This window comes from Mycobacterium venezuelense, assembly GCF_054919535.1.
Genome location: NZ_JBONDW010000028.1, coordinates 1 through 56,007, shown reverse-complemented (window position 1 = coordinate 56,007; position 56,007 = coordinate 1). Strand labels below are relative to the sequence as shown.

General features: G+C 65.7%; 56 protein-coding genes (1 of these 56 only partly in view). 30 read left to right on the top strand and 26 right to left on the bottom strand.

Annotated elements, in window-relative coordinates:
* Nucleotides 1–351 carry the 5' portion of an MBL fold metallo-hydrolase gene (locus ACRCUN_RS31305; protein WP_462145494.1) on the bottom strand. Its footprint begins 558 nt before the window's first position, so only the first 351 of its 909 coding nucleotides appear in the window; the start codon lies at nt 349–351; its stop codon lies off the left edge, out of view.
* A 102-nt stretch (nt 352–453) separates the two neighbouring features.
* Here ACRCUN_RS31305 and ACRCUN_RS31300 point away from each other — a divergent pair, with 102 nt between their 5' ends.
* Together ACRCUN_RS31300 and ACRCUN_RS31295 are read left to right on the top strand one after the other, a co-directional pair.
* Nucleotides 454–1,335, top strand: a complete 882-nt coding sequence (locus tag ACRCUN_RS31300) for a helix-turn-helix transcriptional regulator (RefSeq protein WP_462145493.1) — start codon at nt 454–456, stop codon at nt 1,333–1,335.
* Nucleotides 1,286–2,182, top strand: a complete 897-nt coding sequence (locus tag ACRCUN_RS31295; RefSeq protein ID WP_462145506.1) for an SAM-dependent methyltransferase — start codon at nt 1,286–1,288, stop codon at nt 2,180–2,182. The genes ACRCUN_RS31300 and ACRCUN_RS31295 overlap by 50 nt, the downstream gene beginning before the upstream one ends.
* On the opposite strand, the gene ACRCUN_RS31290 is transcribed toward ACRCUN_RS31295, so the two are convergent.
* On the bottom strand, nt 2,152–2,751 hold the full coding sequence (locus ACRCUN_RS31290; RefSeq protein WP_462145492.1) for a VOC family protein: 600 nt from the start codon (nt 2,749–2,751) through the stop codon (nt 2,152–2,154). The genes ACRCUN_RS31295 and ACRCUN_RS31290 overlap by 31 nt on opposite strands.
* Before the next feature lie 98 nt (nt 2,752–2,849).
* Here ACRCUN_RS31290 and ACRCUN_RS31285 point away from each other — a divergent pair, with 98 nt between their 5' ends.
* The 6 genes from ACRCUN_RS31285 to ACRCUN_RS31260 all read left to right on the top strand — a co-directional run bounded on the left by ACRCUN_RS31285 (nt 2,850) and on the right by ACRCUN_RS31260 (nt 8,574).
* A complete protein-coding gene (locus tag ACRCUN_RS31285; protein WP_462145491.1) occupies nt 2,850–3,479 on the top strand; it encodes a TetR/AcrR family transcriptional regulator in 630 nt (209 codons plus the stop codon).
* Nucleotides 3,476–4,618: an alpha/beta hydrolase family protein gene (locus ACRCUN_RS31280; RefSeq protein ID WP_462145490.1), complete on the top strand. Its 1,143-nt coding sequence runs from the start codon at nt 3,476–3,478 to the stop codon at nt 4,616–4,618. The genes ACRCUN_RS31285 and ACRCUN_RS31280 overlap by 4 nt, the downstream gene beginning before the upstream one ends.
* The gene (locus ACRCUN_RS31275; protein WP_462145489.1) at nt 4,594–5,574 is read left to right on the top strand and encodes a 2-hydroxyacid dehydrogenase; all 981 of its coding nucleotides are present in this window, start codon (nt 4,594–4,596) and stop codon (nt 5,572–5,574) included. Before ACRCUN_RS31280 ends, ACRCUN_RS31275 begins: the two co-directional genes overlap by 25 nt.
* An 86-nt stretch (nt 5,575–5,660) precedes the next feature.
* Nucleotides 5,661–7,856, top strand: a complete 2,196-nt coding sequence (locus ACRCUN_RS31270) for an acyl-CoA dehydrogenase family protein (protein WP_462145488.1) — start codon at nt 5,661–5,663, stop codon at nt 7,854–7,856.
* Nucleotides 7,857–8,013: 157 nt separating this feature from the next.
* The gene (locus ACRCUN_RS31265) at nt 8,014–8,268 is read left to right on the top strand and encodes a hypothetical protein (RefSeq protein WP_462145487.1); all 255 of its coding nucleotides are present in this window, start codon (nt 8,014–8,016) and stop codon (nt 8,266–8,268) included.
* A 3-nt stretch (nt 8,269–8,271) separates the two neighbouring features.
* Entirely contained in the window at nt 8,272–8,574 is a 303-nt protein-coding gene (locus ACRCUN_RS31260) for a hypothetical protein (RefSeq protein WP_165766043.1), read from the top strand.
* Nucleotides 8,575–8,580: 6 nt separating this feature from the next.
* Here ACRCUN_RS31260 and ACRCUN_RS31255 read toward each other — a convergent pair whose 3' ends face one another.
* Both ACRCUN_RS31255 and fadD2 read right to left on the bottom strand, forming a co-directional pair.
* Nucleotides 8,581–9,363 (bottom strand): SDR family NAD(P)-dependent oxidoreductase, encoded by a 783-nt coding sequence (locus tag ACRCUN_RS31255; protein ID WP_462145486.1) that lies wholly within the window; start codon nt 9,361–9,363, stop codon nt 8,581–8,583.
* A 29-nt stretch (nt 9,364–9,392) separates the two neighbouring features.
* Nucleotides 9,393–11,075, bottom strand: coding sequence for a long-chain-fatty-acid--CoA ligase FadD2 (fadD2, locus tag ACRCUN_RS31250; RefSeq protein ID WP_462145485.1), 1,683 nt, complete (start codon nt 11,073–11,075; stop codon nt 9,393–9,395).
* A gap of 55 nt (nt 11,076–11,130) precedes the next feature.
* Between fadD2 and ACRCUN_RS31245 the strand changes: the two genes are divergently transcribed.
* Nucleotides 11,131–12,369, top strand: a complete 1,239-nt coding sequence (locus tag ACRCUN_RS31245; RefSeq protein ID WP_462145484.1) for a DNA polymerase domain-containing protein — start codon at nt 11,131–11,133, stop codon at nt 12,367–12,369.
* A gap of 3 nt (nt 12,370–12,372) precedes the next feature.
* Here the strand turns inward: ACRCUN_RS31245 and ACRCUN_RS31240 are convergent, their stop codons facing one another.
* Both ACRCUN_RS31240 and ACRCUN_RS31235 read right to left on the bottom strand, forming a co-directional pair.
* Entirely contained in the window at nt 12,373–12,825 is a 453-nt protein-coding gene (locus ACRCUN_RS31240; RefSeq protein ID WP_462145483.1) for a hypothetical protein, read from the bottom strand.
* Complete coding sequence (locus ACRCUN_RS31235; protein ID WP_462145482.1) at nt 12,822–13,508, bottom strand: FadR/GntR family transcriptional regulator; 687 nt, start codon at nt 13,506–13,508, stop codon at nt 12,822–12,824. The genes ACRCUN_RS31240 and ACRCUN_RS31235 overlap by 4 nt, the downstream gene beginning before the upstream one ends.
* Before the next feature lie 79 nt (nt 13,509–13,587).
* Between ACRCUN_RS31235 and ACRCUN_RS31230 the strand changes: the two genes are divergently transcribed.
* The 3 genes from ACRCUN_RS31230 to ACRCUN_RS31220 are packed head-to-tail and all read left to right on the top strand — an operon-like array spanning nt 13,588 to nt 16,393.
* Nucleotides 13,588–14,322, top strand: coding sequence for a (Fe-S)-binding protein (locus tag ACRCUN_RS31230; RefSeq protein ID WP_462145481.1), 735 nt, complete (start codon nt 13,588–13,590; stop codon nt 14,320–14,322).
* The gene (locus tag ACRCUN_RS31225) at nt 14,319–15,788 is read left to right on the top strand and encodes a LutB/LldF family L-lactate oxidation iron-sulfur protein (protein ID WP_462145480.1); all 1,470 of its coding nucleotides are present in this window, start codon (nt 14,319–14,321) and stop codon (nt 15,786–15,788) included. Before ACRCUN_RS31230 ends, ACRCUN_RS31225 begins: the two co-directional genes overlap by 4 nt.
* Nucleotides 15,785–16,393: a LutC/YkgG family protein gene (locus ACRCUN_RS31220; RefSeq protein ID WP_462145479.1), complete on the top strand. Its 609-nt coding sequence runs from the start codon at nt 15,785–15,787 to the stop codon at nt 16,391–16,393. The genes ACRCUN_RS31225 and ACRCUN_RS31220 overlap by 4 nt, the downstream gene beginning before the upstream one ends.
* A gap of 422 nt (nt 16,394–16,815) precedes the next feature.
* Here ACRCUN_RS31220 and ACRCUN_RS31215 read toward each other — a convergent pair whose 3' ends face one another.
* The 6 genes from ACRCUN_RS31215 to ACRCUN_RS31190 are packed head-to-tail and all read right to left on the bottom strand — an operon-like array spanning nt 16,816 to nt 24,163.
* Nucleotides 16,816–17,808: a LacI family DNA-binding transcriptional regulator gene (locus ACRCUN_RS31215; protein WP_462145505.1), complete on the bottom strand. Its 993-nt coding sequence runs from the start codon at nt 17,806–17,808 to the stop codon at nt 16,816–16,818.
* Nucleotides 17,809–17,825: 17 nt separating this feature from the next.
* Nucleotides 17,826–19,268 carry a rhamnulokinase gene (locus ACRCUN_RS31210; protein ID WP_462145478.1) on the bottom strand — a complete coding sequence of 481 codons (1,443 nt, stop codon included), beginning with the start codon at nt 19,266–19,268 and terminating at the stop codon, nt 17,826–17,828.
* Nucleotides 19,265–21,301 (bottom strand): bifunctional aldolase/short-chain dehydrogenase, encoded by a 2,037-nt coding sequence (locus tag ACRCUN_RS31205; RefSeq protein ID WP_462145477.1) that lies wholly within the window; start codon nt 21,299–21,301, stop codon nt 19,265–19,267. Before ACRCUN_RS31205 ends, ACRCUN_RS31210 begins: the two co-directional genes overlap by 4 nt.
* 2 nt (nt 21,302–21,303) lie before the next feature.
* Nucleotides 21,304–22,467, bottom strand: a complete 1,164-nt coding sequence (rhaI, locus tag ACRCUN_RS31200) for an L-rhamnose isomerase (protein WP_462145476.1) — start codon at nt 22,465–22,467, stop codon at nt 21,304–21,306.
* A complete protein-coding gene (locus tag ACRCUN_RS31195; protein ID WP_462145475.1) occupies nt 22,464–23,774 on the bottom strand; it encodes an MFS transporter in 1,311 nt (436 codons plus the stop codon). Before ACRCUN_RS31195 ends, rhaI begins: the two co-directional genes overlap by 4 nt.
* 47 nt (nt 23,775–23,821) lie before the next feature.
* Entirely contained in the window at nt 23,822–24,163 is a 342-nt protein-coding gene (locus tag ACRCUN_RS31190; protein WP_462145474.1) for an L-rhamnose mutarotase, read from the bottom strand.
* Between the two features lie 249 nt (nt 24,164–24,412).
* Between ACRCUN_RS31190 and ACRCUN_RS31185 the strand changes: the two genes are divergently transcribed.
* The 3 genes from ACRCUN_RS31185 to ACRCUN_RS31175 all read left to right on the top strand — a co-directional run bounded on the left by ACRCUN_RS31185 (nt 24,413) and on the right by ACRCUN_RS31175 (nt 26,287).
* Nucleotides 24,413–24,862: an STAS domain-containing protein gene (locus ACRCUN_RS31185; RefSeq protein ID WP_462145473.1), complete on the top strand. Its 450-nt coding sequence runs from the start codon at nt 24,413–24,415 to the stop codon at nt 24,860–24,862.
* Between the two features lie 144 nt (nt 24,863–25,006).
* On the top strand, nt 25,007–25,387 hold the full coding sequence (locus ACRCUN_RS31180; RefSeq protein ID WP_462145472.1) for a carboxymuconolactone decarboxylase family protein: 381 nt from the start codon (nt 25,007–25,009) through the stop codon (nt 25,385–25,387).
* Between the two features lie 9 nt (nt 25,388–25,396).
* Nucleotides 25,397–26,287 (top strand): NAD(P)-dependent oxidoreductase, encoded by an 891-nt coding sequence (locus tag ACRCUN_RS31175; RefSeq protein WP_462145471.1) that lies wholly within the window; start codon nt 25,397–25,399, stop codon nt 26,285–26,287.
* Between the two features lie 107 nt (nt 26,288–26,394).
* Here the strand turns inward: ACRCUN_RS31175 and ACRCUN_RS31170 are convergent, their stop codons facing one another.
* Entirely contained in the window at nt 26,395–27,609 is a 1,215-nt protein-coding gene (locus ACRCUN_RS31170; protein WP_462145504.1) for a CaiB/BaiF CoA transferase family protein, read from the bottom strand.
* Between the two features lie 96 nt (nt 27,610–27,705).
* Here ACRCUN_RS31170 and ACRCUN_RS31165 point away from each other — a divergent pair, with 96 nt between their 5' ends.
* The 3 genes from ACRCUN_RS31165 (at nt 27,706) to ACRCUN_RS31155 (ending at nt 30,784) form a co-directional block, all read left to right on the top strand.
* On the top strand, nt 27,706–28,182 hold the full coding sequence (locus tag ACRCUN_RS31165; protein WP_462145470.1) for a nitroreductase family deazaflavin-dependent oxidoreductase: 477 nt from the start codon (nt 27,706–27,708) through the stop codon (nt 28,180–28,182).
* 188 nt (nt 28,183–28,370) lie between these two features.
* Nucleotides 28,371–30,263: an acyl-CoA dehydrogenase family protein gene (locus tag ACRCUN_RS31160; RefSeq protein WP_462145469.1), complete on the top strand. Its 1,893-nt coding sequence runs from the start codon at nt 28,371–28,373 to the stop codon at nt 30,261–30,263.
* A gap of 140 nt (nt 30,264–30,403) precedes the next feature.
* Nucleotides 30,404–30,784 carry a hypothetical protein gene (locus ACRCUN_RS31155; RefSeq protein WP_462145468.1) on the top strand — a complete coding sequence of 127 codons (381 nt, stop codon included), beginning with the start codon at nt 30,404–30,406 and terminating at the stop codon, nt 30,782–30,784.
* Nucleotides 30,785–30,801: 17 nt separating this feature from the next.
* On the opposite strand, the gene ACRCUN_RS31150 is transcribed toward ACRCUN_RS31155, so the two are convergent.
* The 3 genes from ACRCUN_RS31150 to gabT are packed head-to-tail and all read right to left on the bottom strand — an operon-like array spanning nt 30,802 to nt 34,872.
* Complete coding sequence (locus ACRCUN_RS31150; RefSeq protein WP_462145467.1) at nt 30,802–32,253, bottom strand: NAD-dependent succinate-semialdehyde dehydrogenase; 1,452 nt, start codon at nt 32,251–32,253, stop codon at nt 30,802–30,804.
* Nucleotides 32,254–32,260: 7 nt separating this feature from the next.
* Entirely contained in the window at nt 32,261–33,529 is a 1,269-nt protein-coding gene (locus ACRCUN_RS31145) for a Glu/Leu/Phe/Val family dehydrogenase (protein ID WP_462145466.1), read from the bottom strand.
* Nucleotides 33,526–34,872, bottom strand: coding sequence for a 4-aminobutyrate--2-oxoglutarate transaminase (gene gabT, locus ACRCUN_RS31140; RefSeq protein ID WP_462145465.1), 1,347 nt, complete (start codon nt 34,870–34,872; stop codon nt 33,526–33,528). The genes ACRCUN_RS31145 and gabT overlap by 4 nt, the downstream gene beginning before the upstream one ends.
* Nucleotides 34,873–34,962: 90 nt before the next feature.
* Here gabT and ACRCUN_RS31135 point away from each other — a divergent pair, with 90 nt between their 5' ends.
* Entirely contained in the window at nt 34,963–36,453 is a 1,491-nt protein-coding gene (locus ACRCUN_RS31135; RefSeq protein WP_462145464.1) for a PucR family transcriptional regulator, read from the top strand.
* A 2-nt stretch (nt 36,454–36,455) separates the two neighbouring features.
* Here the strand turns inward: ACRCUN_RS31135 and ACRCUN_RS31130 are convergent, their stop codons facing one another.
* Entirely contained in the window at nt 36,456–37,253 is a 798-nt protein-coding gene (locus tag ACRCUN_RS31130) for an acyl-CoA thioesterase (protein WP_462145463.1), read from the bottom strand.
* Nucleotides 37,254–37,277: 24 nt separating this feature from the next.
* Entirely contained in the window at nt 37,278–38,414 is a 1,137-nt protein-coding gene (locus ACRCUN_RS31125) for an acyl-CoA dehydrogenase family protein (protein WP_462145462.1), read from the bottom strand.
* Nucleotides 38,415–38,525: 111 nt separating this feature from the next.
* Here ACRCUN_RS31125 and ACRCUN_RS31120 point away from each other — a divergent pair, with 111 nt between their 5' ends.
* From ACRCUN_RS31120 to ACRCUN_RS31105, 4 genes are read left to right on the top strand one after another with little or no spacing between them, the layout of a single operon-like run.
* A complete protein-coding gene (locus tag ACRCUN_RS31120) occupies nt 38,526–38,834 on the top strand; it encodes a hypothetical protein (RefSeq protein WP_462145461.1) in 309 nt (102 codons plus the stop codon).
* On the top strand, nt 38,818–39,813 hold the full coding sequence (locus ACRCUN_RS31115) for a CobW family GTP-binding protein (RefSeq protein ID WP_462145460.1): 996 nt from the start codon (nt 38,818–38,820) through the stop codon (nt 39,811–39,813). The genes ACRCUN_RS31120 and ACRCUN_RS31115 overlap by 17 nt, the downstream gene beginning before the upstream one ends.
* Complete coding sequence (locus tag ACRCUN_RS31110) at nt 39,810–40,817, top strand: WD40 repeat domain-containing protein (protein ID WP_462145459.1); 1,008 nt, start codon at nt 39,810–39,812, stop codon at nt 40,815–40,817. The genes ACRCUN_RS31115 and ACRCUN_RS31110 overlap by 4 nt, the downstream gene beginning before the upstream one ends.
* A 1-nt stretch (nt 40,818) precedes the next feature.
* Nucleotides 40,819–41,160, top strand: coding sequence for a hypothetical protein (locus tag ACRCUN_RS31105; protein WP_462145458.1), 342 nt, complete (start codon nt 40,819–40,821; stop codon nt 41,158–41,160).
* A 76-nt stretch (nt 41,161–41,236) separates the two neighbouring features.
* Here the strand turns inward: ACRCUN_RS31105 and ACRCUN_RS31100 are convergent, their stop codons facing one another.
* Together ACRCUN_RS31100 and ACRCUN_RS31095 are read right to left on the bottom strand one after the other, a co-directional pair.
* A complete protein-coding gene (locus tag ACRCUN_RS31100; RefSeq protein WP_462145457.1) occupies nt 41,237–44,119 on the bottom strand; it encodes an MMPL/RND family transporter in 2,883 nt (960 codons plus the stop codon).
* Entirely contained in the window at nt 44,116–44,556 is a 441-nt protein-coding gene (locus tag ACRCUN_RS31095) for an MmpS family transport accessory protein (protein ID WP_462145456.1), read from the bottom strand. The genes ACRCUN_RS31100 and ACRCUN_RS31095 overlap by 4 nt, the downstream gene beginning before the upstream one ends.
* 304 nt (nt 44,557–44,860) lie before the next feature.
* Here ACRCUN_RS31095 and ACRCUN_RS31090 point away from each other — a divergent pair, with 304 nt between their 5' ends.
* Nucleotides 44,861–45,463 (top strand): sigma-70 family RNA polymerase sigma factor, encoded by a 603-nt coding sequence (locus tag ACRCUN_RS31090; RefSeq protein WP_462145455.1) that lies wholly within the window; start codon nt 44,861–44,863, stop codon nt 45,461–45,463.
* Nucleotides 45,464–45,488: 25 nt separating this feature from the next.
* Here the strand turns inward: ACRCUN_RS31090 and ACRCUN_RS31085 are convergent, their stop codons facing one another.
* A complete protein-coding gene (locus tag ACRCUN_RS31085; RefSeq protein ID WP_462145454.1) occupies nt 45,489–46,106 on the bottom strand; it encodes a sigma-70 family RNA polymerase sigma factor in 618 nt (205 codons plus the stop codon).
* Between the two features lie 234 nt (nt 46,107–46,340).
* Here ACRCUN_RS31085 and ACRCUN_RS31080 point away from each other — a divergent pair, with 234 nt between their 5' ends.
* Nucleotides 46,341–47,753 (top strand): NCS2 family permease, encoded by a 1,413-nt coding sequence (locus ACRCUN_RS31080; RefSeq protein ID WP_462145453.1) that lies wholly within the window; start codon nt 46,341–46,343, stop codon nt 47,751–47,753.
* Between the two features lie 59 nt (nt 47,754–47,812).
* On the top strand, nt 47,813–48,766 hold the full coding sequence (locus tag ACRCUN_RS31075; protein WP_462145452.1) for a DUF808 domain-containing protein: 954 nt from the start codon (nt 47,813–47,815) through the stop codon (nt 48,764–48,766).
* On the opposite strand, the gene ACRCUN_RS31070 is transcribed toward ACRCUN_RS31075, so the two are convergent.
* On the bottom strand, nt 48,763–49,494 hold the full coding sequence (locus ACRCUN_RS31070; RefSeq protein ID WP_462145451.1) for a hypothetical protein: 732 nt from the start codon (nt 49,492–49,494) through the stop codon (nt 48,763–48,765). The two genes, ACRCUN_RS31075 and ACRCUN_RS31070, sit on opposite strands and share 4 nt — an antisense overlap.
* A gap of 48 nt (nt 49,495–49,542) precedes the next feature.
* Nucleotides 49,543–50,241 (bottom strand): TetR/AcrR family transcriptional regulator C-terminal domain-containing protein, encoded by a 699-nt coding sequence (locus ACRCUN_RS31065; RefSeq protein ID WP_462145450.1) that lies wholly within the window; start codon nt 50,239–50,241, stop codon nt 49,543–49,545.
* Nucleotides 50,242–50,368: 127 nt separating this feature from the next.
* Between ACRCUN_RS31065 and ACRCUN_RS31060 the strand changes: the two genes are divergently transcribed.
* Both ACRCUN_RS31060 and ACRCUN_RS31055 read left to right on the top strand, forming a co-directional pair.
* On the top strand, nt 50,369–51,433 hold the full coding sequence (locus ACRCUN_RS31060) for an NAD(P)H-dependent amine dehydrogenase family protein (RefSeq protein ID WP_462145449.1): 1,065 nt from the start codon (nt 50,369–50,371) through the stop codon (nt 51,431–51,433).
* 131 nt (nt 51,434–51,564) lie between these two features.
* On the top strand, nt 51,565–51,768 hold the full coding sequence (locus tag ACRCUN_RS31055) for a cold-shock protein (RefSeq protein ID WP_462145448.1): 204 nt from the start codon (nt 51,565–51,567) through the stop codon (nt 51,766–51,768).
* Between the two features lie 62 nt (nt 51,769–51,830).
* On the opposite strand, the gene ACRCUN_RS31050 is transcribed toward ACRCUN_RS31055, so the two are convergent.
* Together ACRCUN_RS31050 and ACRCUN_RS31045 are read right to left on the bottom strand one after the other, a co-directional pair.
* Entirely contained in the window at nt 51,831–52,331 is a 501-nt protein-coding gene (locus tag ACRCUN_RS31050) for a DUF5994 family protein (RefSeq protein ID WP_462145447.1), read from the bottom strand.
* Nucleotides 52,332–52,682: 351 nt separating this feature from the next.
* Nucleotides 52,683–53,171, bottom strand: coding sequence for an OsmC family protein (locus ACRCUN_RS31045; protein WP_462145446.1), 489 nt, complete (start codon nt 53,169–53,171; stop codon nt 52,683–52,685).
* Nucleotides 53,172–53,265: 94 nt separating this feature from the next.
* Here ACRCUN_RS31045 and ACRCUN_RS31040 point away from each other — a divergent pair, with 94 nt between their 5' ends.
* Both ACRCUN_RS31040 and ACRCUN_RS31035 read left to right on the top strand, forming a co-directional pair.
* A complete protein-coding gene (locus tag ACRCUN_RS31040; protein ID WP_462145445.1) occupies nt 53,266–54,228 on the top strand; it encodes an oxygenase MpaB family protein in 963 nt (320 codons plus the stop codon).
* Nucleotides 54,229–54,241: 13 nt separating this feature from the next.
* Nucleotides 54,242–54,823, top strand: a complete 582-nt coding sequence (locus tag ACRCUN_RS31035) for a TetR/AcrR family transcriptional regulator (protein WP_462145444.1) — start codon at nt 54,242–54,244, stop codon at nt 54,821–54,823.
* A gap of 16 nt (nt 54,824–54,839) precedes the next feature.
* Here the strand turns inward: ACRCUN_RS31035 and ACRCUN_RS31030 are convergent, their stop codons facing one another.
* The gene (locus ACRCUN_RS31030) at nt 54,840–55,997 is read right to left on the bottom strand and encodes an iron-containing alcohol dehydrogenase (RefSeq protein WP_462145503.1); all 1,158 of its coding nucleotides are present in this window, start codon (nt 55,995–55,997) and stop codon (nt 54,840–54,842) included.
* Nucleotides 55,998–56,007: the final 10 nt, after the last annotated feature.

The window sequence follows — 56,007 nt, the reverse complement described above, 5'->3', positions numbered from 1 at the left end:
CGTGTTGATCACCAGGTCGACGTCGTCGGGCGCCACCCCTGCCGCCGCAAGGTTGCCGAGGAACTCGGTGTCGAGGTCATGCCACACCGGCGAGTGCGGCCGGCTCTTGTGATTGCCGACGCCTGTGTCGACGAGGATGATCGTGCCCTCGCTGCGCAGCAGCCAAGTCTGGATCGCCGATATGCAGAGATCGGCCGCGGGATCGTAGAAATCCGGTGCCAGCCAATGTTCGTGGCGCCGCCAGGCTCCGTCGGGACTCTCCGGGAAGAACGTCTCCGGTGACATCTCAACCGACCCGTAGTACTCCATGACCCGGGTGACCGTCACATCACCCAACACAATCTGGTTCATGGCGACCAGCCTGCGTATCCGCCACCACATGAGCCAGACCCGCGTTTGCCTACCACTGACAGGGTCAGGCAACCGGCGCTGTCCGGGGCGCATAGTGGTGTGATGACCACTGGACAACTGGGCGAATTCCTGCGCGCACGGCGCAGCCGGCTGCGGCCCGAGGACGTCGGTCTGCCCTGGTTCGGCGAACGCAGGCGTGTGACGGGGCTGCGCCGCGAGGAGCTCGCCCAGCTGGCCGGGGTGAGCGTGTCGTACTACACCCGTTTGGAGCAGGGACAGTCGGTGAACGCGTCGGAGGCCATCCTCGATTCGCTGGCCGACGCACTGAAGCTCGACAACCACGAGCGCAGGCACTTGCGGGAGCTCGCCGCCCAGCGACCGCAACCCACGCGGCGCCCGCCGGTCGAACGGGTCAGCCCGTTGACCCGGGACCTCCTGCGTTCACTCGACAACGTGCCCACACTCGTGGTCGGCCGCCGCACCGACATCCTGGCCTGGAACTCGCTCGGACACGCGCTGTTCGCCGGGCACGTCGACCCCACCTTGGTCGACCGGCCTGCGAACCGGCCCAACCTGGCCCGGCTGCTGTTCCTCGATCCGCACACCCGCGACTTGTACGTCGATTGGCCACGCAAAGCCCGAGCGGTAGTCGGCAACCTGCGCCTGGTCGCGGGCAGACATCCCGAGGATGCGCTGCTGGCCGGTTTGATCGGCGAACTGTCCATGCAGAGCCCGGAATTCGTTGCCTTGTGGGCAGATCACCGCGTCAAGCCATGCGAGGCCGATACCTACGACCTGCGCCATCCGCTGGTCGGCTCGCTCACGGTCACGCAGCAGAACCTGAGGGTGGCCCGCAATCCCGAACAGTCGCTGTGTGTGGTGACGACCGCTGCCGGATCCGCTTCGGCGGACACGATGCAGTTACTGGCCCGGTCTGTCGATGGCAAAAATATCCAAGCCAACTCGATGGCCGGACACGCATGATGGCGCCATGCAGAAACCGGGACAAACCCAAGGACGTGCCGTAGCGGACACGGGCCTGCTGGTCGCCGCCATCCGCGCCGAGGAAACCCGCAGGGACGACGGGCTGTTCAGCGACCCGTTCGCCGAGAAGCTGGCCGGGGAATCGGGCCGCCGGCTCCTGGCCGACGCGCTCGCCGCGACCGGCGAGAAGTCCACGCTGCAGATCGTCGTCCGCACCCGCTTCTGGGACGAGGCGCTGCTGCGCGCCACGCGAACCGCCGGTCAGGTCGTGATCCTCGCCGCCGGTATGGATGCGCGTGCCTACCGCTTGCCATGGCCGGACGGCACCGTCGTCTTCGAACTCGACCAGCCCGCGGTCATCGCCGCCAAGAACGAACTGCTGGCCGGGGACCAACCGCGTTGCCGGCGGGTGGCGCTCGGGATCGACCTCACCGACGACTGGACCACATCCTTGCGCGACAACGGTTTTGACACGGACAGGCCGGCCGTATGGCTCGTCGAGGGCCTGCTGCAGTACCTCGACGAGGTCGCCGTGCACACGCTGTTCGACCGCGTGGACGCGATGTCGGCGGCCGGCTCGGTTCTGTTGTACGACGTGATCGGTAAAACCCTGCTGGATGCGGCGATGCTCGCGGCGGTTCGCGAGTCGATGGCCGCGAACGGCGCGCCGTGGTTGTTCGGGACGGATGAACCTGGCGAGCTGAGCGGACGGCTGGGCTGGTCGGCCGTCGTCACCGACATCGCCGAGCCGGGCAACGCGTGGAACCGCTGGTTCGCACCGGCGGTACCGCTCGATGTCCCCGGTGTGCCACGCGGCTACTTCGTCGAGGCCACCAAGCCCGGCTGATCGGCGGGAGGTGTGCGGTCAGCCGACGTCTTCGGCGTGACATGCACGTCGTCGTCGGTGAACTCTTTGGTCCAACAGGCGAATTCGAGCGTGACCCCGTCCGGGTCGAAGAAGTAGAAGGAGCGCACGTATACGCCCGGATGCACGGTGGGCGACACCTGCATCGCACTGTTGTCGTGGTTGAGCACCGGCCCGACCCGCACCCCTTTGGCCTTGAGCTTCTGCCGGTACTCGTCGAACTTCTCAGCAGGTACGTGCAGCGCAAGGTGATTCAGTGAACCGGTGGCGCTGACGATCTCGCCGATGCCGGGGATGGCGGCAGGCGCGGAGATGCCGGGAACTCCGTCTGGCGCGTCGCGGAACCAGAAGAAGGCGATGCAGTCGCCGTTGCCCGCGTCGAAGAAGAAGTGCTGGCCGATGCCGCCGGGCAGGTCCAGCGATTTGATCAGCGGCATGCCGAGCACGTTGCTGTAGAAGTCGACGGTGCGTTCCATGTCCGAGCACACCAGTGCCACATGGTTGATTCCGCCGAACTCGAATTCGGAGTTGGGACTGTTGGGCTTGATCACGTCGAGACTCCTCCGATGCGAACGCGCCGAAAGCTGGCGCCGCTCCGGATCTGAATCTAACATCAGATTCAGATTCGATCAATGATCCAAGGAGCCCGGTGACCGTCAGCCCCCGCGAGCAGCTGCCGACCGCACGCGGCAGGCAGACCCAGGCCGCCATCGACGCGGCCGCCCGCACGGTCATCGCACGCAAAGGCATACTGGCCGCCACGATCGCCGACATCGCCGCCGAGGCAGGGCGTTCGACCGCGTCGTTCTACAACTACTACGACTCCAAAGAAGCGATGGTGCGCGAATGGGCGCTGCGTTTTCGCGACGAAGCCCGTGACCGCGCCCGCGCGGTGGGCCAACCCGGCCTGACGAACTGGGAACGGTCCTATCAAGCCGTATCCGCGCACTGGGCGACCTACCGGCACCGGCTCGCCGAGATCATCAGCGTGTCCCAGCTGGCAATGGTGAACGATGATTTCGCGCAGTACTGGGCCGAGATCTGCGAGCTGCCCATTTCATTGATCACCGGGATGGTCGAACACGCCCAGCGCCAAGGTTTCTGCCCGGCTGATGACCCCCGGTTGACCGCCGAGGCGCTCGTATCGATGCTCAACCAGTTCTGCTTCGTGAAACTTTCGGGCGGTAATGCCGACGATGTCGATGACGAAGCCTGCATTATGGCTCTGGCCAACGTGTTCTACCGGACCATCTACCACGAGGGGACCGCGCGCACATGAGCAGAACATCCGGGGCGTCTCCCGCCGCAGGCGTCATCCGCGAGTTCATCGGGGTGGAATCACCGACCGCACGCCGCGCGGGCGCAGGCGGCCACCCGTGCCAGGGCATCTACTACCGGGGTGTGGGCCGCAAGCCGAAGGTGGCCGTGATCGCGACTCACTACCAGATCGACTTCTCCGAGCACTACATCGCCGATTATCTCGCCACCAGAGGCATCGGCTTCCTTGGCTGGAACACCCGCTTCCGCGGGTTCGAGAGCAGTTTTCTCTTGGACCACGCGCTGGTCGACATCGGCGTCGGCGTGCGTTGGCTCCGCGAAGTGGCGAACATCGAAACCGTTGTGCTGCTCGGCAATTCCGGTGGCGGATCGTTGATGGCCGCCTACCAGGCGCAGGCCGACCATCACCACGTCACACCACTGGAGGGCATGCGGCCCGCGGCGGGCCTCACCGACCTACCGCCCGCCGACGGCTACGTCGCCAGTGCGGCACATCCGGGGCGGCCGGATGTGCTCACCGCCTGGATGGACGCCTCGGTCGTCGACGAGAACGACGCGATCGCCACCGATCCCACGCTCGATCTGTTCGACGAGAGCAACGGACCGCCCTACTCACCCGAATTCGTGTCGCGGTATCGCGCGGCGCAGCTCGCCCGCAACGAGTCGATCACGGACTGGGCCGAACAAGAGCTGAAAAGGGTTCAGGCCGCTGGTTATTCGGATCGGCCCTTCACGGTGCTACGCACCTGGGCCGACCCGAGAATGGTCGACCCGGCGATCGAACCCACGCGGCGCCAACCCAACCTGTGTTACGCGGGAGTTCCCGTGAAAGCCAACCGGTCGGCGCGGGGCATCGCCGCGGCCACCACACTGCGCAACTGGATCGGCATGTGGAGCCTGCGCCATGCGCAGACCAGGGCTGAACCCCACCTGGCCAGGATCACCTGCCCGGCACTGGTGATCAACGCCGACCAGGACACCGGGGTGTACCCATCCGACGCGCAGCGGATCTACGACGGGCTGGCCAGCACCGACAAAAGCCAGTGCTCGATCGACACCGATCATTACTTCACCACCCCGGGAGCCCGCAGCGAGCAGGCCGACACGATCGCCCGATGGATCGCGAAACGGTGGCGGTGACCCCCGGCCCGATCCGGGTGCTCGCACATTTCGTTCCCGGCGACAAAGTGCTGGACTTTCTTGCACCGCATGAGGACTGGCTCGATGTCCGGTTCTGCGCCGAGGACGACGACGAAACCTTCTACCGGGAGCTACCCGAGGCCGAGGTCCTCTGGCACGTGCTGCGCCCGGTGTCGGCCGACGATCTGCACCGCGCGCTACGACTGCGCCTCGTTCACAAATTGGGCGCTGGCGTGAACACGATCGACGTGGACACCGCGACGCGACTCGGCATCCTGGTGGCCAATATGCCCGGCGCCAACGCACCCTCGGTCGCGGAGGGCACCATTTTGTTGATGCTGTCGGCGCTGCGGCGGCTGCCCGAACTCGATCGCACGACGCGCGCCGGCCGGGGCTGGCCATCGGATCCCACCCTGGGTGAAACGGTCCGCGATCTCGGCAGCTGCACGGTGGGGCTCGTCGGGTACGGCAACGTCGCGAAACAGGTCGAGCGGATCGCCCAGGCCATGGGAGCCGACGTCATCCATACCAGTACGCGCGACACCGGCCATCCGCGTTGGCGCAGCCTGGCCGACCTGCTGGCGGCCAGCGACGTCGTATCGCTGCATCTGCCACTGACCGACGCCACCCGCGGACTGCTCGGGCCGGAGGAACTGGCCGCGATGAAACCCGGCGCGGTCGTGGTCAACACCGCGCGCGGACCGATCGTCGACGAGCCGGCGCTCATCGACGCACTCAAGTCCGGGAGGCTGGGCGCGGCCGGTCTGGACGTGTTCGAGACCGAGCCGCTGCCCGCCGACAGCCCGCTCCTTGAGCTGCCCAATGCGGTATATACCCCGCATGTGGCGTGGTACACCGCCGACACCATGCGGCGGTATCTGGCCGCGGGGGTCGAGAATTGCCGTCGCATCCGCGATGGCGAGCCGCCCGCGAACGTGGTGAACGAAGTTACATAGGCCGTCCAAGTGGCGCCGGTCACGTCACGGTACCCTCGAAACCAACCGACCGGTTATTGGGGAACTGCCCCGCATGGAGGTTATGCATGCCCATCGCAATCCTGTCCGAGCACACTGACCTTGCCGATTCGGTCAGGTCGTTCGTCGAGCGGGTGGCCCCGTCCGAGGTGTTGCACGAAGCGCTGGAAACCCCTATCGCCAACCCGCCCTCCTTCTGGAAGGCTGCGGCAGACCAGGGCCTGCACGGTTTGCATCTGTCCGAGTCGGTCGGCGGCCAGGGTTTCGGCATCCTGGAGCTGGCCATCGTGCTGGCCGAGTTCGGCTATGGCGCGGTGCCTGGCCCGTTCGTCCCTTCGGCGATCGCGAGCGCCCTCATCGCCGCCAATGACCCGGACGCCAAGGTCCTCAGCGAACTGGCTTCGGGTGACGCCATCGCCGCCTACGCCATCGACTCGGGCCTGACGGCTACCCGCCACGGCGCCGAACTCGTGATCCGCGGCGAAGTGCGGGCCGTGCCCGCGGCAGCGCAGGCTTCGATCCTGGTGTTGCCGGTCGCGATCGACTCCGGCGAGGAATGGGTCATTCTCGACGCCGACCAGCTCGAGATCGAACCGGTCCGCAGCGTCGACCCGCTGCGTCCGCTGGCTCATGTGCGCGCCAACGCGGTCGAGATCACCGACGATCGCGTGCTGGCCAACCTCAGCCGCCCGCTCGCGCGGGCACTGATGTCGACGCTGCTGTCGGCCGAGGCCGTCGGCGTCGCCCGCTGGGCCACCGACACCGCTGCCGAGTACGCCAAGATCCGCGAGCAGTTCGGCAGGCCCATCGGCCAGTTCCAGGCCATCAAGCACAAGTGCGCGGGCATGGTCGCCGAAACCGAGCGGGCCACCGCGGCGGTGTGGGATGCGGCCCGTGCGCTCGATGAAGTTCGCGAGAATGCTTCGGCAGAGACGCATTTCGAGTTCGCCTCCGCAGTCGCCGCCACCCTGGCACCGGCCGCCGCGCAGCACACGACGCAGGACTGCATCCAGGTGCACGGCGGAATCGGGTTCACCTGGGAGCACGACACCAACGTCTATTACCGCCGCGCGCTGCTGCTGGCGGCGTGTTTCGGGCGGTCCGCCGACTACCCGCAGCAGGTGGTCGACACCGCCACCGCGACCGGCATGCGGCCCGTCGACATCGACCTCGACCCCGAGACCGAGAAGCTGCGCGACGAGATCCGCGCCGAAGTGGCTGCGCTGAAAGCACTTCCGAGCGGGTCCGAGCGCAACACCGCCATCGCCGAAGGCGGGTGGGTGCAGCCGCACCTGCCCAAGCCGTGGGGACGGGCGGCCGAGCCGATCGAGCAGATCATCATCGCCCAGGAGTTCTCGTCGGGCCGCGTGAAGCGTCCGCAGATGGGCATCGCGTCGTGGATCATCCCGTCGATCGTCGCGTTCGGCACCGACGAGCAGCAGCAGCGCTTCCTGCCGCCCACCTTCCGCGGCGAAATGATCTGGTGCCAACTCTTTTCCGAGCCCGGCGCCGGCTCCGACCTGGCGAGCCTGACCACCAAGGCCACCAAGGTCGACGGCGGGTGGAAGATCACCGGTCAGAAGATCTGGACCACGGGCGCGCAGTACTCGGCATGGGGCGCGTTGTTGGCCCGTACCGATCCGAGCGCTCCGAAACATCAGGGGATCACGTACTTCCTGCTCGATATGAAAGCGCCCGGCGTGGAGGTCAAGCCGCTGCGCGAGCTGACCGGCAACGCGATGTTCAACACGGTGTTCATCGACGACGTGTTCGTGCCCGACGACATGGTGCTCGGCGAGGTGAACCGGGGCTGGGAGGTCAGCCGCAACACGCTCACCAACGAGCGGGTGTCGATCGGCAGCAGTGAGCCACCGTTCCTGGCCAATCTCGACCAGTTCGTGGCCTTCCTGCGCGACGGCCAGTTCGACCAGATCGAGCAGAACCACGCGGGCCAGCTCATCGCCGAGGGCCACGCCGCCAAGGTGCTCAACCTGCGGTCCACGTTGCTGACCCTCGCCGGCGGCGACGCCATGCCCGCCGCGGCGATCTCCAAGCTGCTGTCGATGAAGACCGGTCAGGGGTACGCGGAGTTCGCGGTCGCGTCGTTCGGCACCGATGGGGCCATCGGCGACGCCGACCAGGAGCCGGGCCGCTGGGCGGACTACCTCCTGGCCAGCCGCGCCACCACGATCTATGGCGGCACCACGGAGGTGCAGCTCAACATCATCGCCGAGCGTCTGCTGGGCCTGCCCCGCGATCCGTAGGTTGTCACCCGCGAAACTGCACTGAGGGTCGTTACCGTGCGGCGGTAACGACCCTCAGTGCATTCTCGTGAGTAGGCGGCCTATTGCGCGTACCGTCGAAATAGGTGGCTTTCGACGACGGTTGGCACTGATGATGAGCATTTCTAAACAGCGTGTCATGAGCTTGACCGGTACAGCAGCGGCCGCATTCGCACTGCTGGCCGGCCCTTCGGCGGTGGGAAGCCAAAGCACACCCACCGCGGACGCCCGGCCATGTGTAAACGGGGTCATCCCGTGGAACCCCTACATCGTGAACTGCAACCTGCCACCCAGGACGACGCCCAAGGTGCGTGGCGCCGCGCCCGACGCCGGCGCCATCATCGCGTGCCGAGATCGGCCGGGATGCCTGGCGTGGTACGTCAATGGGCCATAGATCATGACGAATGATGTCGAGAAACGCTGGCATGATCCCGGGATGTTCCGGTCGGCAGTCACGTATGTCGTGATCGTCGCGGCGATCGCCGGAATTGCGTTGGCGTTCTACGCTTTTGACCGGTCTCTGCTGTCGGCGGTGCTCGTACCCACCATCACGTTCGTCGGCGGTGTGGGCGCATTCATCCGCACGTATCAGATCTGGCGGGCCGAGGGCACCTGGCCGATCTGGCAGGGCGCCGGCTGGTTTCTGCTCGCGCTGTCGCTGGTGTGTCTGGCGGTGCCGGGCTCCGCGATGATGTCCTGAATCCCCTTACGGCAGAATCGAGTCGACGTAACCGCCGTCGACCCGTAGTGCGCCGCCGGTGGTCGCCGAGGCCAGCGGAGACGCCAGGTAGACGACCATGTTGGCGATCTCCTCGGGCTCGATCAGGCGTTGCAACAGCGACTGTGGCCGGTGTTTGCGCATGAACTCGCGCTGCGCTTCGTCCCACGGCAGTGATTTGTCGACCAGCTGGTAGACGAAATCCTCGACCCCCGCGGTGTGTGTTGGCCCCGCGATCACCGAGTTGACCGTCACGCCGGTGCCTGCGGCATCCTTCGCAAACCCACGCGACACCGCGAGCAGCGCCGTCTTCGACACCCCGTAATGGATCATCTCCTCGGGGATGACGATCGCCGAATCGCTCGCGATCTGGATCGCCCGGCCCCAGCCCTTCTCCGTCATACCGGGCAGGTAACTGCGGATAAGCCGCACGGCCGCAAGGACATTCACGTCGAAGTACGTACGCCACTGCTCATCGGTGATATCTCTGGCCGGCACTGCCCCGAAGATTCCGAGGTTGTTGACCAAGATGTCGACGGCGGGCAACTGACGGACCAGATCCGCCGTCCCGTCCTCGGTGGCGACGTCGGCCGCGACGCCGATGACGTCGTAGTCGCCCAATGTGGCGACGGCCTCATCGACCCGCGACGCGGTGCGCCCGTTGATCGCGACGCGTGCCCCGCTGCGGGCAAGTTGTTCGGCGATCGCCAGGCCGATGCCCTGCGTCGAGCCGGTGACGAGTGCGGTCTTTCCGGTGAGGTCGATGTTCACGACGCAGTACTACCACCGGGAGCGACGAACTATTCCCCGACTTCGATATCCCGGAGCTCACGCTTGAGGATCTTGCCGGTCGGATTTCGCGGCAACTCGTCGAGGAAAATCACCTCGCGCGGCACCTTGTAGCGGGCCAGATGTTCCTTCACGTAGAGCTTGATGGCGTCCTCGTCGACGCTGGCCCCTTCGGCCTTGACCACGAACGCCCGCAGCCGGTGTCCCCACTCCTTGTCCTCGACTCCGAGTGCGGTGGCCTCGATGACCTCGGGGTGGCCGCTGATCAGGTCTTCGACCTCGGCGGGGAACACGTTCTCACCGCCGGACACGATCATCTCGTCGTCACGGCCGCTGACGTAGAGCAGACCGTGCTCGTCGAAGTAGCCGACATCGCCCGACGACATCATGCCGTCGATGATCTGCTTGCCGCCCCCACCGGTGTAGCCCTCGAACGGGAAGGTGTTGCGCACGAAGATGCGCCCGACTTCCCCCTGCGGCAGCTCGTTGCCGTTGTCGTCGAGGATTTTGACCGTGATGCCCTTGACCACCGGGCCGACGGTTGCGGGGTTGAGCGACAGATCCTTGGGGCGCGCGATGCTCGCGAATGCGATCTCGGTTGAGCCGTACAAGTTGTAGATGATCGGGCCGAGATCCTTGAGCGCCCGCGTGGCCAGTTCGGCGCCGAGCTGAGAACCGGACACGAACACGATGCGCAGCGAAGACAGGTTGGGCTTGGGCTGGGACTGCTCGAGATGATCGAGGATGCGCGACAGCATCACCGGGACCACAACAACGGCAGTCACCTTGTGCTTCTCGATGTCGGCGAGCACGGTCGCGGGCTTGAATCGGCGACGCAGCACGAGCGTCGAACCCAGCATCATCGCGATGGTGCCGTGCAGGAAACCGAGCGCATGGAACATCGGCGCGGGCAGCGACGTCACCTCACCGCCCTTGAACGGCACGTGTGAGAGCACCCCGCCGATAGGGGCGAGCGATGGCGGCGCACCGCGGTTGGCGCCCTTGGGGGTGCCGGTGGTGCCGCTGGTCAGAATGATGATCGACGAATGCTTGCTGACCTTGGCCGCCGGCCTGCCGTTGCTGCGCGCGATGACGTCGGCCAGTGTTTCGTCGGTGCTGCCGGACGGTTCTTCCTTATCGGGATTGGTTCCGAGAGCTCGCAGCTTGCCCAACTCGGGTTCGGCCTGCGCGACGGCCGACGTGTACTCGTCGTCGTAGATGATCACCTTGGCGCCTTCGCGCGCGGCGACCTCCTTGATCTGCGGCCCGGAGAATTCACTGTTGAGCAGGATGATGCGGGCCCCGGCGCGGGCCGCACCGTAGACCGACACCAGAAACCAGCGGTGGTTGCGGGCCAGGATCGCCACGCCGTCACCGGCACGGATTCCCATCGTGACCAGTTCGTTGGCGACGGCGTGTGCGGCGGCGTTGAGTTCACCGAACGTCATCTCGCCGTCGTCGTCGATGATCGCGACGCGGTGCGGGTGCCGACGCGCGTTCAGCGACGCGATCATGCCGATCTCGCCCCAGTTGCGGATGTCGGCGAGCATTGCGGCCATGTTCTGCGGCGACTCCAGTTTGAGCGCCCCGGCCTCGAACATCTTGCGCGCATAGTGCAGCTCGGCGGCGCCACGGTCGAGGTATTGCTTGGCCTTCGCGGTCACTTGTGCCGGCAGGTCGGACAGACTTGGCATGCCGACACAATATGTGACAGCTATCGCACCCGGGGTAACTCACTACGATGAGGTGATGGCCGGTGCACTGTCGCTGGAGTTGGACGGCCTACAGGTGTCGGTCACCAACCCGGACAAGGTGGTTTTCCCTGAGTTCAACGGCCGTCCGGGTGTCACAAAACTGGACCTGATCCGCTATTACCAAGCAGTGGCCGACGGTGCCTTGCGCGGCGTCTACGACCGGCCCATGATCCTCAAACGCTTCGTCAAGGGCATCTCCGTCGAGGCCGTCTTCCAGAAGCGGGCTCCGGAGAAGCGGCCCGACTACATCGACGCTGCCGAGCTCAAATACCGCTCCGGCACGTCGGCCAAGGAGGCGGTGATCCGCAACGCCGCGGGGCTCGCGTGGGCGGTGAACCTCGGCTGTGTCGACCTCAACCCGCATCCCGTGCGGTCCGACGACCTCGAACATCCCGACGAGTTGCGGGTCGATCTGGACCCGATGCCTGGCGTCGAGTGGGGCCAGATCGTCGACGTGGCACTGGTGGCCCGCGAGGTCCTGGAGGATTACGGCCTGACGGCCTGGCCTAAGACGTCCGGCTCACGTGGGTTTCACATCTATGCCCGGATCGACCGGCGCTGGCCGTTCAAGCAGGTCCGGCTCGCCGCCCAGACCGTCGCCCGCGAAGTGGAGCGCCGCGCTCCCGATCTGGCGACCGCCCGCTGGTGGAAAGAGGAACGCGAAGGCGTGTTCGTCGACTTCAACCAGAACGCCTTCGACCGGACGGTGGCCTCGGCCTATTCGGTACGCGCGACGCCGGACGCGCGGGTGTCGACCCCGCTGCGCTGGGATGAGGTGGCCGAGTGCCGACCCGAGGCCTTCACGATCGCCACGGTGCCCGACCGGTTCGCCGAGTTGGGCGATCCGTGGGAGGGCATGGACACCTCCGTCGGCGACCTGGACGCGCTACTGGCCCTTGCCGAAGAACTCGGGCCGGCTGAGAAGGCGCCGAAGGGCGCGTCGCGCGACGGGCGCAGGCAATCGACCATGCCGTTGATCGAGATCGCCCGCACGAAAACCAAAGAGGAGGCGATGACCGCGCTCGACGTGTGGAAGAAGCGGTATCCCGCTGTGGCTGAAAAGCTTGAGCCCGTGGACATTCTGGTCGACGGCATGCGTGGCCCGAGCTCGATCTGGTACCGCATTCGCATCAACCTGCAGCATGTGCCGGAAACCGAACGCCCGCCGCAAGAAGAACTGATCGCCGACTACAGTCCGTGGGAGCACTACAACGGCGCGCAGTGGCGGCGTTGATCGTCAGCGCTCGAACGCTCCCGGCAGCGGCACGAATGTTCCATTGCCTCGGCGAATTTCGCATACCTTCCAGCCATCGCGGTTCTCGACGGTGAACGCGATGTCCAGATCGGCGATATCGCTGTAGTAGCCGGTGACGATGCGCCGGTTGCCCTCGCCATCGGGTTCGACCGACAGCAGATCTGGTCCCGCGGCGTACGCCTCGAGGAAGTGTGCGCGAACCTCATCGTCGGTGTGGGGCTCGATCGCGGTCGCCAATGCTCCGCATGCTCCGGAACGAAGGGTTGCGACGTCGCCGGTTTTCGCGGCGGCGATGTGCCGGTGCACTGCATGCTCGGGTGATGCAGCGGTGGTGTTAGCCCCGTCGGTGCACGCGGCCGTGAGTCCGGCCACGGCGATCACCGTCCAGCTGGCATACCGACTGACGAGCATGAACAACCGTAGCCCAGCGGTCACCCGCCGATCAGATCTACATACCCCTGGATATGGGCTCGGGCCAGTTCAGCGGCCTTGTTACCTTGCCCACGCGACAAGGCGGTGACGATACCGCGATGCTCGCAGCGCAGGTTCGACGCGACGCCCGCCCAGTCGTCTAGTAGCGGCACGCCGGCCAGGATGTAGCCCTGGATCGGGCCGCGCAGCGCGGCCATCATCGCCTCCACCACCACATTGCCGGCCAGCGCCGCCAGCGCGACGTGGAAGTCGGCGTCGAGGCGGTGGAACTGCTCGGGCTCCAGTGCCGGGTCGTCCATGGCGTCGAGCATGGCCCTGATGTCGGTGAGATCAGGACGCGGAGTCAGCGCGGCGGCGTCGCGTAATGCGGAGGTCTCCAGGAGGATTCGGGTACGAACCAGATCCTCGATCGGCAATGCCCTGGTTGCGGTGTGCAAGCGCAACGCCGATCCGATCGAGGTGGCGGCGTCGGCCGTGATGATGGCGCCGGCGTCGGGGCCGGAGCCGGCCGCCGTCCGGATCACTCCCATGGCCTCCAGCACTCGGATCGCCTCGCGCACCGAGGCCCTGCTGACCGACAGGCTCTCGGCCAATGCACGCTCGGCAGGCAACCGGTCGCCCACCGCCAGCGTGCCCGCGACCAGATCCCGTTCGATCCGCTCAAGCACCAGCTCGTGTGCGCGCATGCCGACGAGAATAGCGCCTTTCGCTGGTATGGTCTGACCACACACGTTATTGTGGTCAGACCACAGCCTAGGAGTGTTCATGCGAATCGCCCTGTTCGCGACCTGCCTGGCGGATGCGCTCTTCCCACCCGCCGCCATCGCCACGGTCCAACTGCTCGAGCGGCTGGGCCACCAGGTGGTCTTCCCGTCGAGCCAGACTTGTTGCGGTCAAATGCATATCAACACCGGCTACCTCAAAGAGGCCGTCGGAGTCGTCCGCAATCACGTCGAATCCTTCGAGGGATCGAAATGCGACGCAGTCGTCGCCCCGTCCGGATCGTGTGTCGGCTCGGTCCGCCACCAGCACGCCATGGTGGCCCGCCGGGCCGGCGACGAAGATCTGGCCGTCCGCGCCGAGGCCATCGCGGCCCGTACCTACGAGCTTTCGGAGTTTTTGATCGACGTGCTCGGTATCGACGACGTCGGCGCCTACTACCCGCACCGCGTGACCTACCACCCCACCTGCCATTCGCTGCGCATGCTCGGTGTGGGCGACAAGCCGCTGCGCCTGCTGCGCAATGTCCAAGGGCTCACCCTGGTCGAACTGCCCGCAGCGGAATCCTGCTGCGGATTCGGTGGCACATTCGCCATCAAGAACTCCGACACCTCCACCGCGATGCTCGCCGACAAGATGGGCCACATCCTCGACACCGGTGCCGAGGTCTGCAGTGCGGGTGACTCGTCTTGCCTCATGCACATCGGCGGCGGGCTCAGCCGGCTGCGGTCGGGAGTGCGCACCGTACATCTGGCGGAGATCTTGGCGGCATCGGCATGACCGCGACGTTCCTCGGCAACCCCGGCCTGGGCAACCTGCGCGGCGACGAGTCATTTCCCCGTGCGGCCCGCACGGCGCTGGCCAACTCGCAACTGCGCCGCAACATCGGCCACGCGACCCATACGATTCGCGCAAAGCGCCTGAGAGCAGTCGCGGAATGTGCTGATTGGGAAGAGCTTCGGGTCGCGGGCAGCGCCATCAAACAAGACGTGATGGCCCGGCTGCCCGAGTTGCTTGAGCAACTCGAACGCAACGTCAGCGAACGGGGCGGCGTCGTCCACTGGGCCCGTGACGCCGATGAGGCGAACCGGATCGTCACCGAGCTGATCCGCGCCACCGGCTCCGACGAGGTCGTCAAGGTCAAATCCATGGCAACCCAGGAGATCGGCCTCAACGAACACCTGGAAGCCGAAGGGATCGCGGCGTTCGAGACCGACCTCGCCGAACTCATCGTGCAACTCGGCCACGACAAGCCCAGCCATATCCTGGTGCCCGCGATCCACCGTAACCGCGCCGAGATCCGCGAGATCTTCGAACGCGAGATGCCTGATGCCGGCGAACTCACCGACGAACCGCGGGTCCTGGCAATGGCCGCCCGCGCACATCTGCGGCGCAAGTTCCTGACCGCCAAGGTAGCGGTGAGCGGTGCGAATTTCGGTGTGGCCGAGACGGGTACGCTCGCTGTGGTCGAATCCGAGGGCAACGGCCGCATGTGCCTGACGCTGCCCGAAACCCTGATCACGGTGATGGGCATCGAGAAGATCGTGCCGACGTTCTCCGATCTCGAAGTGTTCATGCAACTGCTGCCGCGGTCGTCCACCGCCGAGCGGATGAATCCTTACACCTCGATGTGGACGGGTGTGCATCCCGGTGACGGGCCTCAGGAGTTCCACCTGGTGCTGCTCGACAACGGCCGCACCCGCGTGCTCGCGGACGAGGTGGGACGCTCTGCGCTGCACTGCATTCGGTGTAGCGCGTGCCTCAATGTGTGCCCGGTCTACGAACGCACGGGCGGGCACGCCTACGGATCGGTCTACCCCGGTCCGATCGGGGCAATCCTGAGTCCACAATTGACCGGCACCACGGGCCACGACGATCCCAACGCCAGCCTGCCGTATGCGTCGTCGCTGTGTGGCGCATGTTTCGAAGCGTGCCCGGTGCGCATCGACATCCCGTCGATCCTCGTGCATCTACGTGCAGAGCAGGTGGATTCCGAACGTGGCGGCCTGCCCGGTGGCCAGGACCTCGCGATGAAAGCCGCTGGGTGGGCGATGGCGGGCGCAGGCCGATTTTCGTTGGCGGAAAAGGCATTGTCGGCAGGACGACTCATCGCGGGCAAGGACCACCGTATCTCCGCCCTCCCCTGGCCGGCGTCGAAATGGACTGCCAGTCGAGACATCCCGGAACCACCGAAGGAGACGTTCCGGCAGTGGTGGGCCCGCACGCACGGAGAGGACGGGCGATGACCGACGCCAGGACGGCCGTGCTGGGCCGCATCCGCGATGCGCTGGCCGCCGCGCCGCCCGCGTTGGTGACAGTACCCCGCGACTACGATCGGGCGCCGCTCAGCGGGCCCGGCGACATCTCGCGCTTCGCCGAGGCGGTCGCCGAATACCGTGCCAACGTGTACCACATCGACGTCGACGAAATCTCCTCCACGGTAAGCAGACTCGTCGGGCCCGAAGCCACTGTCGTGATACCCGCCGATCTCCCGGCTGCCTGGGTGCGCGGTGTACGGACCGTCGCCGACGATCCGGTTCTCGACATCGAGCAGTTGGACGACGTCGACGCGGTGTTGACCGGTTGCGCGGTCGGCATTGCCGCGACCGGCACGATCGTGCTCGATGCCGGGCCGACGCAGGGCCGACGCGCGATCACGCTGGTGCCCGATCATCACATCTGTGTCGTGCGCGCCGATCAAATCGTCGACACCGTGCCACAGGGATTCGCGGCCCTGAGCACCGATCGCCCGCTGACGTTCATTTCCGGCCCCAGCGCGACGAGCGACATCGAACTGGAGCGGGTGGAAGGTGTGCATGGTCCACGGACGCTCGACGTGCTGATCGTGTGACGCGTCCTTGCTGAAGGCTTGCGACAACCCTCCCGGCCGTTGAGGATGCGCCCCGACTATGAGCGACAAAGTCGCCGAGTATTCGAGAAGTTCACGCGAGTAACGCTACGGCGGAGATTCGGGCCTGCGGCCGCCACAGCGTTACTGGTGCAGTGATCTGCCACTATGCCGAGGATCCCAGTCAGTATGTGGCAGTAGCCCTCGGCGTAGTTGCGACATCGAATGCCGTTGATAGCCACTGTTGTCCGTTGTCCACTTGGCCAGCGACAATGTCGCTACAAGGCGGGCACGCCAAAACATGAGATCGGTGTGGCCGAAGAGGCGCAAGTGAACCACTAATTCTCGGCGACCGCGACTGGCGTGACACATGTTGCTGTTGAGTCGATTTCAGCGACATTGTCGCTAATAGCCGGGCACGGCGACTACCGTGTCGACCCTCGCACAATCAATTCCGGTTGAAACACCACATGTTTCGGCCGACGGCGCACGGAATCCTCCGATGCGGCGATCAGCAGGTCTACGGCCGTGGAGCCGATCGCGCGAGTGGGCTGCCGCACAGAGGTCAGCGGGACGACGGCAGACCGGGCGAAATCGATGTCGTCGTAACCGACCAGTGCCATATCGTCAGGCACTCGCAGGTCACCGATGAGACTCAGCGCCTGCAAAACGCCGATCGCCAGCAGGTCGTTGGCACAGAACACCGCATCCGGCCGCGCCCGCGGAGCTCGTTGCCGCAACTGCTCACCCACCGCAGTGCCTGCCTGCACACTCGGCGCCGCGGTATCGATGATTTCCAATTGCGCGCCGGGTGTTTCGGCGATGGCCTCCGCTGCGCCACGACGGCGATCCCGGATCTGGCGCAGCGTGCCCGGGCCGCCGACGAACGCAATCCTGCGCCGGCCGGTTGCACACAGGTGCTCCACCGCCAGCCGGGCACCGGCCACGTCGTCGACGGCGACCGAGTCGAACGGGGTGCCGCTGCCGTCACGATCCACGAGCACGACGGGGGTTCCACGCTCATGCAGCGCGGTCAGCCGCTGCAGATCCTCCCCGACTGGAGATACCAGCAGTCCGAAGACCCGTTGCTCATCGAAGGCGTCGATATAGGCGCGTTCGCGGTCGGTGTCGTCGTCGGACGTGCCGAGGAGCACGGTCAGATCGTGTTCACCGGCGCGGCGTTCAGCGGCTCGGGCGATGTCGGTGAAGAACGGGTTGCCGATGTCGAGCACGACCAGTCCGACACTTCGCGATCGTCCCGCCTTCAGTTGACGCGCGGCGTCATTGCGCACGAACCCCAGACGGTCGATGGCGGCCTGCACCCGCGCGACCGTGGCAGGCGCGACCTTGTCCGGGGCGTTGAGCACATTCGAGACCGTGCCCACCGACACCGACGCCGCAGCCGCGACCTCGCGCATGCTCACCACGTGAACCATCACACCATGGCGGCGGCCCGACTGGTCCGCGGCACGTACCGCCGTGGCGGGAACCATCGGGAGGCGAGCTCGCGCAACTCGGTGAGACCGCCGCTGACGATGCCCTGTGCACGGGCGGTGAGCAGCACGTTGCCCAGCGCGGTCGCCTCGACCGGACCGGCCAGCAGCGGCATGCCAAGCCGGTCCGCGGTCAGCTGACACAACAGTTCGTTCTGCGAACCGCCGCCGACCATGTGGACCGTGCGGACGGTCACCCCAGAAAGCTCCGCGGCGGTGCACACCGCCGAGGCGAATGCCGCAGCGAGGCTTTCGAGGATCGCACGCACCATGCGTGCGGGATCGGCAGGTGCTTGAAGACCGCGTTCGGTGTACCAGTCGACGATGCGTGCCGGCATATCACCGGGCGGCAGGAACCGTGGGTCGTTGGTGTCGAACACCTCCTGCGGCGCGGGCACATGCGTGGCGTCTTCGAGCAGATCGGTGAGTTCGACGTCATGGCCGTCCCGCTCGTACTGCCGGAGGGTTTCGCTGAGCAGCCACATGCCCATGACGTTGTGCAGGAAGCGGATTCGGCCGTCAGCGCCGACCTCGTTGGTGAAGTTGGCGGTGCGGCTGGCCTCGGTGGCCACCGGGCCGGACAACTCGACGCCCACCAACCCCCATGTGCCGCAGGAGATATACGCCGCCTGCTCGGCGTCCATGGGGATCGCGGCGACGGCCGACGCGGTGTCGTGCGACGCTACCGACACGACCTCGGCGCGCACGCCCAGTTGTGCGGAAACCTCGGTCAGTAGCGGTCCTCTGCTGCTGCCTGCGTCGACGACATCGGGGAACAGCGCGTGCGGCAGGCCAAGCCGCGACATCAGCTCGCGGTCCCACGCACCGTCCAAACCCAGCAGTGCGGTGGTCGAGGCGTTGGTCCGTTCGGCAACCCGATCCCCCGTCAACCAATACGTCAGCAGATCGGGCACCAACAGCACCGTGTCGGCCAGGTCGAGCATGCCCTCGGCACGCTCGACCGCGAGCTGGTAGACCGTGTTGAACGGCAAGAACTGAATACCGTTGCGCTGGTACAGCTCTCGCATAGCAACAACGTCATGCACGAGCTCGACACCCCGCTCCGTCCGTGCGTCACGATAGTGCATGGGCTGCGACAGCAGCCGGCCGTCCCGCAACAGGCCGTAGTCGACAGCCCACGAGTCGACGCCGATTCCGACCAGGTTGTCGCATTCGCGTCCCGCGCGTGTGAGGCCCTCCACGACGTGTCCGTACAGGCCGGGTATGTCCCAGTGCAACGCATTCCGGGTGCCGTCCCACAAACGCACCGGATCATTCGAGAACCGCGCGAGGGTACGCATATCCAACCGGTCGCCGTCGATGTCGGCGACCATGACCCGGCCGCTCGTGGCGCCGAGGTCGACGGCAGCTACCTGAGCGCTCATCGCAAGAATGCCGCGGCGACACCCGCGTCCACCGGCACATGCAGGCCGGTTGTGTGGGAGAAGTCCGACGTGCACAACGCGAACGCGGCGTTGGCAACGTGCTCGGGCAGCACCTCACGCTTCAGCAGGGTCCGCTGTGCGTAGTACTTGCCGAGGTCTTCTTCGGCAACGCCGTACACCGCGGCGCGCTTGGCTCCCCAGCCGCCGGCGAAGATGCCCGAACCGCGCACCACGCCGTCGGGATTGATGCCGTTGACCTTCACGCCGTGCTCGCCCAGTTCGGCGGCGAGGAGCCGAACCTGGTGCGCCTGATCGGCTTTCGTGGCCGAGTAGGCGATGTTGTTGGGCCCGGCGAACACCGAGTTCTTCGACGAGATGTAGATGATGTCGCCGCCGAGCTTCTGGTCGATGAGCGCACGCGCAGCGGCCTTCGACACCAGGAACGACCCACGCGCCATCACATTGTGCTGCAGATCCCAATCTTCGGCCGTGGTGTCCAGCAGTGACTTCGACAGCGACAGACCGGCATTGTTGACCACGATGTCGATACCACCGAACGCGAGCACCGTCGCGTCGACGGCCGCCTGCACCGCGCACTCGTCGGTGACATCGGCCGCGATCCCGACCGCCACGTCACTGTTGCCGATCTCGGCCGCGGCCTCGGCAGCCTTCTCGCCGTTCAGGTCGGCGATCACCACGCAGGCCCCTTCGGCGGCCAGCCGGGTCGCGATGGCCTTGCCGATACCCGAAGCCGCGCCCGTGACGAGCGCGATGCGGGTGGCCAGCGGCTTGGGCTTGGGCATCCGGGCGAGCTTGGCTTCTTCGAGTGCCCAGTATTCGATGCGGAACTTCTCCGACTCGTCGATGGGCGCGTAAGTCGAGATGGCCTCCGCGCCGCGCATGACGTTGATGGCGTTGAGGTAGAACTCGCCTGCCACCCGAGCGGTCTGCTTGTCCTTGCCGTAACTGAACATGCCGATACCGGGAATCAGGACGATCGCCGGGTCGGCACCGCGGATGGCGGGGCTGTCGGCGGTGGCGTGCCGGTCGTAGTACGCCTGGTAGTCGACGCGGTAGGCCTCGTGAAGCTCGGCCAGCCGGGCCTTGCACTCATCGATCGGCGCGCCGGCGGGCAGATCGAGTACGAGTGGCTTGACCTTGGTGCGCAGGAAGTGGTCGGGGCAGCTGGTGCCCAGCGCCGCCAAACGGGGATGCTCGGCGGCCGAGAGGAATTCGAGCACGCGCGGATCGTCGGTGTAGTGCCCGACCTGCGGCTTGTCGGTTGAGGCCAATCCGCGGATGAACGGGGCGAGTTCGGCGGCCTTGGTGCGGCGCTGATCTTCTGGCAGCGGGCCGTAGCCGGGCAGCGGAGCGCCGAACGGCTCGGGACGCCCGTTCTGCTCGATGTAGCGCTCGGCGGTTTCGATGATCTCCAGCGAATGCGCCTCGGCCTCAGCCGAAGTCGAGCCCCATGCGGTGATGCCGTGCCCACCGAGGATGGTGCCGATCGCCTGGGGGTTGCGACGCTTGATCTCGGCGATGTCTAGGCCGAGCTGAAAACCCGGTCGCCGCCACGGCACCCACACCACGCGGTCGCCGAAGATCTGCTTGGTCAGTGCCTCTCCATCGGCGGCCGTCGCCAGTGCGATCCCCGAGTCGGGATGCAGATGGTCGACGTGATCGGCATCGACGAGGCCGTGCATCGCCGTGTCGATCGACGGCGCGGCGCCGCCACGACCGTGCAGGCAGTAGTCGAACGCGGCGACCATCTCGTCCTCGCGTTCGACACCGGGATACACGTCGACCAGTGCGCGCATGCGGTCGAGCCGCAGCACCGCGAGCCCTTTCTCGCTGAGTGTGCCGAGGTCTCCGCCGGATCCCTTGACCCACAGCAGCTCAACCGGCTGGCCGGTGACGGGGTCGATATCGGTGCCCTTGGCCGACGTGTTGCCGCCGGCGTAGTTGGTGTTCTTCGGATCGGAGCCGAGCCGGTTGGAACGGCCGATCAACTCGGTGACGGTCTCATTGGTCATGTTCATGCTCCCCAGGAGGATTGGGTTCCGCCGACGCGATCGGCGTTGATGGTGTTCTGGTAGCCCGATGCGGCGAACGCCGCCATCGGGTCGCCGGGCAGACCCCGGTCGGTGCGCCACTGTGCGAGCGCCGGGCGGACATCGGTATAGAAGGCGTCCATGAAGATTCCGTTGGCGCCCAACACATCGCCGGCTTCCTGCGCGGCGGCGAGGGCTTCGGTATCGACCAGCAGGGCGCGGGCCGTCATCTCCTGCACGTTGAGCACCGACCGGATCTGACCGGGAATCTTGGCTTCGACGTTGTGGCACTGGTCGAGCATCAGGGCGACGCCCGAGCCCGTATCCAGCCCACCGCCGCGGATCACCTCGAACATGATGCGAAACAGCTGGAACGGGTCGGCCGCACCGACGATGAGATCGTCGTCGGCGTAGAAGCGCGAGTTGAAGTCGAACGATCCGAGCTTTCCGAGCCGCAGCAGCTGCGCGACGATGAACTCGATGTTGGTCCCCGGCGCGTGGTGGCCGGTGTCCAGGCACACCATGGCCCGTTCGCCGAGCGCGCTCACCTGCGCGTACGAGGTGCCCCAGTCCGGCACGTCGGTCATGTACATGGCCGGCTCGAAGAACTTGTATTCCAGCACCATTCGCTGGTCAGGGCCGATGTGCTGATAGATCGACGCGAGCGATTCGGCCAATCGATCCTGGCGGCCCCGGATGTCACCCTGCCCCGGGTAGTTCGTGCCGTCGGCCAGCCAGATCTTGAGATCGCGAGACCCCGTCTGGTTCATGATCTCTATGCACGCCAGGTGATGATCGATGGCCTTCTGCCGGACCGCCTTGTCGGTGTGGGTCAGGCTGCCGAACTTGTAGTCGTCGTCCTGGAAAGTGTTGGAGTTGATCGTGCCCAGCACGACGCCCTGCTCGGCGGCGTAGGTGGACAGGGCCGCGTAGTCGTCGACCGTGTCCCACGGAATGTGGAGTGCGACGCTCGGCGCCAATCCGGTGAGGCGGTGCACGGTCGCGGCGTCGGCGATCTTCTCCTCGATGGTGCGCGGCGTGCCAGGGGTGCCGAAGACCTTGAAGCGCGTACCAGAGTTACCGAAGGCCCATGACGGCAGTTCGATCGCGAGGTTGTCCAGCGTCGGATGCAAGCTGATGGGACTCATGCCGGGGTCCTTTCCTTCCGATGGCTTACGGGCGCGCCGTAGCGTTCGACCTCGATTTCCTGCAGTGTCCTCCCGCGGGTGGCCGGCGCCCAGACCGCGCCGATCAGCAGGGCGACGGTGAGCAGCGCGACCAGCAGGACACCGACGGCGGTCAGACCGGTGGCGGCCAGCAGCGTCGGGAAGAAGTAGCTGAGCACGCCGGTCATGGTGCGGACGACGAAGAACATCACGCCCTGGGCGCTGGCGCGGTACGGCGTGGCGAAGAGTTCGCTGGCCCACAGGCTGTAGAAGGCTTGCGCGCCGATACCGGACGAGATGCCCCACAGCACGGCGAAGACCAACATCGTCGGAACGCCGTTGTCGGTGAAGGCCACCAGCACGATCCAGGCGACGATGCCGAGTGCCGCACCGATCACGTAGAGCAGGCGCTGCGACATCCGGTCGGCATAGCGCATGAATCCGAAGTACGTGGCCAGCACGGTGCAGCCCCAGACGAGAACCTGCAGCAGGTTCTGGGCGACCGGGCTGTGCAGACCGGCGGTGTCGTAGACGCGTGGCATGAAGATGCCCGCCTGTCCCGCGACGGTGTTCCAGAACAGATAGATGCCGCCGAGGAACAACAGGGCCGTGATGTTGACCCGCTTCGAGAACAATCCGCGCAGCCCGCGCAGGCCCACCGCAGAGGCCACCTCGCGCGGTTCGACCTTCGCCTCGTCGGTCCAGATCTGCGATTCGACGAGCCCCTGGCGGACCCACCACACGACGGCGGCCACGACGAACAGGTGCACGAAGATCAATCGGGAACCGAGCAGACCGAGCGGCGCCAGGGCGGCGGCCAGTGCGAATCCGATCAGCGGACCCGTCGACCACGCCAGCTGGGCGGTACCGACATGCTTGGCCCGATCCGTCGACGGCGCCTGTTCGGCGATGTAAGTCCACGACGCAGGTACACCCGCGCCCACCGCGATGCCGGTGATGACGAACGCGGCGAGCAGCATCACGTAGTTGACCGCGAACGCCGCCAGCAGCACGCCGGCCATGTACACCAGCAGGTCATAGGTGTAGATCGCCTTACGGCCGAAGCGGTCGCACAGCGGTCCACCGAGAATGGCGCCGATGGCGGCGCCGAACGCGTTGGCGCTGAGCGCGGCGAGAAGGCCGACGGCGAAATTGCTGATGCCGAACTCGGCCTGCCAGAAACCCAGGCTGGTCGCGATGGCGATGATCGACCCGGCTTCGATGTAGTTGGACATGGCCACCGCGATGGTGGCCCGCCAACCGGTGGTGGAGCGCGCTCCGAGCTTCATGGGTTTCCTAAGGTTGGACGGGTATTGAGTGGTCGCGTCAGCGGGCGTCAGTCGAGATGGAAGTACTCGAACAACGGCCGCATCTGCTCGTCGGGCTTGTCACCGCTCACGAAGTACTCGGCCATCTCGGCCTGCCAGCGCGCGTTGACGTCGGTCTCGGCCATCCGCTTCTGTGCGAGCGCGAAGTCGTCGGTTTCCAGGTAGCCGACCACCAAGCCGTCGCTTTCCCGCACGAACAGCGAGTAGTTGCGCCACCCCGCCGTGGACAGCGCATCCAGCATCTCCGGCCACACCTTTTCATGGATGGTGAGGTACTCATCCATCCTGTCCGGCCGAAGTTGAAGGAGGAAGCACACGCGCTGCTTGTTCGGTGCGGTGGGGACAGTCATTTAGGCCGCTTTCAAGATTGAAACGTTTCAATTCGTGATGGCGGTCACGTTAGACCAGCTTCCGCGCCATCGTCAAGACCGCGACCTGCGCGAAGAAATGCGAATTCAGCTACCGACCAGTACGGCCGAGGTTCTTAGCAAAGCATTATCGGCAGCTCCCAGCCGCCTTAGATTGCCCGCTTAGCGTTGTGGACAGGTTGAAGCGACGAAGCCCAACCGCCAGCTCTAGAAACCGACGGGAGGCTGATCATGACTATCACGAGCAACACCCCGGCTTCGGATCACCATTTTCGATACGGCAATCCGGCAGTCGTCTGCGACGGCGCCTCGATGCGGGCACATTGCCGTCAGCTGGCGACCGTCGTGACGGTCAAGGGAGACATCGACAACGGCAACCTCGAGCGAATCGCCGCGTACGTCGGCCGGTTCGTCCTCGCGGAGAAGCCGTTCGCCCTTGACCTGAGCGGTGTGAACAACTTTGCCCCGGAAGCGGTTTCGATGTTCTACGACATCGATGACCGCTGCGCCGCCGAAGGCGTGGACTGGGCCGTCATCGCGAGCCCGGCCGTTGCGGCTGAGCTGCGCCAGGAAGACGCGGGCGTTCCGCTGGCCGCATCGGTGCCCGAGGCACTGCATCACTTCGCCGAAGGCAACCTGGCTCGCCGCCGGTTGCTGCCCCTGCTTACCAAGAGCGCCTGAGAGAAAGGCCCATCCGACATGCTGATCGACGTTCGCTGGCTCACCGCCCTGCTGCACCGGCGCCGCCGGGCGGTGCACCCCGCTCACTAAACCCTCATAAGGCCGGGCCTACCGGCAACCTCACGGCCCTTATCGTCAACAGGCATGGACCAAGCCACATACGACAAGGGCCGTGAGATTCGTTCCGCGGTACTCGGCGACGACTACGTCGCACAGGCCACCGCAAACGCGGACGATTTCAACAAACCGCTGCAAGACCTCGTAACCGAATATTGCTGGGGTGCGGTCTGGGGCCGCGACGGGCTGGCCCTCAAAACCAGAAGCATGTTGAACCTCGCGATGATCTCAGTGCTCAACCGACCGCATGAACTGCGCACCCATATCCGGGGAGCACTCACCAACGGGGTCACGCGCGAGGAGATACGCGAGGTCTTTCTGCAGGTCGCGATCTATGCGGGCGTGCCTGCCGCAGTCGACAGCTTCCGGATGGCCCGCGAAGTCTTCGCCGAACTCGACGCGAAGTAGGCCATCGCCATGGATATCGGATTCATCGGCCTGGGCAACATGGGATTCCCGATGGCGCGGCGACTGATCGGTGCCGGCCATCAACTGGTGGTCTGCGATGCGCGGCGTGAAACCGTAGATGTCGCCGTCGCACTCGGTGCCGCCGCGGCAGGCACGCCACGCGATGTCGCCGACCGCTGCGAGACGGTGTTGGCCAGCCTGCCGACACCGCAGGTCTCCCTCGAGGTGGCCACCGGCACCGACGGCGTGATCGCGGGCAGTCGGGTCAAGCGGTTCGTGGACCTGTCCACCGTCGGCAGTGAGACTTCCCGCCAGATTTACTCCGCGCTCGCACAACGAGCCGTGGCTGCGCTGGACTGCCCGGTCAGCGGAGGTGTCAACGGCGCGGAGAAGGGAACTCTGGCGCTGATGGTCTCCGGGCCGCGAGACGACTTCGACGCCGTCGAACCAGTGCTCGCAGTGCTCGGCAGGCCGATCTTCGTCGGCGAGCAACCCGGCGCCGCGCAGACCATGAAGCTCGTGAACAACCTCATGGCGGCAGCCACTTTGGCGGCGACCGCCGAGGTCATGGTCATGGGAGTCAAGGCGGGGCTGGATCCCGCCGTCATGATCGAAGTCCTCAACGCCGGTTCGGGCGCCACCCACGCCAGTCGCGACAAGTTTCCCAAGGCCGTGCTGCCGCGCACGTTCGATTTCGGCTTCGCGACGGGCCTCATGGTCAAGGATGTGCGGCTGTACCTGGAGGAAGCCAAGAGCCTGGGCCTGCCGACCGATATCGCCGAAACCGTTGCCGCACTGTGGGAGACCACGCTGCGAGACGAGGGCCCCGACTCGGACTTCACCTCGATCGTCAAACCCGTCGAGGCCGCGGCCGGCGTGATCGTCGGTAGTCAGACCTGACGGCCCTGATTGTCACGCTGGAGTGGCGGTCGGCTTCGACAGCCACTCCAGCGTGACAATCGTGGGCGTTGGCGTGACAATCGCGGACAATCCCGGGCGTGGGGGCACTAGGCGATCGCGCCGGCGTCCTTGAGTTCAGCGATGCGGTCCCAGTCCATTCCCAACTCCATGAGCACCAGCTCGGTGTGCTCGGAAGCTTGTGGGGCGCGGGTGGTTTCGAGCGGTTCATGGTTGAACTGCACCGGCCCGCGCACCACGCGGAACGGCTTGCCGCCGTCAGCCGAGTCCACTTCGACGATCATGTCGTTGGCGATGGCCTGCTCGTCAGTGCTGAGGTCGACCAGGCTCTGGAACGGTGCCCATTGACCCTTCATCGTCTTGAGGTGCTCGCGCCAGTATTCGAAGGGCTTGCTGCGGATCGACTTGGCGATCAGTTCAGCTGCCGCCTCGGCGTTTTCGATCAGTGGAAGCACGTCGGAGAAGCGTGGATCGTCGGCCAGCTCGGGCAAGCCCAGATGCTCGAACGCGTCGCGGATGTAGCCGGTGGGGCTGACGATGCACAGGTTGATGGTGCCGCCATCCGAGGTCAGGTAGTTGCCGAGGAACGGATTGACCGTTGGGCCGATGGAATCCGGCATGAGCGAGCGCATCGTCTCGCCGGTCTCCATACCCTGCGTGACGCTCGCACCGGCGGCCCACCATGCGGTGGACAGCAGTGAGACGTCGACCTCGAGCGCTTCACCCGTGCGTTCGCGGTGGAACAGCGCGGCAGAGATGCCGCCCGCGATGTTCATGCCGCCGATCGAATCCCCGAATGCCGGGATGCCTTGCGACAGCGCACCACCCAGTTCCTCGGGAGTCAGGGCGTGCCCCACGCCGCTGCGCGTCCAGAATGCGGTGCCGTCGAATCCGCCGACCGTGCGCTCCGGCCCTTTGTCGCCGTAAGCGCTGCCGCGGGCGTAGATGATGTCGGGGTTGGCCGCCCGGATGTGTTCGACATCGAACTTGTTCTTTTGTCGCGCCTGGGGCATGTAGTTGGTGAGGAACACGTCGGCGGTCTTGGCGATCTCGTAGAGCACGTCCTGCCCGCCCGGCTGCGAGATGTCGATCCCGACGCTGCGCTTACCCCGGTTGGGATGCTCGATGAGCGGGTGACGGTTGGGGTCGAGCTCGAAGCCGCCCATGTTGATGAACCCGCGCTGCGTGTCACCGCGCACCGGATGTTCGACTTTGATGACGTCGGCACCCCAGTCGGCGAGGATGGCTCCCGCGGCGGGTACGAACGTGAACTGCGCGACCTCAAGAACCCGCACACCCTGCATAACCTTGATCAACGCAACCCCTAACCGTTGGACTTACGGTAAGTGTAGCGAGACGCGGGTTCTGTCAGTCGTCACGCCCGCCACTATGGTTGCCACGTGAGCCTTCCCCGCACGGTGGCCGGCAATCCGTATTTCTACCGTCTGATGCTCAGGTGGCATCGCCTTGTACCGCCAATCGAACGGCTGCTGCGTCTTCTCAGCCGCGGCAGGGTCGGCGTACTCGAGGTCGTCGGCGTGCCTTCGCTGCAACTGACCGTGGCCGGACGCAAGTCTGGCATCCCGCGTACGGTCATCGTGCAATATGTACCCGACGGCCAGGCAATGCTGTTGGTGGGCTCGAACTGGGGGCTCCCGACCCATCCGGATTGGGCACGCAACCTCCGGGCCACGGACCGCGCGTGTGTCAGTCGCAACGGATGCTGCGAAACCGTCACCGTCGAGCACCTGACCGGAGCTGAGCGTCAACGCGCTTGGACCGCCACACTCGACTTCTGGCCCAATTACGCGTTGGCGCAAGAACGTGCGGTGGCCCGCCCCTTCTGGCTTGTTGCGTTACGGCCGACCAGCGACTGACGCACGCACAAACCGCTCGGGAAACGCGCTATCGCCGGTGATATCAGGTTTCGAGAGACACCATGCCCGCTGGCTCGCGTTCGACGCACGTGGCCAGGGCTTCGCAGTCGCGTGAGTCTCACCGTTTGCGGGTATGCGACCACCCGACGGGGTTACCGTCGAGTAGGACCGTTGGTTGGAGGTCGGCGATGACCGTCACCGGAGAAGTCAACGAACGCCAGGCCAGGCAGGTTGCCGAGCAGGCACGCGAGGCGCAGTGGCGCCAGCCGAGCTTCGGCAAGGAATTGTTCCTCGGCAGGCTGCGGTTGGATCTGGTTCATCCGCATCCCCGCGGCCCGACCGACGCGACGGAACGCGGCGAGGCATTTCTCGCACGGCTGCGCAAGTTCTGCGAGTCGCAGATCGACGCCGCGGTGATCGAACGCGACGCTCAGATACCGGACGCGGTGATCCAGGGCTTGAAGGAACTCGGTGCGTTCGGCATGAAGATCGGCACCGAGTACGACGGGCTCGGACTGTCGCAGGTCTACTACAACAAGGCGCTCACACTGGTCGGCTCGGTGCATCCCGCGCTGGGCGCCTTGCTGTCCGCGCATCAGTCGATCGGCGTGCCGCAGCCGGTGTCGATGTTCGGCACTGATGAGCAGAAACGCACCTGGCTCCCCCGGTGTACACGGGAGATCAGCGCGTTCCTGCTCACCGAACCGGATGTCGGGAGCGATCCGGCTCGATTGCACGCGACCGCGGCGCCCGATGGCGACGACTATGTCCTCAACGGCGTCAAGTTGTGGACGACGAACGGCGTCATCGCCGACCTGCTGGTGGTCATGGCTCAAGTACCCAAGAGCGATGGGCACCGCGGCGGCATCACCGCGTTCTTGGTCGAAGCCGACTCCCCCGGCATCGTCGTGGCGAACCGGAACGCATTCATGGGACTGCGCGGCATCGAGAACGGTCTCACCAAACTGACCGATGTGCGGGTGCCTGCTGCCAACCGAATCGGCCGTGAAGGCGAAGGCCTCAAGATCGCGCTGTCGACGCTCAACGTGGGACGGCTGTCACTGCCCGCGGTATGTACCGGTACCGCGAAGTGGTGTGTGAAGATCGCGCGGGAATGGTCTAAGGAACGCGTGCAGTGGGGACGCCCGGTCGGTGAACACGACGCCGTGGCAGGCAAGGTGGCGTTCATCGCGGCCACCGCATACGGCATCGAGGCGATGGTCGAGCTCGCCAGCGAGCTGGCCGACGCCCGTCGCACCGACATCCGGATCGAGGCCGCGCTCGCCAAACTGTACGGCTCGGAGATGACGTGGCTGATCGCCGACGAGCTTGTGCAGATCCGCGGCGGGCGGGGCTTCGAGACCGCCGAGTCGCTGGCGGCGCGCGGCGAACGCGGGGTGCCCGCCGAGCAGATACTGCGCGACTTGCGCATCAACCGGATCTTCGAAGGCTCAACCGAGATCATGCATCTGATGCTCGCCCGCGAGGCCGTCGACGCGCATCTGTCGGTAGCGGGCGACATCATCGACCCCGACGCCGACCTGCGGCACAAGGCGAAGGCCGCCGGGAAGGCAGGCAAGTTCTATGCGCGCTGGCTGCCCACCCTGGTCACCGGGAAAGGCCAGCTGCCAACATCGTTCACCGAGTTCGGGCCGCTGGCCGAACACCTGCGCTACGTCGAACGGGCCAGCCGGAAGCTGGCGCGCTGCACGTTCTATGCGATGTCCCGGTGGCAGGGAAAGCTCGAGCACAAGCAGCGGTTCCTGGGCCGGATCGTCGATATCGGCGCCGAGCTGTTCGCGATGACGGCAGCGTGTGTCCGGTCCCGGCGCGACGGCGAACCCGACACCGCAACGGAACTCGCCGACGCGTTCTGCCGGCAGGCCCGGGTGCGAACCGACCGACTGTTCACCCAGCTCTGGGACAACAGCGACGACTCCGACCGAACCTTGGCCCGCGGGGTTCTCGCCGGTCATTACACGTGGCTTGAGGACGGCATCATCGACCCGTCGATCGACGGGCCGTGGATCGCTCAGGAAGGCGGCGACATCGAGGCCGACGTACACCGGGTCATCCGTTGACCGACTTGCGGTGGACTCCGTGGCGGGCGCCACGGCGTCGCTCCGGCTACTGCCTGCGCCGACACCTATGGCCGAATCCAACGGCGGCACTTGACATTTAGGGCGTGTGTAACGCTGCGGGCGGTTAAACTGAACAGGTTATGACGACCCCGTCGAACGCGCGTCGCGGCGGATGGGGACATCGGCCGCACGCAACGTATCTAGGCGATCATCGGCTCAGCCGGCGACAGGCGCGTCGGCTGAGCCGGCGCTTCGCCGGTGTCGGCGTCACCATTTCCGCGGCACGCCTTCGTCAGATCGCCGCAGGCGCGCCCGCAGCCGACGCTGAACTGACGAATGTGGAATTCGCCCGCGTCGCCTGCGAGCTCGCACGGGACAAACGGCTGGCCAACAGCGGGCGTGCCAAGCGCCACTACGCCAACTGGCTCATCACCGCAGGCATGTGTCTCGTAGCGCTCGGTTCGCTGTTGTGCATGGCCCTGTTGTTGTTCAGCCTGATGCTGCACACTGCGCCGTTCTGAGCGTCAAGCGACCCGCGTCAGAACTCCACGCTGAAGTACTGCGTCTCCTGGAACTCGTGCAGTCCGTCGCGAGCCCCTTCACGGCCGAGACCGCTCTGCTTCATACCGCCGAACGGGGCTGACGGGTCCGAGACGATTCCACGGTTGATGCCCACCATGCCGGCGTCGAACGACTCCGCAAGCCGCAGCGCGTCCTGCAGCCGACCGGCGTAAATGTATGCAGCCAACCCATATTCGGTGTCATTGACCCAACGCCGCAGATCGTCCTCGTTCTCCCACACCACCACCGGTGCGACGGGTCCGAAGATCTCGTCGGCGATGATGGCCGCGTCGGGAGCCACACCGGTCAACACCGTCGGCGCGACGAACCAACCCTCGTCCGGGGTTTCGGCCGCGGCCGCGATCACCGCTCCATCGGCCACCGCCGCATCGATCGCGGCAGCGACTCGCTCTGCGGCGCGAGCACTGACCAGCGGCCCGATCTGCGAGTCCGGGTCGGAGGCCGGGCCAACGCGCAAGGCCGACACTTCGGCCGAGAACCTGTGGACGAACTCGTCGACGACCGCGGCATGCACATAGAACCGGTTGGCCGCGGTGCAGGCCTGCCCGCCACCGCGGTACTTGGCCACCATCGCACCCTGAACCGCAGCGGCGACATCGGCGTCGGCGGTCACCACGAACGGCGCATTACCGCCGAGTTCCATGCTGGCATTGACGATCCGGTCGGCGGCCTGCTTGAGCAGCACCCGTCCGACGCCGGTGGAACCGGTGAACGACACCTTGCGGACCCGGTCGTCGGCCAGCCAGGCCGACACCACGGCGGCGGCATCCGTGGTCGGGACCACGTTGACCACACCGTCGGGCACGCCGGCCGCCGACAGGATCGCGGCGATCGCCAACGCCGTCAATGGCGTCTCGGCGGCCGGCTTCAGCACCACCGTGCAACCCGCGGCCAGTGCGGGCGCGATCTTGCGGGTGGCCATGGCCGCCGGGAAGTTCCACGGCGTCACAAGCGCTGCGACGCCGACCGGCTTGTGCGTGACCAGCGTCCGGGCGCCCCCGGCTGGGCTGATGCCGTACGCACCGTCGGTCCGCACTGCCTCCTCGCTGAACCAGCGGAAGAACTCCGCGGCGTAGCCGACCTCCGCGCGGGCGTCGGCTTGCGATTTGCCGTTTTCGGCGCAGATGAGCGCGACCAGTCGGTCAGTGTCGGCGATCATCAATTCGTAGACGCGGCGCAGGATTTCGCTGCGATGCCGGGGGCTGCTGGCGGCCCAATCACCGAAGGCCCGATGCGCGGCGTCGACGGCGGATTCCGCGTCGGCCACGGTCCCGTCGGCGACCTCGGCGATCACGAGCCCGCTAGCGGGGTCATGCACCTCGAAGGTTCGCGACGCGCCATGCGTGCTGCCGCCGACGAGAATGCCGTGCTTCGTGTCGAGTTCGGCGATCACGTTCTGAGCGTTCACTTCGTTCCTAGGGGTAGAGGCCGCGGCGCTGCGCGGCCTGGGCGACACGTCCGACGGCGAGGCAGGTGGCCGCGGTGCGCAGCGGCAGCTTCAGTTGCGCCGCGTGCGCCGAAACTTCGTCCCACGCGGTGAGCATGCGCTCGGCCAGCCGCGACTCGACCTCGTCGGCGCGCCACCAGTAGGCCTGATTCGCCTGCACCCATTCGAAATACGACACGATCACACCACCGGCGTTGGCCAGGATGTCGGGCACGACCAGCTTTCCTGCGTCGTTGAGCACCTGATCGGCCTCGGGTGTGGTCGGGCCGTTCGCGCCCTCCACCACAACCCGCGCCCGGATACGATGCGCGTTGCCGGCATGGATGACGCCTTCGACGGCGGCCGGCACCAGCAGATCGACATCGCTTTCCAACAGATCGGCATTCGACACTTCGACACCACCGGCGAATGCGACCACCGACCCGGTGGCGTCGACATGCTTTTCGAGGGCGACCACATCCAAACCGGTCGCCTGTGCCACGGCACCGTACTGGTCGGACACCGCGACCACGCGCACGCCTTCGTCCTGCAGGAAGCGGGCGGCATGCCGGCCGACCTTGCCGAAGCCCTGAACCGCAGCGGTCGCACCCTCGACGGTGATCCCGCGCGATCGCAGCGCGGCCAACGCCACGTGCACCACGCCACGCGATGTCGCGGTGGCCCGGCCGAGCGAGCCGCCGAGGCTCACGGGCTTACCCGTGGTGACGCCGAGAACGGTGTGCCCCTTCTGCACGGAGTAGGTGTCCATGAGCCAGGCCATGGTGTTCTCGTCGGTACCGACGTCGGGAGCAGGGATGTCGTGAGCGGGCCCGATCAACGGGCTGATCTCGCTGGTGTAGCGGCGGGTCACGCGTTCCAGCTCGGCGGTGCTGTACTGGCGCGGGTCGATGCGCACCCCGCCCTTGGCGCCGCCGTACGGCACGTCGAGCAGTGCGCACTTCCACGTCATCCACATCGCGAGTGCCCGCACCTCGTCGAGCGTGACGTCGGGCGAGTACCGCAGACCGCCCTTGGCGGGGCCGCGGGAGACGTTGTGCTGCACCCGATGTCCGATGAGGAGCTCGATATCGCCGTTGTCCCGGCGCAGCGGGACGCTGACGGTCACCTCGCGACGCGGAGTGGACAAGACCTCGTACACGCCCTCGTCGTAGCCGAGGATCGTCGTCGCTTCACGCAGCTGCGCGCGGGCATCGTCGAGCGGGCTGAGCTCAACCGCGGATTCCACGGCGAGGGTCATGCGATCTCCCGGAAGACTGCGTCGAGAATGTCGAGGCCTTCGTCGAGCAGGTGATCGGGCATGCTCAGCGGCGGCAGGAACCGCAGCACGTTGCCGTACGTACCGCACGTGAGCACGACGAGACCCTGCGCGTGGGCGGCCGCCGCGATGCGCTTGGTCAGGTCGGCGTCGGGGTCGGTGGTGCCCGGCTTGACCAACTCGATGGCGATCATGGCGCCACGGCCCCGGACGTCGGCGATCCGCGGATCGGCAGCGGCCAGCGCGTTGAGCCGGCCCAACATGGTTTCGCCGATCCGCGCGGCGCGGGCCACGAGACCGTCGCGTTCGATGGTGTCGATGACGGCGAGCGCGGCCGCGCAGGCCAGTGGGTTGCCGCCGTAGGTGCCGCCGAGCCCGCCCGCATGCGGGGCGTCCATGATCTCGGCGCGGCCGGTGACTGCCGACAGCGGCAGGCCGCCCGCGATGCCCTTGGCGCTGACGATGAGGTCGGGTACGACGCCGTCGTGCTCGCACGCGAACATCGCTCCGGTACGGGCGAATCCCGTCTGCACCTCGTCGGCCACGAACACCGCGCCGCTCTCGGTGCACCAGTTCTGCAGCGCCTTGAGGAATCCCGGTGCGGGAACGATGAATCCGCCCTCGCCGTGGATCGGCTCGATCACCACAGCCGCGACGTTGTCGGCGCCGACCTGCTTGTCGATGAGGTCGATGGCGCGAGCTGCCGCAGCGGCGCCGTCGATCTCGCCGTCACGCAGCGGGTAGGACGCCGGAACCCGGTACACCTCACCGGCGAACGGTCCGAACCCGTGCTTGTAAGGCTGGTTCTTGGCGGTCATCGCCATCGTGAGGTTGGTGCGGCCGTGGTAGGCGTGATCGAACACCACCACGGCCTGCCTGCGCGTGTGCGCGCGGGCGATCTTGACCGCGTTCTCGACGGCCTCGGCACCGGAGTTGAACAGCACGGTGCGTTTGTCGTGGTCCCCCGGGGTGAGGCGGTTGAGCTGCTCGGCCACTCGCAGGTACCCCCCGTAGGGCGTCACCATGAAACAGGTGTGGGTGAACGCCGCAACCTGCTGTGTGACCGCGTCGACGACGGCGGGGGCGCTGTTGCCGACGGTCGTCACCGCGATTCCGGAACCGAAGTCGATGAGCTGGTTGCCGTCGACGTCGGCCAGCACGCCACCGCCCGCGGCGACGACATAGACCGGCAGGGTGGTGCCGACGCCGCGAGCCACCGCGGATTCCTTGCGCGCCTGCATCTCCTGCGAGAGCGGCCCCGGGATCGCTGTGACGAGCCGACGCTCCTGCGTGAGCGCTTGACCGGCAAGTTCAGTGGTGGTCACCTGTCCTCCTACTGCTGTGCTGTGTTGCCGCTCACGTTAAGGAGTTCGCAGCTGCGACTGCAGTGCACATACGCACAATCGCCGCGATAGATGATGTGCAAAACTGTCACCATGGTGACCGTCGGCAACATCCTGGCCGCCAAGGCGCTCGGATTGCGCGGTGTCCACATCTGCCGCGCCGACGCCGACATCCGGTGGGTCGCGACGAGCGAACTCCCCGACCCCGCGCCTTTTCTCGAAGGCGGTGAGGTGCTGCTCACGACAGGACTCGAGACCGGGGCTTGGCACGACGAGTGGGACGAGTACGTCGGCCGGCTCGCGACGGCCACGGTCGCAGCGATCGGCCTGGGCGTCGGGCTCACCCACGCACGGATGCCCGCCGAACTCGTCGCTGCGTGCCGCAGGCACGGGGTCAACCTGTTCGAGGTGCCGCGGCGCACCACGTTCGTCGCGATCAGTCGCCACGTGGCGCAGCTACTGCAAGAGCAGGAGTCCATCGCGGCCAGGGAAGCATTCAAGACCCAGCGCCGCCTGATCTCAGCAGCGGCCAAGTCCGACCCGGCGGCCGCGGTGGTCACCGCGCTCGCGCAGGCAGTCGGCGGAGCGGCGTGCCTGTTGGCGCCGGACGGACGCGTCGTCACCGGCCCGGTGGGTCCGAGGCGCGCCGACTTTCCCCTCGACGAGGTGGCCGCCGATGTTCGGCGGTTGCAGGCCCACGGCTTGCGGTCGGCCGCCGCCCGGTCACGGCCCGCAATGTCGGTTTCAGTGCAGCCCATCGGGCTACGCGGCAAGCCATCGACCTACCTCGCGACGATCGGTCCCACCCGGCTCTCAGACGGGCAACGCCATGCGGTGACCACGGCGGTCGCGGTTCTGGGGCTCGTCGACGAGCAGCAGCGCAGTCGTGCCGCGACCCGCAGGCATGTGCGTAGCCGGGCGATCGAACTGCTCGCCGGAAATGACTCCAGCACAGCGCGATTGGTGCTGGAACTGGACGCACCGGCGCCGGTTGTCACCGAGCGGATCCGCTTCTTGCGGGCAAGCGGAAGCGAATCCGATCTGCGCGACGCACTGCCCGCTCTTGAGCACCGAGGCGTTCTGGCAGCTTTGTATGCCGACGAACTGTGCGCCGTGGTGGCGCCCGACAAGGCCGAAGCCCTCGGCGCCGGGTTGGCCGAAGTCGGCTTACAGGTCGGAATCGGCGCGGCCGTGCGGTTGCCGGACGGCGATACCGGTTACCGGACAGCTGGACTGGCGCTCGCCCAGACCACCCCGACCGCGGGGATGGTCGTCTGGGATCGCGTCGTCGACGACGGTCCGCTCGGCCTCATCGATCCGGAACGAGCTACCGCGTTCGCCGAATCATGGCTCTCCGGATTGGATTCCGGCCAGCTGGAGACGCTGCGCTGCTTTCTTCGCCACCATGGTTCACGTCTCAAGGTCGCCGAAGAGCTTGGGCTGCACCGCAACACCGTGCGCAACCGGCTCGACGCGATCGAGGCACTGCTGCCGGGAAAGCTCGATGATCCGCAGACCAGGGTCAGCGCGTGGATCGCGCTGCAGTCGCTACACCCCCATTGACGTCAGCCTTTGAAGTAGACGACCTGGTGTGTGGTAGCCAATAGTGCGCCGTTGCTGCCCCACAGCTGCGCTGACTGATCGAAATATCCGCTGGAGAACCGCTGCGCCCGCGCGGTCGCCAGTACGAAGCCCTCGCCCTGCGCCGCAACCTCTTCGGCGTCGGCGTGGAAGTAAATCGTCATCGATATGGTGCCCGCGGGCATGAATTGGCCGCGGCGCAGGAACGCCCGCGGATAGAAGATGTCGCTGACCGCGGTGAGCGACGCGAAATCCATTGGACGGGGCGGGTTGTTGCGCACCCACAGCGTCGTGGTCGAGGATTCGGATGGCGCGCCGTCGACTGGCATCGGGCCGTCCACGAACCGCATGTCGTAGTTGTCGAACCACACCACGCCGAACGGTGATTGCGCTCGCTCGATCTCCTCAGGCGCCGGTGCCTGCGGCGCTGTGATCTCGGTGTCGGCCCACGTATCGCGACGCAGCCCGAACACGGCGGTGGCCGAGGTCTTCGGTTCACCGTCCTGACTCAGTTCGACGATCCAGTGCTGATTCGAGCGGTTGGTCTTGATCGCCCTGGCGTGGATGTCGAAGTCACCATCGGCGATCGGGGCCAGGTAGTTCACGGTGAGTGCCACCGGCTGACCGTGCACGTCGGGCTGGGATTCGATGGCCCGCACCAGGGTGGCAGCGGTGATGCCGCCGAACGGGCCGACCATGTTCGCCCATTCCGGCAGCGTGTGCCCTCGCAAGCGCCCTTCATCAGCGGAATCGAGGTCAAGGGCCTTGTCGAAGTAGTTCACCCGGCCAATGTACTCAGGCGGTGGTCAGGCCGGTTTCGCGGCGGGGGGCGAGTAATTCGGCTTGCCCAGCCCCAGCCCCTGCTGGGCGATCATGTTGCGGAACACCTCAAGCGTCCCACCGTAGATTCCGGTCGGACCGGCAAGCCGGAAGATGTACTCGACGCCGTCCGTCAATGTTCCGGCCGGCCCGAGAATGTCCATGAGATCCGGCGAGACGTCGCGCATGGTTTGGGCGATCGCGACGCGTCCATACATGTGCGGCGTGCTCATCGCCGCTTCCATCCGGGCGACGCCGCGGCCGAGCCGGTACCTCGCGGCCTCATCGTCGGGAGCCTCGGCGGCAACCCGATCCACCGCTTCGGCCATCAACGTGATGTGTTCGGTCATCGTGGCGATCTTCTCCAGGCCCGCGGCGTCACGTTCGAACGTGCCGTGTTCGACGTCGAGCGCACCTCGCAGCACCGCCCACCCCCCGTTGACCGCACCGACGCGGTACCGGTCGGCGATCCGGACGTCGCTGTAATACGTGATGTTGGTGCGGTCACCGTCGACGGTGCGGATGCCCTGGATCTCCACACCCGGCACGTCCAACGGCACGAGGAACATCGTCAGGCTCTTGTGTTTGGCCGCTTCGGGATCGGTGTTGGTCACCAGAAAGACGTACTGGGCGTTGTGCGCGTTGGACGTGAACATCTTGGAGCCGTTGATGATCCAGTCGTCACCGTCCCGGACGGCACGGGTCTTGCAGGTGGCGACGTCCGAGCCACCCTCCGGTTCGGTGTAACCCAGGCACAGCCGCAGCCGGCCGGCCAACACGCCGGGCAGCACCTCGTCGACCAACTCGGCCGAGCCGAATTGCTCCACGGTGTGGGCCACCATCGCGGTGGTACCCCAGTGGAACCACGGCGTGTGCGCCCGGCCGATCTCGAGCTCCCATATACGGCGGCGCACCGGACTGAAACCACCGTCAGCGGCTGACCGGTAGTCCGCGGCGAGGTATCCGGCATCTCCCAGGGCGAGATGTACGGCCTCGTCGAAGTTCTCCCCGGTCTCACGATCGCGCTGAATCACCTCGTCGGTGACGACCGCGGCGAGAAACGCCCGCAGCTCGTCTCGGAACGCCCGATCCTCAGCCGAGAGTTCAACCCTGGAGAAGTCCATGCCCTCACCGTGACACTCTCCACGAGATATGTAAAGCGGAAGGGTGGCGAGGATCCGGCTCGGGAAGCCGTGATACGTTAATGACAATCGTTTTCAGTAAGGATGGTGCGGATGACCGGCCTGGTGAATCCCGGCGAGAATGCACGCTCGACGGCACCCAAGGCGTCCACCGAGCACGTCGCCGATCTCAAACGCGTCGTGCGGGCAACCCTCGACATCCCGCTCGATACCACCGTTCTCGTCCAGCAGCTCGCCTGCAAAGAACCGGGTTGCCCGCCCGTGGAGACCGTCGTCGCGGTCTTATCCGGCCACAGAGCCACGTGGAAAATCCCCGAACCGACTGCCGATCTCACCGCCGCCGAACTTCGGCGCATCATCACCGAGCACCCGGAAGGACACGACCATGCCGACCACAACTGACGAGCGGGTACCCGTCACGGTCATCACCGGATTTCTCGGTGCCGGCAAGACCACCCTGGTCAACCGCATCCTGACCGAGCAGCACGGCAGACGAATCGCGGTGATCGAGAACGAGTTCGGCGAGGTCGGAATCGACGATGCGCTCGTCCTCGACGCCGAGGAAGAGATCTTCGAGATGAACAACGGCTGCATCTGCTGCACGGTGCGTGGCGATCTCATCCGCATCCTCGGCGCGCTGATGCGCCGCCGGGACCGCTTCGACCACATCCTCATCGAGACCACCGGGCTGGCCGATCCGGCGCCGGTCGCCCAGACGTTCTTCGTCGACGACGAAATCCGAAGCCAGCTCAGGCTCGACGCTATCGTCACGATGGTCGACGCCGCGCATGTGCTCGACCACCTCGACGATGTGAAACCCGCCGACGTCGAGAACGAGGCGATCGAGCAGGTGGCGTTCGCGGACCGGATGGTTCTCAACAAAGTCGACCTCGTCAGCGCTGACCATCTCGGGGTCGTGGAAGCCCGGCTACGCAGTATCAACAGCGGCGCCGACATCGTGCACGCCCAGAACGCGAAGGTCGAGCTCGACCGGATCCTCGATGTCGGGGCGTTCGATCTGCAACGGGTGCTCACCGACGACCCCGCGTTCCTGGAGGAGAGCGATCACCAGCACGACCAGACGGTCACCTCGGTGGGCATCCGGCTCGATGGCGACGTCGACGTCGAGAAGCTGAATGCGTGGCTCGGAGAATTGTTGTCCACCAAAGGCGTTGACATCTTCCGCAGCAAGGGCATCCTGGCCTTGGCCGAACAGTCTCGGCAGTACGTCTTCCAGGGCGTGCACATGCTTTTCGACGGCACCGAAGGGCGGCCGTGGCGTGACGGAGAGTCGCGGACCAACCGGCTCGTGTTCATCGGGCGCAACCTGGATCGCGACGAACTCGAGTCCGGTTTCCGGTCTTGCCTGGTAACGCAGTGAGCCCGTCGGTGCTGGCCGGTGACACCTGGCGCGTGGGTGTCGACGACGCGGTCGCGGCGCTTGCCGCATCGCCGCACGGCCGGATTGCCGTCGCGGGCGCGGAAGGGTCCGTGACGATTCTCGCGGCCGACGGGGTCATCGAGTCCAGGCGCGAAGTGTCGCTCGGCTGCCTGACCGTGGCCTGGTCACCGGCCGGGGACCGCGTCGCTGTCGGATCGGTTCACGGGGTGGACGTGCTCGACGCGTCCGGTGCCGTCATCGGCGGGCGCCACGGCGGCTGGTGCGCGTCGGTCGCATGGAGCTTCGACGGGTCGAGACTGGCCGCCGGGGTCGGGCGGAGCACCGTCGTGCTCGACTCCAGCGGCACCGAACTGTTCAGCGCCCAACAGTCGAGCACGGTTACCGGTGTCGCGTGGGTCAACCGGCGGGTGGCCAGTGCGGCCTACGGCGGCGTTCATATCCATCCGGTCACCCGCGGCTCCGCGCCGGACGTGTTGCCGTTCACCGGTTCACTGCTGACCCTCGCCGTGAGCCCGGACCGCAAGTGGGCGGCGAGTGGCAATCAGGATGCGACCCTGCATGTTTGGCGGATCGGACGTCGCGGCGACGAACTCTCGATGTCCGGGTACCCGACCAAGATCACCGCGCTGGCCTACTCACCCGACTCGGCGCTGCTGGCGTCCGGCGGCGGCGCGGATGTGACTGTCTGGGACTTCACCGGACGCGGTCCACGTGGCAGCACACCGCGCATTCTGCGTGGTCACGATGCCGTGGTCACAGCGATCGCGTGGTCGGCCGACGGTGACCTGCTCGCCGCAGCGTCCGAGGACGGCCGGGCAGCGGTGTGGTCGCCACGCGCCGCGATTCCCGGTCACCCGCTGGCACCACTGGATTCACTGAACCGGGAATCGCCCGCAACGGCCGTCGGGTGGGACGCCACCGGCCGGCTGCTCGCCGGTTGGGCCGATGCCACCGTCGCGGCGCATGTGGTCGACCGGAGCTGACATGCCTTCCTCGACCGTAGGTTTCGCGGCTGTCGTCTGTAACCGTTGCGGCTCAGCGGAGTTCGTGCTCGACGAGTTACGAACGGCAGTCCGGCGCGCGCCGCACGGCATGTTGATCTCCTCCGGTTGCCTGCTCGATCAACTCCGCTGTGTGGGTCGCACCGACGGCGTGATGGTGTTGGTGCAACCGTGCGCAATTGATCGCACGCCGACAGGCCCAGCGGTGATGTTCGGGCCGATCGGCGATGCCGAGTCGGCCGTTCTCCTGCGCGACTGGCTCGACGAGGGGCACTGGGCCGCGCCGCTACCGGCCCCCGTGGCTCGCCACCGACAGCAGCGGTGAGTTTTGAGCCCCGAGGCCGACGCTATGGTCGATGCCCGGCCGAGGAATCGACCATTGCGTCGATCTGGACGGCCGGTTATCCCACCGGGATGGCTGCGGTGTCCTCGTCGTCGTCGCGCTGCAGCCGCTGCGGCTTGCGGAAATGGTTGTCGCCACGCGGGTAGACGACCTGCGGCCACCAGAACCACCGACCCAGCAACGTCGCGATCGACGGCATGAGCAATGACCGCACGATGAGCGTGTCCAGAAGCAGACCGATCGCGATCGTCGAGCCCATCTGGGCGAGCACGACGAGATCGCTGCCGAGCATCGCGGCCATGGTCGCCGCGAACACCAGACCCGCGGAGGTCACCACGCCGCCGGTGCCACCCATCGAGCGGATGATGCCGGTCTTGAGCCCGGCGTGAATCTCCTCTTTGAACCGGGACACCAACAACAGGTTGTAGTCCGACCCGACAGCCAACAGGATGATCACCGACATCAACATGACCAGCCAGTGCACGTGGATACCGAGCAGGTCCTGCCACAGCAGCACCGAGATGCCGAAGGATGCCGCGATCGAACTGGCCGCGGTTCCAACGATGACGAGGGCTGCCACGGCGCTGCGGGTGAGGATCAGCATGATCATGAAGATGAGCGTCAACGCCGACACCACCGCGATCATCAGGTCGTAACGAGCGCCGTCGCTCATGTCCTTGTACGTCGCCGCGACGCCGCCGAGATAGATCTTCGCGTCCGACAGCGAGGACATCTTCAGGCCCTCCTGCGCGGCGGTGCGCTCGGCGTTGACCCGCGCGATGCCGTCGGGCGTCGCCGGATCGGTCTGGTGGGTGATGAACATGCGCGCGGACTTGCCGTCGGGCGACAGGAACATCTTCAGACCGCGTTCGAAGTCCGGGTTCTGAAAAGCCTCCGGCGGCAGGTAGAACAGGTCGTCGTTCTTCGCGTCATCGAAGCTCTGGCCCATCGCCAGCGCGGTGTCGTTCATCGCCTGCATCTGGTCGAGCAGCGCCTTCTGCGAGTTGTACGACGCCAGCGACAGGTCCCTGCTGGTCTTCATCGACGCGATCGTCTGAGGAAGCAGTGCAGTCAGTTTCGGCGCGAGGTCCGCCAGTTGATCGGTATTGACCTGTACCGATCCGGTGATGTCGGTCAGCTCATCGATTCCGTCGAGGGCATCGAACACCGACCTTGCCGCCGAACACATGGGGATGTCGAAGCAGTGCGGTTCCCAGTAGAAGTAGTTGCGCAGGGGGCGGAACTGGTCATCGAAGTTCGCGATGTTGTCACGCATCTTCTTGGTGACCTCGAGTAGCTCCTGCGACTTGGTCGCCGAGTCCTGCGTGAGCTGGGTCTGTTGGAGCGACAGTTGGTACTGCTGCTCCAAGATGCCGATCGAAACGTTCATCGCATCGACCATCCTGAGCTGATTGGCCAGCTGTTCGCGTTGGAACGGCAGATTCAGATTGTTCGTCTGGCCCTGGATGCTGGTTTGGAACGGAATCGAGCTGTGCTGGATCGGAATACCGAGCGGCCGGGTGATGCTCTGCACCATCGCGATGCCCTCGGTGTGCAGGATGTTCTTGGCCACCCGGTCGAGCACCAGCATGTCGGCTGGGTTGCGCATGTCATGCTCGGATTCGACCATCAAGATGTCCGGATTCATGCGCGCCTGCGTGAAATGCCGGTCCGCTGCGGCGAATCCGACGTTCACCGGCGCATCCGTCGGCAGGTACCAGCGATCGTTGTACGCGGGCTTGTAGCCGGGGACGGCCACCACACCGATCAGCACGACGAACGCGCTGGCAACGAGGATGGGCGCAGGCCACCGGACGACCGCGGTGCCGACCTTGTACCAGAACCGGCCCTTGGCAGCCCGTTTCGCCTCATATAAGCCGACCTTGCTGCCCAGGAACAGAACCGCGGGTCCCATGGTGACCGCGGACGCGATGACGACGAGCATGCCGATCGCGACCGGTGCGCCCATGGTGCTGAAGTACGGCAGCCGGGCGAAACTCAGGCAGTAGGTCGCGCCCGCGATGGTCAGGCCCGATCCGATGATGACGGGCGCCACCGAGCGGAAGGTGGTGTAGTAGGCGGTTTCCCGGTCCTCCCCCGCACTGCGCGCCTCGCGGTAGCGACCGAACAGGAAGATGCCGTAGTCGGTGGCGGCCGCGATCGCGAGCATCGTCAGGATGTTGCCCGCGAACGTGGTCAGCCCGAACACGTCGTGGGTCGCCAACACTGAGATGAGGCCGCGCGACGCAAGCAAACCCACGCCCGTCAACACCAGCTGGATCAATGTGGTGACGATCGACCGGTAGACGATCAGAAGCATGATCGCGATGGCCACCAGGGTGAACAGTGTGATCTTGCCGAGGCTGGCGTTGCCGATGACATGCATGTCGTCGGTCAGCGCCGCCGGTCCGGCGACGTAGGCCCGAACACCTGGCGGAGCCGGGGTGTCCTCGATGACCTCGCGGACCTTCTGCACACCCTCGTTGGCCAACGTCTGCCCCTGCTGCCCGGCCAGATTCAGCATCACGTAAGACGCCTTGCCGTCCGCGCTCTGCGCGCCGGCCGCCGTCAGCGTGTCACCCCAGAAGTCCTGGATGTGCTGGATGTGCTCGGGATCCTCGCGCAGTTTGCGGATGATCTCGTCGTAGTACTTGTGCGCATCGGGCCCCAGCGCGTCCTGACCCTCGACGACGACCATGACAGTGCTGTTGGAGTCGAACTCGTGGAAGTTCTCGCCCATCCGGTGCATGGCGATCATCGACGGCGCGTCTTCGGGCGCCATCGGCGCGGAGTGCTCCTCACCGACGATCTCGAGCTGTGGGGCGATCACGTTGACCACGACGGCGAACGCGATCCAGAAGATGATGACGGGGATGGCCAGGATGCGCAGAGCGTGCGCGACGATCGGCCGTTCCTGTTGCGCGTGTGCGGGTTTCGTCATGCGGACTTCACCAGGCAGTACGTCTGGGCATTGACACCATCGGCTGATTTCTCCTCGCGGACGATACCGTTCACCGTGACGCGGCAGCCGATCTGATCACTGTCGCTCTGCGCCATCAGGTTTGCGCTCACCGTGGGCAGCGTCGTCGACAATGTGATCGACCAGGGCAGGCTCGCGGTGACCAGATGCACTTTGGCATCGGGGTCGAAATAACTGATCTGGGCGCTGGTACCCGGCGGACCGTAGACGTCGTATACGAGCACCTTCGGGTTGAACTGCACGATCTCGATGCTGGCACCCGCGTTCGCGTTGAGGTCCTCGGATCCGAACATCTTGTGCAATCGAGAAACCACGAGGCCCGAGATCGCCAACACGACGATGAGAACCACCGGAATCCACGCTCGCTTGATTACGCGCGACCGCAGACTAGTGCTCACCCGACACCTCCCGACCACCCGAACACGTTCAAGCAACCGTCTCTTCGAGTGGGATCGCGACGGGCTCGGCGAATTAGTTCGTATACCTATGTACAGCGTTGAGGAACTTTACACACGCCCACAACATGCCGCAGCCCGGGCCTATTTCCTGTGAAATAGCTGGAAGAACGCTGTATCCACCATATGGGGGGCCGGCGCCGCGCCGCTGGAGTTGCCGGACTCACACCCCGTCGCAGTGGATTTCGGCTACCTAGATGAACTAGACTCATGCATAGATTTTCTATATATATTCGGAGGTCGCGCCATGGACACGGAGTGCGAGCCACAAACGGCCGAGCCACGCGGGGCGACCGATTTCGTCGAGGCGATACTGCCGTGTATCGATCAGATCGAGCGCGGGGCGCGCCGGCTCACGCCCAACAGATACGACGCTGAAGACCTCGTTCAGGAAACACTGCTCAAGGCCTACAGCGGGTTTCACACCTTCCGGCAGGGCACGAACGTGCGCGCGTGGCTGTTCCGCATCATGTACAACACCTGGGTATCGAAATACCGTGCTCGTCAACGTGGCCCCAGTGAGCAACTGTGCGAGGACTTCACTGACAGTCAACTCACCGCTGAGTCACGCCACACCTCAGCGGGCCTACGCTCGGCGGAGGTCGAGGCGTTGGAGGCCCTTCGAGACGACGAGATCGCCGACGCCCTCGCTGCAATACCCGCGGTGAACCGGATGGTGGTGTACTACGCGGACGTCGAGGGTTACCAGTACCGCGAAATCGCTTCGCTGATGGGCACTCCCGTCGGCACGGTGATGTCGCGGCTCAACCGCGGCCGCCGCCGGCTGCGCGAACTACTGACCGATGTCGCGAGCGAGCGAGGTATGACGAGGCATTCTGCAGCCTGCTGAGCCGACAGCACCACTGAGGATGCGATCACGCTGCACTACTGCGGCTTTCACGTCGGCCGACATAACCCCGCGCCACCGCGGTTTCGACGAGCGACTCGCGCAGGTTGCGGCGCCCCCGATGAAGCCGGGACATCACGGTTCCCACTGGGACGCCCAGGATCTGGGCAATCTCCTTATATTGGAAACCGGCGATGTCGGCGTAATACAGCACGATTCGCTGAAAATCCGGCAGCAGCTGCACCGCGCGCCGAACCTCGTCGTCGCCCATGATCTCCAAAGCGGCGAGCTCTGCCGAGGCCAGTTCCACCGAGGACCGCCGGGCGACCGCTGCGAGTTGGGCGTCCGTAATCGCCTCGGCGAACACCTCTTCTGGTCGTCGTTGCGTCGTGCGATACGCATTGATCCAGGTGTTGGTCAGGATCCGGAACAGCCACGCACGAACGTTGGTGCCGTCGCGGTATGTGTGAAAACTGGCGTAGGCCTTGACCATCGTCTCCTGAACGAGGTCTTCGGCGTCGATCTGGTTCCTCGTGTACCGACGTGCCGCACCGTACAGCTGGTCCAGCAGCGGCAGTGCGTCACGGACGAATCGCTCGTGTCGATCGTCGTCCACGGCCTCGGTCGCCTCAACGATGGTTGGCATGACCCCGCTCCCTGCCACTGGTAGTAAATCCGTACTGGAGGGCCCAATGATCGAAAACTAATCCGCTCGCCGAGCCCGCCCAACGGGGTTAACCTCCAGACTTCGGAAGGTTTCCCGCACAATCGCCAGCATCACACCTCAAGTGGACTTCAGGTCAAGCGCTCCGTCGGCGTCGCGCGCATCGCGCTCCGTTAGGCAGGTGAGAATCGGCTGCCGACCTTATGGTCATCAACTATGAATCGCCTCGATCGCTTCTTCGAAATCTCGGCGCGTGGGTCGACGTTCGCTGCCGAGATCCGCGGTGGTCTTGTCACGTTCATCGCGATGGCCTACATCATCGTGCTGAATCCGGTCATCCTGTCCAGCGCACCCGACGTCGATGGCAACAGGCTCGAGTTCGCCCAGGTGTCGGCGACCACGTCCCTTGCCGCCGGTGTCATGACGATCCTGTTCGGTGTGTTCGCGCGGTTGCCGTTCGCGTTCGCCGCCGGTCTCGGCATCAACTCTTTTCTCGCGACCACCGTGGTGGGGTCGGTCACCTGGCCCGAGGCGATGGGGCTGGTCGTCATCAACGGTTTGATCATCGTGCTGCTCGCGGTGACCGGCCTGCGCCGACTGGTGTTCGACGCTGTGCCTATGCAGCTCAAGCTCGCGATCACCGCAGGTATCGGTCTGTTCATCCTTTTCATCGGTCTCGTCGACGCAGGCTTCGTCGGTTCCACCGGCCTGCCGTCGCCCCCGGTCGGCCTCGGTACCGGCGGCGTCGGCTCGATCAACACGGTGCCGACGGTCGTGTTCGTGTTCACGCTTCTGGTGACCGGCATCCTCGTCGCGCGCCGGGTGCGGGGCGGCATCCTCATCGGACTTGTCGCGGGCACCCTCGTCGCGGTCATCATCGAGGCGATCTGGCACCTCGGTTCGGCCGTCGACAAACCCGGCGGCTGGGGCCTTTCGGTGCCGTCGCTGTCCGGCTCGCCGTTCGCACTGCCCGATTTGTCGCTGGTCGGCGAGTTCAGCATGGGCAGCTTCAGCCGCATCGGCGCACTCGCCGCGATCATGTTGGTGTTCACTCTCGTGTTCGCGAACTTCTTCGACGCCATGGGCACGATGACCGGACTGTCCCGAGAGGCCGGGCTTGCCGACCCGCAGGGGACTTTCCCGCGCCTGCGGTCGGCGCTGATCGTCGAGGGCACGGGTGCCGTTGTCGGCGGCGCATCCTCCGCGTCGTCGAACACGGTTTTCATCGAATCCGGCGCCGGTATCGAGGAGGGCGCGCGAACCGGGTTCGCCAACCTCATCACCGGCGTGCTGTTCCTGGCCGCGATGTTCGTCGCACCGCTCGCGTCGATAGTGCCGACCGAGGTGGCCGCGGCTGCTCTGGTGATCGTCGGCGCGATGATGGTCAGCCACCTCCGTCACATCGACATCTCCGAGTTCTCCGTCGCGCTGCCCGTGGTGCTCACGGTCGCGACGATGGCCTTCAGCTACTCGATCGCCAATGGCATCGGCGTCGGGTTCGTGGCGTGGGCCGTGCTGCGGTCGGCCGCGGGTAAGGCACGCGAGGTCAGCCCGCTGCTGTGGGTGGTCGCGGCCGGGTTCGTACTGTATTTCGCACGCGGCTGGATTGAGTCGCTCATCGGCATGTGAAGGCCGGTAGCCTTCACAGACATGAGGAAGATGCCGACGCGCGAAGAGAGAAAACACCCGTGAGCGCTGGTCTGTTCGGCCTTCTCGACGACGTCGCGGCGCTCGCGCGACTTGCGGCCGCCTCGGTCGACGACATCGGCGCGGCAGCTGGCCGGGCCACTGCGAAGGCCGCCGGCGTCGTGATCGACGACACCGCGGTGACGCCGCAGTACGTGCATGGGATCACCGCCGACCGCGAACTACCGATCATCAAGCGGATCGCGATCGGGTCCCTGCGCAACAAGATCGTGTTCATTTTGCCCGCCGCGCTGCTGCTCAGCCAGTTCGCGCCGATGCTCCTGACGCCCATCCTGATGCTCGGGGCGACCTATCTCTGCTACGAGGGCGCCGAGAAGGTGTGGGGCTGGATCACCGGACACGACGCCCATGCCGCGCCCGCCGCCACCGAAGGGCCCGACGCCGAGAAGTTCATGGTCACGGGCGCCATCCGCACCGACTTCATCCTGTCCGCCGAGATCATGGTCATCGCGCTCAACGAAGTGGCCGACCAGCCGTTCCTGCCGCGACTCGTCATTCTCGTGGTGGTCGCGCTCGTCATCACGGCCGCGGTCTACGGCGTCGTCGCGGGAATCGTGAAGATGGACGACATCGGCCTCAGCCTGACGCAGCGCAAGTCACGGTTCGGACAGAAGATCGGCCGCGGCCTCGTCGCAGGCATGCCCAAGCTGCTGTCCGCGCTGTCCATCATCGGCACCATCGCCATGCTCTGGGTTGGCGGCCACATCCTGCTGGTCGGTACCGACACCCTCGGGTGGCACACGCTCTACGGCCTCGTCCACCACGCCGAGGAATGGGTCCACCACGCGGTGCCCGGCGTCGGAGCGGTGCTGGCTTGGCTGACCAACACCGCGGCATCAGCGGTCATCGGGTTGGTCGTCGGTGCCGTCGTGGTGGCGATCATGCACGTGCTGCCGTTCGGCAAGAAGAAAGACAAGCACGAAACTCACGCCTAGCGTGCGTTGTTCGTGATCCACGTCTGAGCGGCGTCCGCGGCCCGCACCAGCGCACCGTACTCGCCGAAGTAGTCGGCCACCGCGCCGATCCAGGGAATCATGCCGAAGTAACGGAAGAGGCGGCGCGGGTGAGGCCGCTTGCCGAGTTCGTCGCCGATCGCGTTCATGATCCCGACGAGCTGCCACAGCTTCTTCGGCAGAGACATCTCCGACCAGTCAGCATCCGGCTCTGGTGTCCGCACCGTGCCGGCCCCGTCGGCGATGTCACGGCCGCACAACACGGACCCGAGAAGCCGCACCTGCGTTTGGTGGTCGGTGATGCCGTATTCGCGCGCGACCGCACACAACACGATGGCCTGGTTGGTGAAGCCGAGCAGATCCTGCAACGGCAGTCGGTTCGCGAGCACACCGAAGACGCCGGGAAATGCGACCACCACGTTGTCCAGCGCCCCCACGCGATGGACCCACCACTTGATGCGGGCGGCGCGATCCTTGCGCTCCCACGACTGGGTGCCGGGGACGTCGGCACAGTCGAGCAGCCCGGCCAGCAGGTTCAACGGCTTGTCCACCAGCGAGGCTTCGGAATCCCGATCGTGGGTGCGTCGGCGCAGCCCGAGCGGATCCGTATCCGACAACACGTCCAGGATCAGGTCGATCACGCCAACGGCGCGTCCCAGCGCGTCGGCGACGTCGGCATCGGACAGGTCTGCTCTCGGCATGAGATCCATGCCGCCATCTTGATGGATGCGCACGGAGCGCGCGGCATAGGCGCGAACTCAGCGGTTCGCCACCAGGTGTTGTTCGAGGCCGGCGATCACGATGCCGAGGTTGAACTCAAAGTCGTCCGCACCGGGCGCACTGCGGCCCGCGACGACGGCACCGAGTAGCGGAAAGTCGCTTTCCGCAAGATCTTTGAGCGCACGCGCCACCTCAGGGGTCTGGTGGCGCAGGCGGGAATCCGCCGCGCCCAGAACGTCATGGGCAGCCGACATGGCGATACCGGACACCAGCGTGAGAATTCGCCCGGAGTCGTCGACGTCGAAGCCGGCGACCGACAGCGCGCGCAGTACCCGCTCTGCGAGCCCGAGGCTCGCAGCACCGCCGATACCGCTGATCCGGAAGTTCGTTCCGGTCGCCCCGTACTTGAGAACGCCGTGGCGGATGGCCTTGCCGTAGGCGCGCAGCACGTCCTGCCAAGGCGTGTCATCGGGCAACTCGATCTCGCGCAATTCGGTGTCGAACAGGTCGGCGACGACGAGTTCGAGCAAGCCGTCGCGATCGCCGACGTAGTAGTGCAGTGCGGTGCGGTCCACGCCGAGCACGTCGGCGACTGCCTGCATCGTCAGATCTTCCGGGGCGATACTCCGCGCCGCCTCGAGGATCTGGTCGCGATCGATCCGGCGTGGGCGTCCCCGGCGCCGACGCGGTGAACCACCGTCGACGCCGCCGGCGCTGTCCACCCTCTCGGTCGTCACTGCAGCAACAGTAGCCGTCGCGACGTTGTGACGTGACCACGCTCTTGACACCGCGTGTTACTTTTCTCACGCCCGTGGAAAAATCCGTCTGCGGCACCCCTCGGTGCCGGCGAAGGGAGTCATTCAGGTGCCAAACGCTGCTCCGTACCGGGTCGTTCAGTGGACCACCGGAAATGTCGGCAAGAGCTCGGTCGCGGCCATCGCGAAGAACCCCACGTTGGAACTCGTGGGCTGTTATGCCTGGTCGGCCGACAAAGCAGGCAAAGATGTCGGTGAGCTGTGCGGCATCGAGCCACTCGGTGTCGCCGCGACCAACAACGTCGACGCCCTGCTCGCACTCAAGCCGGACATCGTGGTCTACAACCCGATGTGGATTGATGTCGACGAGCTCGTCCGGATTCTCGAGGCGGGTGTCAACGTGGTCGCGACCGCGTCGTTCATCACCGGGCACAATCAAGGCGAGGGCCGAGACAAGATCGCCGACGCGTGCGCCAGGGGCGGATCGACGATGTTCGGCTCGGGCATCAGCCCCGGCTACGTCAACCAGCTGTCGGTGGTCGCCGCGGGCATCTGCGACCGCGTGGACAAGATCACCGTCAACGAAGCCGCCGACACCACGTTCTACGACTCCCCCGCGACCGAAAAGCCGGTCGGCTTCGGCCAACCCATCGACCATCCTGACCTTCAGGCCATGACCGCACACGGCACCGGAGTGTTCGGCGAAGCCGTACGGATGGTCGCCGACGCACTCGGCATCGAGTTGGACGACGTGCGGTGCGATGCCGAATACGCCCAGACCACAGAGGATCTCGATCTCGGTTCGTGGACGATACCGGCGGGTTGTGTGGCGGGCGTGTATGCCAGCTGGAAGGGCATCGTCAACGGTCAGACGCGGGTGGAAATCAACGTGCGGTGGCGCAAAGGTCAAGCGCTGGAGCCGGATTGGAAAATCGACCAAGACGGTTGGGTGATCGAGGTCGCCGGGCGTCCGACCGTCACCATGAAGGTCGGCTTCCTTCCTCCACCCGACTTCGAGGCCACTACCCTGGAAGAGTTCATGGTGCTCGGCCACATCATGACCGCCACCCCTCCGCTCAACGCCATCCCGGCAGTGGTGGCAGCGGCACCCGGCATTGTCACCTATAACGACCTTCCGCTGATCCTGCCGCGGGGCGTGGTACCCGCCAGCTAAGCACGACCCAGTCGCAATATCCACTAAACCCGCAGTCGCGCAACACTTTTGGCGAAACTGCAGGGCAGTCTGCTATACTGTTCATCGGGCGTTTTTGGTACGTCCAGTTTGAACAATGAGAGAAGCAAAATATGGCACAGGGAACTGTGAAATGGTTCAACGGCGAGAAGGGCTTCGGCTTCATCGCCCCTGACGGCGGCGCCCCGGATGTCTTCGTTCACTACTCCGAGATCAGCGGAAGCGGTTTCCGGTCACTCGAAGAGAATCAGCGTGTCGAGTTCGAGGTCACGCAGGGAGCCAAGGGCCCCCAGGCAGTGGGAGTTACTGCAATCTGATCGACTTGAGACATCATAATGGGCTGGTGCGCGTACTCGCTGCACCAGCCCATTAGTCGTTTTCAGGCGAGTGTTCCCGCCGGATTGTGCATACGGCCCAGCCATCGGGCAGACTCCGCCTGAGCGACACGCAGCACGCAGTCGGCGGTTTCGAAGAATGGAGTCTGCCGCGCCGAATCGTCCACCGGCATCGCCGCGGCGCAGCGCATTACCAAGCCGCCGAGTAGCTGCGATGTCTTGCAGGGTACGACAAGGAGCTTCACGCACCCGTCCCGGCCGGCAACCGCCATCAAACGGGGCCGCCGCGCTTTGGCCCCGACCGTCCACTTGTTGCCGGTGACAATCGTGTTCAGATCCAGCTGACCCTCAGCGGCCGACCAGTTGATCCGAATATCGACGATCTCGCCCAATCGCCCATGGAGCACGCCGACGAGTTCGGGCAGTTCACTCGCCACCGAATCGGTATGAGGCCACCAAGCGCCGTCGATATCGGCGCCCACCTGCTTGGCGAGTGTGAGCCGGACGGGGCTGGCCACACGTCGCGCCCCGGTCAGGCCGTTCACGATGATCGAGCTGCATCGGGGCGAGGCTGGGACTTGGGGCGATCTGAGAAAACCGGCACTGCCACCGGTTCCACCGAGGTGTCGGCATTCGCGGAATACGTCGGCTCCTCCGAATGCGAAAAAAGGTTGTACGAATCCATGAGACGTTTCCTTGAGAAGTGCGGTCTGGTCCGCCCGTGTAGTTGAGAGCGCGCGACAATAGATTCGCAGGCTGGCCGTTCAACGTTGAAAGCCATGAGCAGGAACGCCATGGTTGACCCAGTCGAGGTGCGCGGCTTCCTACGAATCTACACCCGCTCCACCGCAGGCACATGCCCGCCTCGCTAAAGTGCGGTAGCGAAATCCCAAACCTCAGGCGCCAGAGGAAATTCGCATCATCGGCTCAGCGCGCACGGGGAAGTTCACCGAATTGGCGATGAAGCACATGCGGTGAGCTTCCTCGTGGAGTTCCGTGGCGTCCGACAGCCGGTCCGGGCTCGTGATCGCCACCTCTGGCCGCAGCGTCACCTCAGTGAAACTGCCACTCCCGTCCGAACTTTCGTCCATCGTCCCGGTTGGCCGATCGCTGTATGCGGTCACGACGATGCCGGCCTGAGCGCACAGCGCGAGATACCACAGCATGTGACACTGCGACAGGCTGGCAACGAGAAGTTCCTCCGGATTCCACCGTTCGGCGCTGCCACGAAAGGCGGGATCGGACGTTCCGGGAATCGACGGCTTGCCGGGGACGTCGACACCCCCGATCACGTGATCTCGCGCGAAGTCTCGATACCCACTGGTTCCCGAGCCGGTATTCCCAGTCCAGGTCACCTGCACCTCGTAACGATGACTCTTCGCCATGGTCGCGAAGATACCAACTCAGGCAGCAGACCCCATTGACACATTGGCACAGATTGATAGTCTTTGTGCCACGCGTCGAGCAAGGAGCCTGCCGATGAGCACCGTCGCCGAATCCCACCCAGTCGCGGCCGACGAGGACGATCCGGTGCGGCCACATGTTCTGCGGGATTTCCGCCGACATTCGGGCAGCATCTTGTCGGGCGCATTTGCCGCCTCGGCGTTCGACGAGGTCGCGTTGGTACCGGTGGCGGCAGCCGTCGACCGCAGCGGGCGGTTCGAGAAGAACTTCCTCGACCGCGGCCTGCGCGGAGGGTTCTCCACGCTGTTGGCGATCTGGGGTGATGCCGACGACCGCGCCGCCGAAGGAGAGCGCCTCAAAGTGCTTCACCGCGACGTGCGCGGGAATGGCAAAGGCGATTTTGCCGAGACCCGCTACAGCGCACTCAATCCAGGGCTGTGGAACTGGATAGCGGTCAGTGGGATCTTCATGATTCTGCACTCGTTCACACCCGCCACCGGCATCACCATGACACCTGCTGAGCGCGAAGCGGCGTACCAGCAGCTCATCGAGGCGTTTCGGGCACTGGAACTGCCCGGGGCCTCGGCGAAACTGCCTGCGACCTATGCCGAAGCGTCTCGTTACTACGACGACATGGTGCGGAACCAATTGCAGGCCAACCAGTTTCTCGATCGTGTGACGTCCGGGCTGACACGGCTACCGCTTCCCACGTTGTTGATCCCTGGGCCGGTGCGGGTTGCGCTCACCCCGTTGTGGTTGGCGGTCCGGCCGGGAGCCGGCAGGGTGATCAAGGTCTGCTCGTTCGGAATCATGCATCCCGGGGTTCGCGAGTTGACTGGGTTTCGCTGGCAAGACCGCCACAACCTCGAATTCGCGCTGTACACCCGGATGCTGCAGCTCGCCTGGCGGGTGCTGCCCGACCGGCTGCTGCTCGTGCCGCTCGCCTACAACCGCCTGCAATACGAGAAGCTGGTGCGGCTACACCGCTCGGTAGCGCTCGATTCGTTCGCCCCGCTCGGCTGCCCGGCCGCCAACTGACACACTGGTACGAATGCCGCGAAGCAACGCCAGCCAATCCGAGCAGGAAGACGCCATTCTCAAGGCGGCTGCCGAAGAGGTTGCACTCGTGGGCCTCGCTCGCGCGAGCCTCGACGTGATCGCGAAGCAAGCCGGGGTCAGCCGACGGACTCTGTACCGACGTTTTCCCACCCGCGACACGTTGATCACCGAGCTCGGGCGGCGCACGTTCGACGCCGCGATGAACCGGTTACGCACCGTCGCAATCGATTCCGGCCCGAAGGACGCGGCCGTAGCGGCTTTCTGCGAAGGGGTGAGGTTGCTGACCACCGAACCCGTTATGCGCCGGTTCCTGCGGCTCGACAGTGACTTCACCGCAGTGGCCGGCGCGTACCACGAGGCCGAGGTGTTCCTGCGTAGTGCGTCGGCGGCGATGGCCAAGGCGCTGCGTGCCGCGGGTGCGACCATGCCAGATGCCGACCTGCTCGCGGTGTCAGAAATGCACATCCGACTTGCGAGTTCACTCGCGCAGGTGCCGACACCGGTGCTCGACGTGACCGATGACGACGCGGTTCACACCTACGCCCGTCGGCATCTGGCGGCCCTGGTCTGGTAGTCAGACAACGTCAGATTCAATAGATCTCGCGGTACAACTCCACGATTTCGTCTTTCGTCGGAACACGGGGATTGTTGCCCGGTGAGCCCGATGCCAACGCCTGCTCGGCCATGGTCTCCAGGCGGGACTCCCAGATCTCCCTGTCGATCCCGTAGGACCGCGGAGTGGGCACCTCGACGTCTCTGCACAACTGTTCGAGCTCGGCGACCAGAGCCTCGGCCGCGTGCGCGCTACCGGCAGACTCCGCGACGACGCCCATCGCCTTCGCGCAGTCGGCGTATCGATCGACCGCCGATTCGGTCGAGAACTTCGTCACAGCGGGCAAGAGCATGGCGTTGGAAAGCCCGTGCGCGACATGGAAATGCCCACCGATGGGCCGGCTCATCCCGTGCACGAGGGCGACGCTGGAGTTGGAGAACGCCATCCCCGCCTGCGTAGACGCCAGCATCATGGCCTCGCGCGCCTGCCGGTCGGCGCCGTCCGCGTACGCGCGGCGCAGGTGTCGCGATATGGACCGCATGGCCGCGAGCGCGAGTGCGTCGCTGAACGGACTCGCGCGCTTGCTGACGTAGGCCTCGATGGCGTGGGTCAGCGCGTCGACCCCGGTGTCGGCGGTCAGACGAGCCGGCATCGACATGGTCAGCTCGAAGTCGACGACGATCGCGATCGGCAGGAACGACAGCCCGGGACACAGCATCTTCTCGTCGGTGTCGCCGTCGGTGATGACTGTGAATTGTGTTGCTTCCGAGCCGCTTCCGGCTGTCGTCGGGACGGCGACGATGGGAAGTGCCGGTCCGGTGTAGCTGTTGGGCGCCTTGTAGGACGCGATGCTCCCGCCGTTGGCCGACAAGACCGCCAGCGCCTTGGCGGTGTCCATCGGACTGCCCCCGCCGAATCCGATGATGCCGTCGGCGTTGTGGGCCTTGACGAGGTCCAGACCGCCGGACAACGAAGCCACTGTCGGGTCTGGCACGGTGTCGGAGAAGACGGTGGCCTCGACTTCGGCGGCGCGCAGGGTTTTTACGAGCCGTTCGGCCTGACCGGTTTCGGTCAAGTACTTGTCCGTGACAAGAACCGGCCGCAGGATACCGAGCTGGGCGACGACCGTTCCCAGTTCGTCGATTGCGCCTGCGCCGATCTTGGCGAAGCGTGGGAGTGCGATGTCGGTGACCATGTCGTCAGTC

Bases quoted from the DNA above. Each gene is read 5' to 3' on its own strand.
- ACRCUN_RS31280 (WP_462145490.1), top strand. From the start codon at position 3,476: ATGAGCAGAACATCCGGGGCGTCTCCCGCCGCAGGCGTCATCCGCGAG.
- ACRCUN_RS31175 (WP_462145471.1), top strand. From the start codon at position 25,397: ATGGATATCGGATTCATCGGCCTGGGCAACATGGGATTCCCGATGGCG.
- ACRCUN_RS31225 (WP_462145480.1), top strand. From the start codon at position 14,319: ATGACCGCGACGTTCCTCGGCAACCCCGGCCTGGGCAACCTGCGCGGC.
- ACRCUN_RS31185 (WP_462145473.1), top strand. From the start codon at position 24,413: ATGACTATCACGAGCAACACCCCGGCTTCGGATCACCATTTTCGATAC.
- ACRCUN_RS31210 (WP_462145478.1), bottom strand. From the start codon at position 19,268: ATGAGCGCTCAGGTAGCTGCCGTCGACCTCGGCGCCACGAGCGGCCGG.
- ACRCUN_RS31195 (WP_462145475.1), bottom strand. From the start codon at position 23,774: ATGAAGCTCGGAGCGCGCTCCACCACCGGTTGGCGGGCCACCATCGCG.
- ACRCUN_RS31105 (WP_462145458.1), top strand. From the start codon at position 40,819: ATGCCTTCCTCGACCGTAGGTTTCGCGGCTGTCGTCTGTAACCGTTGC.
- ACRCUN_RS31160 (WP_462145469.1), top strand. From the start codon at position 28,371: ATGACCGTCACCGGAGAAGTCAACGAACGCCAGGCCAGGCAGGTTGCC.
- ACRCUN_RS31100 (WP_462145457.1), bottom strand. From the start codon at position 44,119: ATGACGAAACCCGCACACGCGCAACAGGAACGGCCGATCGTCGCGCAC.
- ACRCUN_RS31070 (WP_462145451.1), bottom strand. From the start codon at position 49,494: ATGGATCTCATGCCGAGAGCAGACCTGTCCGATGCCGACGTCGCCGAC.
- ACRCUN_RS31135 (WP_462145464.1), top strand. From the start codon at position 34,963: ATGATGTGCAAAACTGTCACCATGGTGACCGTCGGCAACATCCTGGCC.
- ACRCUN_RS31145 (WP_462145466.1), bottom strand. From the start codon at position 33,529: ATGACCCTCGCCGTGGAATCCGCGGTTGAGCTCAGCCCGCTCGACGAT.
- ACRCUN_RS31270 (WP_462145488.1), top strand. From the start codon at position 5,661: ATGCCCATCGCAATCCTGTCCGAGCACACTGACCTTGCCGATTCGGTC.
- ACRCUN_RS31030 (WP_462145503.1), bottom strand. From the start codon at position 55,997: ATGGTCACCGACATCGCACTCCCACGCTTCGCCAAGATCGGCGCAGGC.
- ACRCUN_RS31300 (WP_462145493.1), top strand. From the start codon at position 454: ATGACCACTGGACAACTGGGCGAATTCCTGCGCGCACGGCGCAGCCGG.
- ACRCUN_RS31035 (WP_462145444.1), top strand. From the start codon at position 54,242: ATGCCGCGAAGCAACGCCAGCCAATCCGAGCAGGAAGACGCCATTCTC.
- ACRCUN_RS31085 (WP_462145454.1), bottom strand. From the start codon at position 46,106: ATGCCAACCATCGTTGAGGCGACCGAGGCCGTGGACGACGATCGACAC.
- ACRCUN_RS31190 (WP_462145474.1), bottom strand. From the start codon at position 24,163: ATGACTGTCCCCACCGCACCGAACAAGCAGCGCGTGTGCTTCCTCCTT.
- ACRCUN_RS31245 (WP_462145484.1), top strand. From the start codon at position 11,131: ATGGCCGGTGCACTGTCGCTGGAGTTGGACGGCCTACAGGTGTCGGTC.
- ACRCUN_RS31120 (WP_462145461.1), top strand. From the start codon at position 38,526: ATGACCGGCCTGGTGAATCCCGGCGAGAATGCACGCTCGACGGCACCC.
- ACRCUN_RS31220 (WP_462145479.1), top strand. From the start codon at position 15,785: ATGACCGACGCCAGGACGGCCGTGCTGGGCCGCATCCGCGATGCGCTG.
- ACRCUN_RS31265 (WP_462145487.1), top strand. From the start codon at position 8,014: ATGAGCTTGACCGGTACAGCAGCGGCCGCATTCGCACTGCTGGCCGGC.
- ACRCUN_RS31205 (WP_462145477.1), bottom strand. From the start codon at position 21,301: ATGACCAATGAGACCGTCACCGAGTTGATCGGCCGTTCCAACCGGCTC.
- ACRCUN_RS31260 (WP_165766043.1), top strand. From the start codon at position 8,272: ATGACGAATGATGTCGAGAAACGCTGGCATGATCCCGGGATGTTCCGG.
- fadD2 (WP_462145485.1), bottom strand. From the start codon at position 11,075: ATGCCAAGTCTGTCCGACCTGCCGGCACAAGTGACCGCGAAGGCCAAG.
- ACRCUN_RS31215 (WP_462145505.1), bottom strand. From the start codon at position 17,808: ATGCGCGAGGTCGCGGCTGCGGCGTCGGTGTCGGTGGGCACGGTCTCG.
- ACRCUN_RS31045 (WP_462145446.1), bottom strand. From the start codon at position 53,171: ATGGCGAAGAGTCATCGTTACGAGGTGCAGGTGACCTGGACTGGGAAT.
- ACRCUN_RS31155 (WP_462145468.1), top strand. From the start codon at position 30,404: ATGACGACCCCGTCGAACGCGCGTCGCGGCGGATGGGGACATCGGCCG.
- ACRCUN_RS31115 (WP_462145460.1), top strand. From the start codon at position 38,818: ATGCCGACCACAACTGACGAGCGGGTACCCGTCACGGTCATCACCGGA.
- ACRCUN_RS31230 (WP_462145481.1), top strand. From the start codon at position 13,588: ATGCGAATCGCCCTGTTCGCGACCTGCCTGGCGGATGCGCTCTTCCCA.
- ACRCUN_RS31235 (WP_462145482.1), bottom strand. From the start codon at position 13,508: ATGCGCGCACACGAGCTGGTGCTTGAGCGGATCGAACGGGATCTGGTC.
- ACRCUN_RS31090 (WP_462145455.1), top strand. From the start codon at position 44,861: ATGGACACGGAGTGCGAGCCACAAACGGCCGAGCCACGCGGGGCGACC.
- ACRCUN_RS31040 (WP_462145445.1), top strand. From the start codon at position 53,266: ATGAGCACCGTCGCCGAATCCCACCCAGTCGCGGCCGACGAGGACGAT.
- ACRCUN_RS31170 (WP_462145504.1), bottom strand. From the start codon at position 27,609: ATGCAGGGTGTGCGGGTTCTTGAGGTCGCGCAGTTCACGTTCGTACCC.
- ACRCUN_RS31275 (WP_462145489.1), top strand. From the start codon at position 4,594: ATGGATCGCGAAACGGTGGCGGTGACCCCCGGCCCGATCCGGGTGCTC.
- rhaI (WP_462145476.1), bottom strand. From the start codon at position 22,467: ATGAGTCCCATCAGCTTGCATCCGACGCTGGACAACCTCGCGATCGAA.
- ACRCUN_RS31080 (WP_462145453.1), top strand. From the start codon at position 46,341: ATGAATCGCCTCGATCGCTTCTTCGAAATCTCGGCGCGTGGGTCGACG.
- ACRCUN_RS31125 (WP_462145462.1), bottom strand. From the start codon at position 38,414: ATGGACTTCTCCAGGGTTGAACTCTCGGCTGAGGATCGGGCGTTCCGA.
- ACRCUN_RS31055 (WP_462145448.1), top strand. From the start codon at position 51,565: ATGGCACAGGGAACTGTGAAATGGTTCAACGGCGAGAAGGGCTTCGGC.
- ACRCUN_RS31180 (WP_462145472.1), top strand. From the start codon at position 25,007: ATGGACCAAGCCACATACGACAAGGGCCGTGAGATTCGTTCCGCGGTA.